Raw genomic sequence first — 57,671 nt, 5'->3', positions numbered from 1 at the left:
GTTGGTGGGGGCTGAGGGAGAACGGGGTGGCCGCCCGGACGGTCCACGGGTGGGCCAGGTGCATGGCCCGCAGGTTGAGGGCCAGGGCGCGCATGGTGTCCCGCCAGTCCTCGGCGGGGGTGCCCAGCGGGAGCCGGCCGTAGACGAAGTCGACCATCAGCTCGATGAGCTCGTCCTTGCCGGAGACGTACCGGTAGGCGGCCATCGGGGCGACGCCGAGTTCGGCGGCGAGCCGGCGCATGGTGACGGCCTCCAGGCCCTCGGCGTCGGCGACGGCGACGGCGGCCTCGGCGATCCGCTGCGGGGTCAGGGTGGTGCGCGGTGCGGGGGCCGGGCGGGCCAGGCGCTCCCAGAGCGAGGCCGGGGGCCTGTCGTCGCCGGCGGGGGTGTCCCCGGCTGGGGCCTGCTGAGCGGGCACGGGGAGGGCTCCTTCCGACTGGGGTCGGGCCCACCGTAGCACTCCGCGTGTACGGCGTATCCACAGTGGACGACGTACACGCTGATGTGTACGTTGTATCCGACAGATACGCCGTACACAGCATTCGTCCCGGAGGGGGATTCCCATGTCCACGGAGCAGAGCCTGACGGAGCAGCACCTGAAGGAGCGGCACCTGAAGGTCGCCGTCCTCGTCGGCAGCACCCGCGAGGGCCGCTTCGGCCCGGTGGTCACCGACTGGCTGCTCGGCCACCTGGAGGCCCACGGCGACCTGACCGCCGACCGGATCGACCTGGTGGAGACCCCGCTGCCCACCACCTTCCCGTCCTTCGGCGGCGAACTCCCGCCGGGCGACGCCGAGTTGCTGGCCGCCGTGTCGCCCCGACTGGAAGCGGCCGACGCCTTCGTGATCGTCACGCCCGAGTACAACCACAGCTTCCCGGCCCCGCTGAAGAACGCCATCGACTGGCACAACCGGCAGTGGCACGGCAAGCCGGTCGCCTTCGTCTCGTACGGCGGCCTGTCCGGGGGTCTGCGGGCCGTCGAACAGCTCCGGGTGGTGCTGGCCGAGCTGAACGCGGCGACGATCCGCAACACGGTGAGCTTCCACGGCGCCGGCCAGTGCTTCGACGCCGACGGCAAGGCGATCGACCCGGCCGCCGACGCCGCCGCCAAGACCATGCTCGACCAGCTCGTCTGGTGGGCCCAGGCGCTGCGGGACGCCCGCCGGGCCCGCCCGTTCGCGGCCTGAGCCGGGGCAGGGGGCGGACACCATGGCCACGGAACCGGTCGAGGAGCAGGTCGGGGGAAAGGCCGAGAGGCAGGTCGAGCGGCAGGCCGAGGGCCAGGCCGAGGAGCGGCCCAAGCCGCCGTTGCTCGGTGTCATCGGGCTGATGCTCGGCATCTTCCTCTCGGCCCTCGACGGGCAGATCATCGGCACCGCGCTGCCGACCGTCGTCGGCGACCTCGGCGGACTGGAGCACCTCTCCTGGGCGGTCACCGCCTACCTGCTGACCTCCGCCGCGGCCACCCCGCTCTGGGGCCGGCTCGGCGACCTGTACGGGCGCAAGGGTGCCTACCAGTGGGCGGTGGTGGTGTTCCTGGCGGGCTCGGTGCTGTCCGGACTCGCCCAGGACATGGGGCAGTTGATCGCTTTCCGGGGCCTCCAGGGGATCGGGGCGGGCGGGCTGATGGTCGGCGCGCTCTCGGTGATCGGGGTGCTCGTCCCCGCCTCCGACCGGGCGCGGGTGCAGTCGGTGGTCGGCGTGCTGATGCCGATCGCCTTCGTCGGCGGACCGCTGCTCGGCGGCTTCCTCACCGAACGCCTCAGCTGGCGCTGGGCCTTCTACGTCAACCTGCCGGTCGGGCTGGTCGCGCTGCTCGCGGTCGGCGTCGGGGTACGGCTGCGGACCGAGCGGGTGCGCGCCCCGTTCGACCGGGCCGGGGTCGTCCTGCTGACCACCGGCATCCTCGCGCTCACCCTGGTCAGCAGCTGGGGCGGCACCGCCTACTCCTGGACCTCCCCGGTGCTCCTCGGCACGGCGTTCGTCGCGCCGGCCGCGCTGGGCTGGTTCGTCCGGACCGAACTGCGCGCCCCCGGGCCGCTGATCCCGCCCGCGCTGTTCCGCGACCGCAACTTCACGGTGGCGCAGGTGCTCGGCTTCCTCGCCGGCGCGGTGATGATCGCCCTGGTCGGCTACCTGCCGCTCTACCTGCAACTGGCCCGGGGCGCCTCGCCCACCGCCGGCGGCCTGCTCCTGCTGCCGCTGATGCTCGGCATGATGGGCACCCAGCTGGTGACGGCGCGGCTGATGGGCCGGCCGGGCGGCGAGCGGCGCTACCCGCTGCTGGGCGGCGCGCTCACCCTGGTCGGCGGCGCACTGCTGCTGCTCCTGCGCACCGACACCCCGATCGCCCTGGCCTCGGCCCTCACGGCCGTTGCCGGGATCGGCCTCGGCCTGGTGATGCAGAGCACCCTGCTGACCTCGATGGGGGCCGTGCCGCCCCAGGACATGGGCGCGGCGATGGGCGTGGTCACGCTGCTGCGGAGCATCGGCGGCTCGCTCGGCATGGCGGCGCTCGGCGCGGTCTACACGGCGCGGCTCACGGACTCCCTCACGGAGCGCCTCGGGTCCGCCGAGGCCGGCCGGCTCACCGGCGGCGGGCTGACCCCGGCCTCCCTCGACGGCCTCCCGGCGGAGGTCCGTGACGCCGTCGGTGCGGCGGTCACCGGCGGCCTGCACGGCACGGTCGTGGGCGGGGTCCTGCTGGCGGCCGCGGCGACGGCCTTCGCCTGCCTGGTCCGCCCGAGCCGGGCCCCGGAGCCGGCCGGAGCCGGAACCCGGACCGATGCCCCGGCGGAGACGAAGGCCGATGCCCCGGCGGAGACGAAGGCCGAAGCCCGGGCGGAGACGAAGGCCTGAGGCGTACGGGGCACGCGAAGCGGCCCCCGGCGGAGCAGGACTCCGCCGGGGGCCGCCAGGCTGTCGGGATCAGCGGGTGATCAGCACTCGATGACGTTCACGGCGAGGCCGCCGCGCGAGGTCTCCTTGTACTTGATCTTCATGTCGGCCCCGGTCTCCTTCATCGTCTTGATCGCCTTGTCCAGCGAGACGTGGTGCCGTCCGTCGCCGCGCAGGGCCATCCGGGCCGCGGTGACGGCCTTGACGGACGCCATGCCGTTGCGCTCGATGCAGGGGATCTGGACGAGGCCGCCGACCGGGTCGCAGGTGAGGCCGAGGTTGTGCTCGATGCCGATCTCGGCGGCGTTCTCGACCTGCTCGGGGGTGCCGCCGAGGACCTCGGCGAGGCCGCCCGCGGCCATCGAGCAGGCGGAGCCGACCTCGCCCTGGCAGCCGACCTCGGCGCCGGAGATGGAGGCGTTCTCCTTGAAGAGCATGCCGATGGCGCCGGCCGCGAGCAGGAAGCGGACGATGCCGTCGTCGTCGGCGCCCGGGATGAAGTTCAGGTAGTAGTGCAGGACGGCCGGGATGATCCCGGCGGCGCCGTTGGTCGGCGCGGTGACCACCCGGCGCCCGGAGGCGTTCTCCTCGTTGACGGCCATCGCGTAGAGGGTCACCCACTCCATCGCGTTGGCCGGCCCGATGCCCTCGGCGCGCAGCGCACGGGCGCCGGACGCGGCCCGGCGGCGGACCTTCAGCCCGCCCGGCAGGATGCCCTCGCGGGACATGCCGGCCCGCACGCACTCCTGCATCACGGACCAGATCTCCAGCAGACCGGTCCGGATCTCCTCCTCGCTGCGCCAGGCCTTCTCGTTCTCCAGCATCAGGCCGGAGATCGACAGGCCGGTCTCCCGGCTGAGCCGCAGCAACTCGTCACCGGTGCGGAAGGGGTACTTCAGCGCGGTGTCGTCGGGCTTGACCCGGTCCGCGCCGATCGCGTCCTCGTCCACCACGAAGCCGCCGCCGACCGAGTAGTAGGTCTTCTCCAGCAGGGTCGAGCCGTCCGCCGCGTACGCCCACAGGGTCATGCCGTTGGCGTGGTACGGCAGCGAGCGGCGGCGGTGCAGGACCAGCTGGGTGTCCGGGTCGAAGTCGATGGTGTGCTCGCCGACCAGGTTGATCCGCTTCTCGGCGATGATCCGCTCGACGTCCTTGTCGGCCTGGTCGACGTCGATGGTGCGGGGCGAGGCGTTCTCCAGGCCCAGCAGGACGGCCTTCGGGGTGCCGTGGCCGTGGCCGGTGGCGCCGAGCGAGCCGTACAGCTCGGCGCGCACCCCCGTCACCCCGTCCAGGAGGCCTTCGGAGCGCAGTCGGCGGGCGAACATCCGGGCGGCGCGCATCGGGCCCACGGTGTGGGAGCTCGACGGGCCGATGCCGATGGAGAAGAGGTCGAAGACGCTGATGGCCACGGGGGACGTCCTTGTCTGGTCTCGTGGAAGGACTTGCGGGCAGGGAGGGGCCGACACGGGACGGGGCACCGCGCGCACTGTCCAGTGTGCGCGGTGCCCCGGGGTGCCAGGTACGCCGGAGGGGTGAGGCCGGTCACCCCGCCCGAACGATCACCGGAGTGATCAGAGGTTCGGGTACAGCGGGTACTTGTCGGCCAGGGCGCTGACCCGGGCCTTCAGTGCGGTGGCGACGGTCTCGTCGAAGGCGGGCTTGAGCGCCTCGGCGATGATGTCGGCGACCTCGCGGAAGTCCTCGGCCTGGAAGCCGCGGGTGGCGAGGGCCGGGGTGCCGATGCGCAGGCCCGAGGTGACCATCGGCGGGCGCGGGTCGTTCGGGATGGCGTTGCGGTTGACGGTGATGCCGACCTCGTGCAGGCGGTCCTCGGCCTGCTGGCCGTCGAGCTGGCTGTTGCGCAGGTCGACCAGGACCAGGTGGACGTCGGTGCCACCGGAGAGCACGCTGGCGCCGGCCTCGGCCACGTCGGCCTGGAGCAGGCGCTCGGCGAGGATGCGGGCGCCGTCCAGGGTGCGCTGCTGGCGCTCCTTGAACTCCTCCGAGGCCGCGACCTTGAAGGCGACCGCCTTGCCGGCGATCACGTGCTCCAGCGGGCCGCCCTGCTGGCCGGGGAAGACCGCGGAGTTGATCTTCTTGGCGAACTCGGCCTTGGACAGGATGACGCCGCCGCGCGGGCCGCCCAGGGTCTTGTGGGTGGTGGTGGTGACCACGTCCGCGTACGGCACCGGGTTCGGGTGCAGCCCGGCGGCCACCAGGCCGGCGAAGTGCGCCATGTCCACCATGAGCAGCGCGCCGACCTCGTCGGCGATCCGGCGGAACGCGGCGAAGTCGAGCTGGCGCGGGTAGGCCGACCAGCCGGCGATGATCAGCTTCGGCTGGTGCTCCTTGGCGAGGCGCTCGACCTCGGCCATGTCGACCTGGCCGGTCTTCTCGTCCACGTGGTACGCGGCCACGTTGTAGAGCTTGCCGGAGAAGTTGATCTTCATGCCGTGGGTCAGGTGACCGCCGTGGGCCAGGCTCAGGCCCAGGATGGTGTCACCCGGCTGGATCAGCGCGAACATCGCGGCGGCGTTGGCCTGCGCGCCGGAGTGCGGCTGGACGTTGGCGTGCTCGGCGCCGAACAGTGCCTTGATGCGGTCGATCGCGATCTGCTCGACCACGTCGACGTGCTCGCAGCCGCCGTAGTAGCGGCGGCCGGGGTAGCCCTCCGCGTACTTGTTGGTCAGCACCGAGCCCTGGGCCTCCATGACCGCCACCGGGGCGAAGTTCTCGGAGGCGATCATCTCCAGGGTGGTCTGCTGGCGGTGCAGCTCGGCGTCGACCGCGGCGGCGATCTCCGGGTCGAGGGCGTGCAGGGACTGGTTGAGAACCGTCATGGTGTGGTCTTCCCGGGAGGAGGAGGGAAAGGGGCCGGGGCGGGGCGGACCGCCGTGCGCGGCCCGTCCCGTCGGGTGGCTCAGCCCTGGGGGTTGATGAGCGCGTCGTACTCGTCGGCGCTGAGCAGCTCGTCGGTGGCCTCGACGCGCACCTTGAACAGCCAGGCGTTCCCGAACGGGTCCGCGTTCACGGAGGCCGGGTCGTCGATGACGTCCTGGTTGATCTCGGTGACCTCGCCGGTCACCGGGGAGTACAGGTCGCTGACCGACTTGGTGGACTCCAGCTCGCCACAGGTCTCGCCGGCGGTCACGGTGTCGCCGACCTCGGGCAGCTGCACGTAGACGATGTCACCGAGGGCGGTGGCGGCGTGCTCCGTGATGCCGACCGTGGAGACACCGTCCGCGGCCGCGGTCAGCCACTCGTGCTCCTTGGTGTACTGCAGGTGCTGGGGGTTGCTCATGGCGTCATTCTCCAGGATGGGAAGCGGGTACGACGAAGCGGGCCGCCGCGCGGACGGCCGCGACGTGCGCAAACGGAAAAACGGGGGCCGCGGCGAAGGCTCAGCGGGCGCGCTTGTAGAACGGCAGCGCCACGACCTGGACGGGCTCGTGCTTGCCGCGCACGTCCACCGCGACGGTGCTGCCGGGGGCGGCGTGGGCGGCGTCGACGTAGGCCATCGCGATCGGCTTGCCCAGGGTCGGGGACGGCGAGCCGGAGGTGATCCGGCCGATCGGCTCGCCCTCGGTGGAGACCACGGTGTACTCGGCGCGCGGAACCCGCTTGCCCTCGGAGACCAGGCCGACCAGCACCTTCGGCGGGTTGGTCTCGGCCGCGGCGGCGGCCTGCTCCAGCGCCTTGCGGCCGATGAAGGCGCCCTCGTTGGTGGTCTTGTCGAAGCGGACGACCCGGCCCAGGCCGGCGTCGAACGGGGTGAGGTCGGTGGACAGCTCGTGCCCGTACAGCGGCATGCCGGCCTCCAGGCGCAGCGTGTCGCGGCAGGACAGGCCGCATGGGATCAGGCCGTGGCCCTCGCCCGCGGCGGTCAGCGCCTGCCAGACCGCCTCGGCGTCGGCCGGACGGCAGAAGATCTCGAAGCCGTCCTCACCGGTGTAGCCGGTGCGGGCGAGCAGCACGTCGCGGTCGGCCACCCGGGCCGGGAGGATCGCGTAGTACTTCAGGCCGGGCAGGTCGGCGTCGGTGGTCTTCGCCAGGATGCCGGTGGCCTCCGGGCCCTGGACGGCGATCAGCGCGTAGGTGTCGCGGTCGTCGGTGACGACGGCGTCGAAGCCCTTGGCGCGGGCGATCAGCTCGTCGAGGACCAGCTGGGCGTTGGAGGCGTTGGCGACGACCAGGAAGGCGTCCTCGCGCAGGCGGTAGACGATCAGGTCGTCCAGGATGCCGCCGTCCTCGGCGCAGATCATGGTGTAGCGGGCGCGCAGCACGCCCAGCGCGGAGACGAAGCCGACCAGCGCGTGGTCCAGCATCTCGCCCGCCTGCGGGCCGGTGACGGTGATCTCGCCCATGTGCGAGAGGTCGAACAGACCGGCCTGGGTGCGGACCGCGAGGTGCTCCTCGCGCTCGCTGCCGTAGCGCAGCGGCATGTCCCAGCCGGCGAAGTCGGTCATGGTCGCGCCGAGGGCGCGGTGCAGCGCGTCGAGCGCGGTCAGGCGGAGGGACGACATGGCCAGGAACTCCTCGGTCGGGGCACTCAGGGGTGCACGCGCCGGACCGGACCCGCTGGGGGCCGACCCTGCGCGCGGGCATGCGGCGGCGTGGGTCTCCCCATCTGTCGTCGAACCTGAGAGCTTCACCGCCCGCCGCCCGCAGCTGTTTCCAGCTTGGGGGACAGCATGACGGCTTGCACCGTGGGTGGGCGCACGACAGGGCCGGGCGCCGCTTTCCAGATGTGCCTAACCCGTGCGGTAGGGGTGCCTGAGAGATTCCGGGGAGGACTTGCTCCTTCGGCGCCGGCTGTGCCTGAACGGCACTCCGGGCTCTCCCGCGCGGGTTCGAGCGGCCGGTATGGAGTTGTGGGGGCCCGCGGCGCATGCCGTCGGACGGGCACATCATGGCACGTCCGGGACGGAGAGGGGAGAGGGGACCCGGTCACACCGCGCGGCATCCGGACGCCGGCCCGCGCGGCACCCGGACGCGGGCCCGGGACGGCACCCGGGACCGGGGCCCGCGGGGCACCCGAACACGAGCCCTAAAGGGGAGGGCCCGGGGGCCCTAGACTGCTGCGCGTCGGCGCAGCAGAGGGCGGCCGAGCGGCAGAGGGCGGGATCGGCGGCGCATGGGGTACCCGGTGGAGCAGCAGCAGGGGTGGGGCGGACCGCAGGAGGCGCCGGCGGGCGGTTCCTGGCCGGCCAACGAGCTGGAGCAGGTGCTGACCGCGGCCCTGGGCGACCCGGGCGCGACGCCGCGGGTGATCGAGGTGCTGGCGCGCAGCCAGGTGTGGGTGCCGCTGCCGGCCGGGGCCGATCCGCAGGGGCAGGCACTGGACCTGCCGACCGTCGAGCTGGGCGGCGACCCGTACGTGCCGGTGTTCTCCTCGCAGGAGGTGTTCCTCCAGCAGGCACCGGGGATGGCCTTCGCGGTGGCGCCGGTGTGGGAGTTCGCCCGCGGGCTGCCGCTGGGCGTGGGCATCGCGGTGAACCCGGACGCGGCCGTGGGCATCCCGGTGCCGCCGCAGGGGGTCGCCGAGCTGCGGCGCGGTCCGCGCGGGGACCGCTGGGAGGCCGCCGACGACGCCGCGGCGCCGACCGGCGGCCGGGTGGCGCTGCGCGAGCCGGTGCCGGGCGAGGACCCGGAGCACTTCCTGGCCGCCTGCCGGGGCGAACTGTCGGTGCTGCCGGGAGTGTTGACCGCCCGCAGGGCGCTGGCCAGCATCGAGGGCGAGCCGACCGTGATGTTCGTGGGCGTCCAGCTGGACCCGGCGGTACCGGCCGATCCGGCCGCGGTGAACGACGCGCTCGGCCGAGCGCTGGGAACCGCGCCGCTGCCCGGCGGCGTCCACCTCGTACTGCTCGACCTCGCCGACGACCCGGTGGTCGAGTGGCTGCTCACCCGGGTACAGCCGTTCTATTCGCGGGGCTGAGCGGGGTTCGTATCAAAGGCACGTCGCCGTGGCGGTGGCCGGTGCAGCGCCATAGGGTGCGTGCAGACGGCCGACGGGCCGGCGGGTTGAGGGAAAGAGGCGCGGCGAGGTGGGCGCATGAGTGCGGGAACGGGAGCGGGCGGTGTGCCGGGGCCCTGGGGCCAGGCACCGGCCGGGCGCCCGGGAGCTGATCCCGGCGCGTTGGAGCGCGCCCTGCGCGACGTCGCGCCGGAGCGCTACGACGCGTACGAGCGGCTGCTGCACGCGCTGGCGGACGGCCAGGTCTGGATGCTGCTGTGGCACGGCACGCCGGGCAGCCCGGACGCCCAGTACGGGAACATGGAGATCAGCGGCCACGGCTACGCGCCGGCCGTCACCTCGTCCGAGCAGCTGACCGCCTCCGGCTGGGCGCGGGCCCACGAGGTCATCTCCGGCCGGGAGATCGCGGCCTCGCTCTACCGCACCCGCTGGGGCCTGTGGCTCAACCCGCACGCGCCCGGCGGCGGCGTCGGCGTGCCCTGGGCGGACCTGCGGCGGATCGCCGCCGGCCTGGACCGGCTGCCGGCCGGGCCGTTGAAGCTGAGCGAGCCGCAGCTGAACGCCCAGTCGTTCTTCGCGCTGCTGGAGCGGCAGGCCGCCGAGGTGCGCGCGGTGCGGGCCCTGCGCCGGGCCTGGGTGCAGCCCGCGGTGGGGGAGCCGTACCTGGCCATCGGCCTCGACCTGTACGAGAGTTCGCCGCCGGCGGTGGAGGCGGTGCGGGCGCTGATGCAGCGCGCGATCGCGGTGGCCCCGGAGGGGCTCGCGGTGTCGACGGTGGCGATGTCGGACGAGTACGACCCGGTGGCGCTGTGGATGCGCGCCAACGCGCGGCCGTTCTTCGACCGGGAGGCGGGCCGCCCGCCGACCGGTCCGTACCCGCCGGTGCCCCCGCCGCCGTACCCGGGGCAGTCGATGCCGGGTTACGGGTACGGCACCCAGCCGCCGGCGCAGGGCTGGCAGCAGCAGCCGCCGCAGCGGCCGTGGCCCGGCTACCCCGGGCGCTGATTCCAAAACCCATTCCCCGAAGCCGACTTGATTGTCCATCAAGTCGGCTTCGATGCTTTCCGGACGAATTTCCGGATGTGTGCTCAGGTCATCTTGACATGGCAGTTACAGCCATGTGAAGAGGTATATGCCGAAGACCGGGGAGGTGCATGCACGCAGATCACAGTTGGGCATCTGTCGGTTGGCAGGGCTGGCGCAAGCCAGTTCGGATGGCAGAGAGTTCTGCGCAACGCACCGCGCGTGCTTGAACCCCACAAGGGCGAGCGCGCACGCCGACAGTCCGCCCACGCGACGCCCATCCCGCGTGGTGGCAGTGCCTGTGCACGACGCACTGCCGTCAACACCCGCTCCTCCTAAGCACCTCCGCACGTCCGCAGCCGCACCGCCGAAGCCGGCGACCGGCACCCGTGGGCCGGCCACCGTCGGCGAGGGGACCAACTGACCATGACCGCAACCGTGACCACCGCCGGGAACGATCCGGAGGCACCCGCCACCGCAAGCCCGGCCAAGAAGATCGAGGGCCGCTCCCTCGGCCAGATCGCCTGGACCCGCTTCAAGCGGGACAAGGCCGCCGTCGCCGGCGGCGTCGTGGTGATCCTGCTGATCCTGCTCGCCGTGCTCGCCAAGCCGATCGAGTCGATGTTCGGGCTCGACCCGGACGCCCTCCACCAGGACCTGCTGGACGCCGACCTCGGCGGTCTGCCGTTCGGCGACTGGGGCGGCATGAGTTGGGACCACCCGCTCGGCGTCGACCCCCTCCAGGGCCGTGACCTGCTCACCCGCGTCATCGAGGGCTCCTGGGTCTCCCTGCTGGTCGCCTTCGGCGCGACCCTGCTGTCCAACACCATCGGCACCGTGCTCGGCATCATGGCCGGCTACTACGGCGGCTGGGTGGACACCCTGATCAGCCGGGTGATGGACGTCTTCCTGGCGTTCCCGCTGCTGCTCTTCGCCATCGCGATCTCGACCTCGCTCCAGGGCGGCGCGTTCGGCCTGCACGGCCTGCCGCTGCACATGCTGGTGCTGATCTTCGTGATCGGCTTCTTCAACTGGCCCTACATGGGCCGGATCGTGCGCGGCCAGACGCTCTCGCTGCGCGAGCGGGAGTTCGTCCACGCGGCCCGCAGCCTGGGCGCGCGCGGACCGTTCATCCTGTTCAAGGAACTGCTGCCCAACCTGGTCGGTCCGATCCTGGTCTACTCGACCCTCCTGATCCCGACCAACATCCTCTTCGAGGCCGGGCTGAGCTTCCTCGGCGTCGGCATCCAGCCCCCGCAGGCCTCCTGGGGCGGGATGCTCCAGGACGCGATCCGGTACTACCAGGTGGACCCCCAGTACATGGTGGTCCCCGGCCTGGCGATCTTCGTCACCGTGCTCGCCTTCAACCTGCTCGGCGACGGGCTGCGCGACGCCCTCGACCCCAAGAACAACTGACCTTGCGTCACTCGGACTACCCGTCACTCGACGGTGCGTCAGAATCCCTCCTCCACATCCTCAAGGGGTTGATCTCACCCATGCGTAGGTCCCGTACCGTCGCCCTGACCGCGGCGGCTGCCGCCGCGGTCCTGGTCGTGACCGGTTGCACCAGTTCGTCGAAGAACGGAGGGTCGTCCACGGCCTCCGGCTCCGCCGAGGGCGGCTCCGGTGCCAACGCGGCCACCAAGGGCATCGTCAACGCCTCGGACAAGAAGGGCGGGACGGTGACCTACGAGATGAAGGGCACCCCCGACTCGCTCGACCCGGGCAACACGTACTACGCGTACATCTACAACTTCTCGCGTCTGTACGGCCGGCCGCTGACCACCTTCAACCCGGCACCGGGCGAGGAGGGCAACAAGCTCGTCCCGGACCTCGCCGAGTCGATGGGCCAGCAGAGCGCGGACGGCCTGACCTGGACGTACAAGCTCCGCAAGGGCCTGAAGTACGACGACGGCACCCCGATCTCCTCGAAGGACGTCAAGTACGCCATCGAGCGCTCGAACTACGCGCTGGACGTGAACTCCAACGGCCCGGTGTACTTCCACGACCTGCTGGTCGACAACGCCACGCCGTACGCGGGTCCGTACAAGGACAAGGAGGGCGGCCTCAACTCGATCGAGACGCCCGACGACACCACGATCGTCTTCCACCTGCAGCACCCCTTCGCGGACTTCGACTACCTGGTCAGCGCCCCGGAGACCGTGCCCGTCCCGCAGGCCAAGGACACCGGTGCGGAGTACGTGAAGAAGATCGCGTCCTCGGGCTCCTACAAGTTCGAGTCCTACGAGGACGGCAAGCAGGCCGTCCTGGTGCCGAACACCAACTGGGACAAGAGCACCGACCCGATCCGCAAGCAGCTCGCGGACAAGATCGTGCTCAAGTTCAACATCGACCAGGCCACCATCGACAAGGACCTGCTGGCCGGCAACGCCCAGGTCGACCTGGTGGGCGGCGGCGTCGACCCGCAGACCCAGGCGCAGATCCTGCAGAACCCGAAGCTGAAGGCCAGCACCGACAACGCCTACGGCGGCCGTCTGGTGTACATGGCGATCAACTCCAAGCTCGCGCCGTTCGACAACGTCGAGTGCCGCAAGGCCGTCCAGTACGCGATCGACAAGGTCTCGGTGCAGACCGCGCTCGGCGGCCCGATCCGCGGCCAGATCGCCAACACGGTCCTCCCGCCGGACATCGCGGGCCACCAGGACTTCAACCTGTACGAGACCAAGGACAACAAGGGCGACGAGGCCAAGGCCAAGGAAGCCCTGAAGGCCTGCGGCAAGGAGGGCGGCATCAACACCGTCCTGTCGGCCCGCACCGAGCGCGCCACCGAGGTCGCCGCGGCCACCTCGATCCAGGCCGCGCTGAAGAAGGTCGGCATCAACGCCGAGATCCAGCAGTACCCGCAGGGCAAGTACCTGCAGGACGCCGCCGGGTCCCCGCAGTTCGCGGCCGAGCACAACATCGGCCTGATGATGATGCAGTGGGGCGCCGACTGGCCGACCGGCTACGGCTTCCTCCAGCAGATCGTCGACGGCCGCACCATCAAGCCGTCCGGCAACAACAACCTGGCCCAGCTGAACGACTCCGCCGTCAACAAGATGATCGACGACGCCGCGATCAACCCCGACAAGGGCGCCCGCGAGAAGATCTACGGCGACGTCGACAAGAAGGTCATGGAGCAGGCGGTCTACGTCCCGCTGACCTACTTCAAGGTCTTCCTGTACCGCCCGGACAACGCCACCAACCTGGTCTCCACCTCGGCGTTCTCGGGTGAGTACGACTACCTGAACATCGGCTCCACCAAGTAAGAGCCTGGCTCCGCATCCCTGAAGGCAGGTGAAGGCAGCGGCGCCCGCCGCCGTCCGGAAGATCCCGGACGGCGGCGGGCCGCCGGAGCCGCCCAACTGTGTTTGCCTACATCATCCGCAGGATCATCGCGGCGGCGATTTTGCTGCTGGTCGTCAGCGTGGTCACCTTCGCGATCTTCTTCCTGCTCCCGCGACTCGCCGGAGAGACGGCCGACCAACTGGCCGCCCAGTACATCGGGAAGAACCCGTCGCCCGAGGCGATCGCCGCGGTCAAGCAGAACCTCGGCTTCGACCAGCCGCTGTACACCCAGTACTGGCACTTCCTCAAGGGGCTGGTCAGCGGCGCCGAGTACACGTTCGGCCCGGAACCGGCCACCTGTCACGTGCCCTGCTTCGGCTACTCCTTCAAGAACCACCTGGAGGTCTGGCCCGAGCTGACCAAGCGGATCCCGGTCACCATGTCGCTCGCCGCCGGTGCGGCGGTGCTCTGGCTGGTCTCCGGCGTCGCCACGGGCGTCGTCTCCGCGCTCAAGCCGCGCTCGATCTTCGACCGGCTCTCCATGGGCGTCGCGCTCGCCGGCGTCTCGCTGCCGGTCTTCTTCACCGGCGCGCTGCTGCTCACGCTGTTCAGCTACGAGTGGCCGATCCTGGACAACCTGCAGTACGTGAACCTCACCGACAACCCGCTGATGTGGGCCCGCAACCTGATCCTGCCCTGGATCTCGCTGGCCTTCCTCTACTCCGCGCTCTACGCCCGGCTCACCCGCGCCGGAATGCTGGAGACCATGAGCGAGGACTACATCCGCACCGCCCGGGCCAAGGGCCTGGTCGAGCGCAAGGTCGTCACCCGGCACGGGCTGCGGGCCGCGCTCACCCCGATCGTCACGATCTTCGGCATGGACCTCGGGCTGCTGCTCGGCGGCGCGCTGATCACCGAGCAGGTCTTCTCGCTCCAGGGCGTCGGCCAGTTCGCCGTCCAGGCGATCTCCGACAACGACCTGCCCAAGATCCTCGGCGTCACCCTGCTCGCCGCCTTCTTCATCGTCGCCTGCAACCTCGTGGTCGACCTCCTGTACGCGCTCGTCGACCCCCGGGTGAGGCTCTCGTGACCGACCTCCAGAAGTCCCCGGCGGACGCCGCGCAGACCCCGCCGGGCGACCCCTTCCTCTCGGTCCGCGACCTGCGGATCCACTTCGACACCGACGACGGCCTGGTCCGCTCGGTGGACGGGGTCAGCTTCGACCTCCACAAGGGGCGCACCCTCGGCATCGTCGGCGAGTCCGGCTCCGGCAAGTCCGTCACCTCGCTGGGCATCATGGGCCTGCACCGCTCCAAGCGGGCCCGGATCAGCGGCGAGATCCGGCTGAACGGCGAGGACCTGATCGCGGCCGGCCCGGACCGGGTGCGCCAACTGCGCGGCCGGGACATGGCGATGATCTTCCAGGACCCGCTGACCGCGATGCACCCCTACTACACGGTGGGGCAGCAGATCGTCGAGGCGTACCGGGTGCACCACCCCCAGGCCTCCAAGAAGCAGGCCAGGGCCCGGGCGATCGAGATGCTCGACCGGGTCGGCATCCCGCAGCCCGACCGCCGGGTGGACGACTACCCGCACCAGTTCTCCGGCGGCATGCGCCAGCGCGCCATGATCGCCATGGCGCTGGTCAACGACCCCTCGCTGCTGATCGCCGACGAGCCCACCACCGCCCTGGACGTCACCGTCCAGGCGCAGATCCTGGACCTCATCCGCGACCTCCAGGAGGAGTTCGGCTCCGCCGTCATCATCATCACCCACGACCTCGGGGTGGTCGCCGAGCTGGCCGACGACATCCTGGTCATGTACGGCGGCAAGTGCATCGAGCGCGGCCCGGCCGAGACCCTCTTCGACGCGCCCGAACACCCCTACACCTGGGGCCTGCTGGGGTCGATGCCGCGGCTGGACCGGGAACTCCAGGACCGGCTGGTGCCGGTCAAGGGCACCCCGCCCAGCCTGATCAACGTGCCGTCCGGCTGCGCCTTCCACCCGCGCTGCCCGTACGCCGCCCTGACCGGCGGGCGCTCCACCGGCGAGCTCCCGGTGCTGGCCGAGGCCGCGCCCGGGCACTTCGCGGCCTGCCACCTGGCGGCCGACGAGCGGCACCGCATCTTCGCCGAAGAGATCGCGCCCCGGCTGTGAGCCCGGCCTCGTACCACCTTTCTGGAGAGAACCGATGACGGACACTCAGGCGGCCACGATTCCGTCGCCGGCACCCGCCCCCGGCCGCGAGCCGCTGCTGAAGGTGGCCGGCCTGACCCGGCACTTCCCGATCCGCGGCGGGCTGCTGCGGCGCCAGACCGGCGCGGTGCGGGCCGTCGACGGCATCGACTTCACGGTCAACGCCGGCGAGACCCTGGGCGTCGTGGGCGAGTCCGGCTGCGGCAAGTCGACCATGGGCCGACTGGTCACCCGGCTCGACGAACCGACCGGCGGGACCATCGAGTTCGAGGGCACCGACATCACCCACCTGGGGGTCGGGGCGATGCGGCCGCTGCGCCGCGACATCCAGATGATCTTCCAGGACCCGTACTCCTCGCTGAACCCCCGGCACACCGTCGGCACCATCGTCGGCGCGCCCTTCAAGCTCCAGAACGCGGTGCCGGAGGGCGGGCTCAAGAAGGCCGTCCAGGAGCTGCTGGAACTGTGCGGGCTCAGCCCCGAGCACTACAACCGCTACCCGCACGAGTTCTCCGGCGGCCAGCGCCAGCGCATCGGCATCGCCCGGGCGCTCGCGCTGAAGCCGAAGATGATCGTCGCGGACGAGCCGGTCTCCGCGCTGGACGTCTCGATCCAGGCGCAGGTGGTCAACCTGCTGGACGACCTCCAGCAGGAACTCGGGCTGACCTACCTGATCATCGCGCACGACCTCTCGGTGGTCCGGCACGTCTCGGACCGGGTCGCGGTGATGTACCTCGGCAAGATCGTGGAGATCGCCGACCGGGACTCGCTCTACCGCAGCCCGATGCACCCGTACACCAACGCGCTGATGTCCGCCGTGCCCGTCCCCGACCCGCGCCGCCGCCAGCGCGCGGGCCGCGAGCGCATCCTGCTCAAGGGCGACGTCCCCTCGCCGATCAACCCGCCCAGCGGCTGCCGCTTCCGCACCCGGTGCTGGAAGGCGCAGGACGTGTGCGCGAGCCAGGAGCCGCCGCTGACGGTGCTGGCGACCGGGCACCAGGTGGCCTGCCACTTCCCGGAGAACGCTCCGGAGAAGGCGACGGCCGGCGCCACGGTCTGAGGCCCTCGCACGTACGCAGGAGGCCGCCCGCCCCCGGACTTCCGGGGACGGGCGGCCTTTTGGCGGTCCGCGCCTCAGACGCCGGCGGCCGGCTCCGGCTCCGGCTCCGGCACGCGCGGACCCGGGGCGGCCGCGGCGGGCGGCGCCGGGGCGGGGGCCGGGAAGCGGCGGTCCAGCGCCCGGACCGCCCTGCGGCCCAGGTTCTGGAACGGGATCTCGACCAGCCGGTACGACAGCCAGGAGAGCACCACGACCGCCCCCAGGTAGCCGAGGGTGAGCGCGGCCTGCCCCTTCGGCCCGACGATCGGCGGGTAGTCCCGCAGCTTCCAGCCGAGGAAGTACATCAGCGGGCCGTGCAGCAGGTAGACCGAGAAGCTGATCGTGCCGAGCCCGCAGAGCCAGCGCGGGAAGCGGCGGCGGCGCAGCAGCATGGCGGCCGCGAACAGGGCCCAGGCGGCCAGGTAGGCGGACGAGAAGGACTCCCACGAGGGCGTCCAGGTGTGCCAGAGCGCCGTGTCGCGGTTGTACAGGTAGCCGACCGTGACGCCGGTGACGATCACGAAGCCGCAGCAGAGCAGGGCCGGGAGCCGGTCGAGCAGGCCGTGCTCCAGCCGGTACAGCACGGTGCCGGCGAACATGGTCGCGAAGATCAGCATGGTTTCGAAGCCGGTGGTCCGGTTGTTCACCGTGATCAGGACCAGGCCCAGGCCGCCGAGCAGCAGCGCGCCCCAACGGGTCAGGTCCGGGCGGGCGGTGGCGATGCAGGCCGCCGCCATCAGCACCACGATCCCGGCCGCGGCCACCAGGTGCCTGGTGGCCGCCAGGTCCACCGAGATCCCGCCGATCGGCAGCCAGGTGCCGAGCACCAGGGCGACGGACGCGAAGCCGACCGCGATCGGCGCGCTGTGCCGGTGCCACCCCCGCACGAACAGGGCGCAGACGAAGTAGTAGAAGACCATCTCGTAGGTGAGCGACCACATCACCCCGATGGTGCTGGGCACCCCCAGCAGGTCCTGGAGCAGCAGGCCGTTGGCGGCGAGCGACAGCACCGGGTGGTCGAAGGGGAAGCTCTGGACGATCTGGCCGCTGCGGGGCAGCACCAGCAGACTCGCCAAAACGGTGACGGCCACCGCGGGGTAGATGCGGAAGAGCCGCCCCGTCCAGAACGCCCGGACGTCGCCCCGGCGTTCCAGCGAGGCCGGGATGATGTACCCGCTGACCAGGAAGAACAGCATCACGCCGAAGAAGCCGAGGTCCAGGTGGCGCGGCACCCCGCCCGCGTGCGGGATCTTGCCGAGCAGCCCGAAGTGGTGCATGGCGACGGCGAGGGCGGCGATGCCGCGCAGCGCGTCGAGCCAGCCGAGCCGGGCGGAGGCGGGGGAGCCCGGCGAGCCGGGCGGCTTCGACGACCGGGTCGGCGTGGGCGGCTTCGGCGGCTTCGGCGACTTCGACGGCTCCGGCGGCGGCTTCGGGGCCGACCCGGGCTTCGCGAGCTTCACAGGCGGAGGCTAGCCGAACCGGTTCGGCCCCACGGCGCGCAAGGGGTTCGCCGCCGTTCCGGCGGTGCGTTCGTATCCGGAGCACGGACGTTCGCCGGAACATCCGCGCGAATCGGGTACACATGGACGGTGACATCCCAGCTCTTCCCGACCGACGTGCAGCAGTCGCTGGACCTCGTCGGCATCTTCGTCTTCGCCCTCTCCGGGGGCCTGCTCGCCGTCCGCAAGAACATGGACATCTTCGGGATCTGTGTGCTGGCCGAGGTCACCGCCCTCGGCGGTGGCGTGATGCGCGACCTGGTGATCGGCGCCACCCCGGTCGCCGCGTTCACCAACCTCGGCTACTTCGTGACCCCGCTGGGCGCCGCGCTGGTGGTGTTCTTCCTGCACCCGGAGGTCGAGCGGATCAACCGGGCCGTGCAGACCCTGGACGCGCTCGGGCTCGGGCTGTTCTGCGTGACCGGCACCGCCAAGGCCCACGACTTCGGGCTCGGCGCGGTCGCGGCGATCGCGCTCGGCATGGTGACCGCGGCCGGCGGCGGCGTGATCCGTGACGTGCTGGCCGGGGAGATCCCCTCGCTGCTGCGCTGGGACCGGGAGATCTACGCCGTCCCGGCCCTGGTCGGCGCCACCCTGGTCGCGCTGCTGATCGGCGCGGACCGCCTCACCGGCATCACCGGAACCGCGGCCGCGCTCACCGCCTTCGGGCTGCGGATGCTCGCGCTGAAGTACGGCTGGCGTGCCCCGCGGGCCTGGCACCGCAACGGTTCTCGCACCAGCGAGGAGTAGGCGAGCCGCCGTACGCGAGCGAGATCGCCTCGGCCGTGCAGAGCAGTTCCGGCACCATCCGGGCCAGTTCGCCGGGCGGCACCTCGCTCGCCGGGGCGCTCAGCGCGCAGGCCGCGACCGTCCGTCCGCCGCTGCCCGCGACCGGCGCGGCCACGCAGGTCACCGGCTCCCGGTGCTCGCAGGACTCGGCCGCCCAGCCCCGGCGGCGCACCGCCGCCAGCTCGGGCTCCTCGGGGACGCCGTCCGCCGACAGCCCGGCGAGCAGCACCCGGCCCACCGCCGTCCCGTCCACCGGGGCCCGGCGCCCGATCCGGGACGGCTCGGCGCCCGGCAACCCGGCCACCTCGTCCAGGTAGAGCACCTCGCCGTCGTGCAGCACGGCCAGCCGGACGGTGTAGCCGCAGCGGGCGTTGAGCGCGGCCAGGTACGGCGCGGCGACCTGCCGGACGTCGAAGTCCTCCAGCGCGCGGTGGGCCAGCGAGAGCACCCGGCCGCCCAGCCGGTAGCGCAGGTCCGGCTGGCGGCGGGCGAAGCCGTGCTCCTCCAGGGTGCGCAGCAGCCGCAGGGCGGTGGACTTGTGCACCCCGAGGCTGCTGGCGGCCTGCTCCAGCGAGAGCGGCGCGTCGCCGAGTGCGTCGAGCAGGGTCAGCGCGCGGTCGACCGACTGCGACATGGCGTTTCCCGTGGATCCGGCTGACTGATGGCGTCAGGCTAACCGCTGGGTGGCTCAGTGGTACAAACCACTGCCGGACGCGGCCGTCCGGCAGTGGTGCGTCCGCGGTGCGGCGCACCCGTGGTTCGTCCGCGGTGCGTCCGGGCCGGTGCGGGCCGGTGCCGGTCGGCGCGGGCCGTGCGTGGCTGAAACTGCCCCGGCCCGGAACCCGCTGTGGTGCCGCGCTCTACAATCGGATGGTTATGCCATACCTGGACCATGCGGCGACCACGCCGATGCTGCCCGAGGCGATCGCCGCGATGACGGCGCACCTGGGGGTGGTCGGCAACGCCTCGGCTCTGCACGCGGCCGGCCGCCGGGCCCGCCGGGTGGTCGAGGAGTCCCGGGAATCGCTGGCCGAGTCGCTGGGCGCCCGCCCCAGCGAGATCGTGCTCACCGGCGGCGGCACCGAATCCGACAACCTGGCGGTCAAGGGCCTGTACTGGGCCCGCCGGGACGCCGACCCGGCCCGCACCCGGGTGCTGTGCAGCCCGGTCGAGCACCACGCGGTGCTGGACGCGGTGCACTGGCTCTCCGAGCACGAGGGCGCCGAGGTCGAGTACCTGCCGGTGGACGGGTACGGCCGGGTGCACCCCGAGGCGCTGCGGTCGGCGATCGAACGCGACCCGGCGTCGGTGGCGCTGGTCACCGTGATGTGGGCGAACAACGAGGTCGGCACCGTCCAGCCGGTGCGCGAACTGACCGCCGTGGCGGCCGAGTACGGCATCCCGGTGCACGCCGACGCCGTGCAGGCGCTCGGTCAGGTCCCGGTCTCCTTCGCCGAGTCCGGCCTCACCGCGCTCACCGTCACCGGGCACAAGATCGGCGGCCCGTTCGGCATCGGCGCCCTGCTGCTCTCCCGGGGCGCCGCGCCCGTACCGCTGCTGCACGGCGGCGGGCAGGAACGCGACGTGCGCTCCGGCACCCTCGACGCCCCCGGCTCGGCCGGCTTCGCGGCCGCCGCGGCGCTCGCCGTCGAGCGGCAGGCCGAGCACGCGGTCACGCTCGGCGCGCTGCGGGACGAACTGGTGGCGTCGGTGCTGGCCGCCGTACCGGACGCGATCCTCAACGGCGACCCGTCGGCCGAGGGCCGGCTGCCCGCCAACGCGCACTTCTCCTTCCCCGGCTGCGAGGGCGACGCGCTGCTGATGCTGCTGGACGCCCAGGGCATCGAGTGCTCGACGGGCTCCGCCTGCTCGGCCGGGGTGCCGCAGCCCAGCCACGTGCTGCTCGCGATGGGCGTCGACCCGCTGCTGGCGCGCGCCTCCCTGCGGTTCTCGCTCGGGCACACCTCGGTGCCGGAGGACGTCACGGCGCTGGGGAAGGCCATCGGGCCGGTCGTCGAGCGGGCGCGCAACGCGGGGCTGGCGTCGGTGCGCCGGTAGTTGCTCCGCGCGGTGGGCATGTCCGGCGGCCCCGTAGGCTTGTACTCACCATGACTGACTTCCCGGGTGCCCCGACCGCTCCGTCCACCGGCCGTCTGCGCGTGCTCGCGGCGATGTCCGGCGGAGTCGACTCCGCCGTCGCCGCCGCCCGCGCCGTCGAAGCGGGGCACGAGGTGACCGGCGTCCACCTGGCGCTCTCCGCCAACCCGCAGTCCTTCCGGACCGGCGCGCGCGGCTGCTGCACCATCGAGGACTCCCGGGACGCCTGGCGGGCGGCCGACGTGATCGGCATCCCCTTCTACGTCTGGGACCTCGCCGAGCGCTTCCGCGAGGACGTCATCGACGACTTCGTCGCCGAGTACGCGGCCGGGCGCACGCCCAACCCGTGCCTGCGCTGCAACGAGAAGATCAAGTTCGCGGCGCTGCTGGACAAGGCGATCGCGCTCGGCTTCGACGCCGTCTGCACCGGCCACTACGCCCGGATCGTCGACCTGCCGGACGGCTCGCGCGAGCTGCACCGGGCCGTGGACGGCGCCAAGGACCAGTCCTACGTCCTCGGCGTGCTCGACGCCGACCAGCTCGCCCACTCGCTCTTCCCGCTCGGTGACACCACCAAGGAGGAGATCCGGGCCGAGGCCGAGCGCCGCGGCCTGGCCGTCGCCAAGAAGCCCGACAGCCACGACATCTGCTTCATCGCCGACGGCGACACCCAGGGCTTCCTGGCCCAGCACCTCGGCACCGCCACCGGCGACATCCTCGACGTCGACGGCACCAAGCTCGGCGAGCACGACGGCGCGTACGGCTTCACCATCGGCCAGCGCAAGGGCCTGCGGATCGGCCGCCCGGCGGCCGACGGCAAGCCGCGCTACGTGCTGGACATCTCCCCGGTGAACAACACCGTCACGGTCGGCCCGGTCGAGGGCCTCGACGTGACCGGGCTGACCGCCATCCGCCCCCGCTGGTGCGGCACCGAGCCCCTGGCGGACGGCCGCTACACCGCCCAGCTGCGCGCCCACGGCGAGGAGGTGCCGGTGAGCGCCGCGGTCGTCGACGGCGAGCTGCGGGTGGAACTGGACACCCCGGTACGGGGCATCGCCCCCGGCCAGGCCGTGGTCGTCTACGACGGCACCCGTGTCGTCGGCTCCGCCACCATCGCCACCACCGAGCGCCCGGCCGTCACCGCCTGAGCCCGCCCCGCGCCCGGCGAGGAATCCCCGGTGAAGTCCTGCCGAGGGGCGTGATAGACCGGACGGCACTATGAATATCTCTGTCTTCTGCTCCGCGTACTCGCTCGACGACCGCTACTCCGCCCCCGCCGCGGAGTTCGCCCGGCTCCTGGGGGAGGGCGGGCACACGCTGGTGTGGGGCGGCTCGAACGCCGGGCTGATGGGGCTGCTCGCCGACGAGGTGAAGGCGGCGGGCGGCACGCTCGTCGGCGTGATGGTCGAGATGCTGCGGCACAAGGCGTACGTCGGCGCCGACGAGCTGGTGTGGACGGCCGACCTGCCGGAGCGCAAGGCCGAGCTGGCCTCGCGGGCGGACGCGATCGTCGTGCTGGTGGGCGGGCTGGGCACCCTGGACGAGGTCACCGAGGTGCTGGAGCTCAAGAAGCACGGGATGTTCGACAAGCCGGTGGTGGTCCTGGACACCGAGGGCTTCTACACGGGCCTGCGCACCCAGATGGAGCGGATGGACGCCGAGGGCTTCCTGCCGCGCCCGCTCGCCGAGCTGATCACCTTCGCGGACACGCCCGCCGAGGTTTTCGCCCAGCTCAAGGCCTGATTGGATCACGACCATGGCTGCACATCTGATCACTGGCGCCGGCTCCGGCATCGGCGCCGTACTCGCCGAGCGACTCGCCGAGCGCGGGGACGAGCTCTGGCTGCTCGCCCGCGACGCCCGTCGGGCCGCCCAACTGCGCGAGCGCTTCCCCGGGGCCCGCACCCTCGTCGGGGACCTCGGCGATCCGGGCAAGCTGTCCTGGGCCTTCGGCCACCAGCAGCTGCCGGTCGAACTGGACTCCCTCCTGCACGTCGCGGGCACGGTCGAGCTCGGCCCGGTCGGCGACCTGACCCCCAAGGCCTGGCAGGAGACGCTGAACGTCAACCTCGTCGCCCCCGCCGAGCTGACCCGCCTGCTGCTGCCGTCGATCCGGCTGGTCAAGGGCCATGTGCTCTTCGTGAACTCCGGCGCGGGCCTCAACGCCCACGCCGAGTGGTCGGCGTACGCGGCCAGCAAGCACGGCCTCAAGGCGCTCGCCGACGCGCTGCGCCAGGAGGAGCACGCCAACGGCGTCCGGGTCACCTCGGTCTACCCGGGCCGCACCGCCACCGCGATGCAGGTGAAGGTGCACCAGCAGGAGGGCAAGGAGTACGACGCCGGCCGCTGGATCGAGCCCGCGTCCGTCGCCGGGGCGATCCTCGCCGCTCTCGACGCCTCCCGGGACGCGGAGATCACCGACATCACCGTCCGCCCCGGGCGGTAGCGCGCCGCACGGGAGGCCGGCCGGTCCGACTTTCCGTGCGCGGACCGGATTTCGACACGGCCTCCGCATGCCCGACGGCCCCCGCATGCCCGACGGCCCCGGTGCCGGGCCCCGCGCCCGGCACCGGGGCCGTCCGGCTGAGTAGGCTCGGGCGGGTGAGCACCCCACACACCTTCCCCGACCTGCGCGGCGCCGCCACCGGCGTCGGCTCGCTGCCCGGCACCGACGCCCGGGAGGCCGCCAAGACCTCCACCGGGGCACTGGAGCACCTGCCGTTCCTGCCCGAGCTGCCCGCCCGCGGGCCGGGCGCCGACATGATCGGGCGCGGCGCCGGCCTACTGGTCGAACTGTTCGCGCAGACCGAGCCGAGCGGCTGGCGGTTCACCGACCGTCCGGGCCGGGACACCCGGCGCGCCCACTCCTGGCTCGGCGAGGACCTGGACGCGCTGGAGGAGTTCACCCAGGGCCATCAGGGCGCGCTCAAGGTCCAGGCCGTCGGCCCCTGGACGCTGGCGGCGAGCATCGAGCTCAAGCACGGCGAGAAGGCGCTCGCCGACCCCGGCGCGTGCCGCGACATCGCCGGCTCGCTCACCGAGGGCCTGCGCCGCCACCTCGCGGACGTCCGCGGGCGGGTGCCCGGCGCCGAGGTCGTGCTGCAGCTGGACGAGCCCTCGCTGCCCGCCGTCCTGGCCGGGTCGGTGAAGACCGCCAGCGGCTTCCAGCGGCTGCGCGCCGTCGACCGGCAGGTCGCCGAGGAGGTGCTGCGCGAGGTGATCCGGAACCTCGACGCGCCCGTGGTGGTGCACAGCTGCGCGCCGGACGTCCCGGTCCCGCTGCTGCGCCGCGCCGGGGTCGCCGGGATCTCCCTCGACTTCTCGCTCCTCACCGAGCGCCAGGACGACGACCTCGGCGAGGCCGTGGAGGGCGGCACGACGATCCTCGCCGGTGTCGTCCCCGCCACTGACCAGGCGGTGTCCGACCCTGCCGGTAGTGTCCAGGGTGTCAGGACCTTGTGGCGCAGGCTCGGGTTCGCCCCGGAGCTGTTGGGTCGCCGCGTGCTGGTGACACCGACCTGCGGGCTGGCCGGGGCTTCCCCGGCGTACGCGCGCAGGGCGCTGTCGTCCGCGGCGCGGGCGGCACAGAGCCTGGTGGACAACCCGGAATGAGAGTGCAGGAGGGCTTGCGGTGACGGCTGTCGAGGGCTGGGAGGACGTCCCGGCGGAGGTGCGCGGGCGGCACGCCGAGCTGGCGCAGGAGATCACCGACCACCGGGCCCGGTACTACGAGCAGGACGCGCCGGTCGTCAGCGACGCCGAGTTCGACGCGCTGATGCGGGAGCTGGAGGGGATCGAGGCCGAGCACCCGGCCCTGGTCACCCCGGACTCGCCGAGCCAGAAGGTCGGCGGCGCGGCCACCGGGCTGTTCGCCGAGGTCGAGCACCGCGAGCGGCTGCTCAGCCTGGACAACGCGATGGACGACGAGGAGCTGGCCGCCTGGGCCGAGCGGGTCGCCACCGAGCTGCAGGGCATCGACTACCACTACCTGTGCGAGCTCAAGGTGGACGGCCTGGCCGTCAACCTCACCTACGAGAACGGCCAGTTGGTGCAGGCGGCGACGCGCGGCGACGGCCGGGTCGGCGAGGACATCACCCCCAACGTCCGCACCATCAAGGAGATCCCGCACCGGCTCAAGGGCGAGAACATCCCGGAGCTGGTGGAGATCCGCGGCGAGGTCTACTTCCCGACCGAGGAGTTCGACGCGCTCAACGCCTCCTTCGCGGAGGAGAACGAGCGCCGCCGGCAGGAGAACGAGGAGCGCGCCAAGGAGGGCAAGCGGCCCCGGGCGCTGATCCGGCTGTTCATGAACCCCCGCAACGCCGCCGCCGGTTCGCTGCGCCAGAAGGACCCGCACGTCACCGCCTCCCGCCCGCTGCACATGGTGGTGCACGGCATCGGCGCCCGGGTGGGCTTCGACATCGACAACCAGTCGCACGCCTACCGGCTGCTGCACGACTGGGGCCTGCCCACCGCCCGCCACAACCAGGTGGTGGGGACGCTCGCCGAGGTGCGGGCCTTCATCGCGCACTTCGGCGAGCAGCGGCACTCGGTCGAGCACGAGATCGACGGCGTCGTGGTGAAGGTGGACGAGATCGCCCTGCAGGGCCGGCTCGGCGCCACCTCCAAGTCCCCGCGCTGGGCGATCGCCTGGAAGTACCCGCCGGAGGAGGTCACCGGGAAGCTGGCCGAGATCAAGGTCGGCATCGGCCGCACCGGCCGGGCCACCCCGTACGCGGTGCTGGCCGAGCCGGTGAAGGTGGCCGGCTCGATGGTGCAGTACGCGACGCTGCACAACCAGGAGGTCGTCAAGGCCAAGGACGTGCTGCTCGGCGACACGATCGTGCTGCGCAAGGCCGGCGACGTCATCCCGGAGATCCTCGGCCCGGTCTACGACCTGCGGGACGGCACCGAGCAGGCCTTCGTGATGCCCTCGCACTGTCCGGAGTGCGACAGCGAGCTGCGGCCGATGGCCGAGGGCGACATCGACCTGCGCTGCCCGAACGCGGAGCGCTGCCCGGCCCAGATCCGGGAGCGGATCGCCTTCCTCGGCGGGCGGCAGTGCCTGGACGTGGAGGGGCTGGGCTACGTCGCGGCCACCGCGCTGACCCAGCCGCTGGAGCCGGCCGAGGCGCCGGTGCGGAACGAGGCCGACATCTTCCGGCTGACGCGGGAGAAGCTGCTGCCGATCAAGGTGCTGGTCCGGGACCCGAAGACCGGCATGCCGAAGCTGGACGACAGGACGGGCAAGGAGAAGGAGGTCTTCTTCTTCGCCACCACCAAGGGCGAGCCGAAGAAGTCGCTCCAGGCCCTGATCGACAACCTGGGCGCGGCGAAGGGGCGGCCGCTGTGGCGGTTCGTCAACGGGCTGTCGATCCGGCACGTCGGTCCGGTCGCCGCGCAGGCACTGGCCCGGGAGTTCCGCGATCTGACGAAGATCTTCGAGGCGAGCGAGGAGCAGCTGGCGGCCGTCGAGGGGGTCGGCCCGACCATCGCCCGCTCGATCCGGGAGTGGTACGCGGAGGAGTGGCACCGGGAGATCCTCCGGAACTGGGAGGCGGACGGCGTCCGCTTCACCGAGGAGTTCGCGGACGAGGAGGAGGCGGAGCGCCCGCTGGAGGGCCTGACCGTGGTGGTGACCGGCACCCTGGCCGGCCACACCCGGGACGGCGCCAAGGAGGCGCTGACCTCGCGCGGAGCGAAAGTGACCGGTTCGGTTTCGAAAAAGACCGATTTTGTGGTCGCTGGTGACAACCCTGGGTCCAAGTACGACAAGGCTGTTCAGCTCGGCCTGCCGGTCCTGGACGACGCCGGGTTCGCCGTCCTGCTCGCCGACGGGCCGTCCGCCGCCCGTGCCCACCTGGGGCTTCCGGAGCCGGAGGAGGCCGGGGAGGCGAAGAAGGAGCCCGTCGAGGACTGACCCGGAGCGGACCCGAGCGGTCGGTGACCGGATCGGTGTTGTTATCGTCCTGATGCAACGTCACCGGGTGCCGCACAGTGAAAGCGGGCATTGTGTCACTGTGCGGCACCCGAGAGCGGTGGCGCGTTTCCGGTTGTCCGAAAGTCTGCCCACCGGGTGGACCCCGGCATACCCTGGAGCGCAACAGAGTGTCAGCAGGGGTGGGGGCACCGGCTGGGCCGGTGTTCCGCGGGGTCGCTCCATGCCCGGCAGCTGTCGGTACCGGCACGGTGCCTCACCGTAAGGCGGCCCGACGGGGCGGGCCCGACGGAGGACAGGGCTTATGGATCGTACGACCGGCGGTGCGCCCACACGCCCGCCGCAGGGGGTGGCGGGTGCGGTCCTGCTGCTCGGCGTGCTGCTGGCCGGAGCCGCGCCGCTCATCCCGCTGGCCGTCCTGGTCTACCGGTACGAACCCGAGTTGCTGCCGCTGTTCGCCGTGCCCCTGGCGGTGCTGGTGGCGGCCTGGCGGATCGCCCGGGACCGCGCCCGCGATCAGCTGACCGACCCGCTGACGGATCTGCCCAACCGTCAGGCCCTGCTGTTGGCCGCCCAGGAGGCGATCGCGGAGTGTGGTCAGGGCTACAGCGTCGGTCTCATCCTGCTCGATCTCGATCGCTTCCGATCACTCAACGACACACTAGGTCATACGGCCGGTGACCGGCTGCTGGTTCACATCGCCCGCCGGCTGCACCGGGCCCTGCGCTCCGGCGGACCGGCCGGCAGCGCCACCCGGGAGTCCATCGACGACGTCTTCGCCGGCCTGCCCCGGCACTACCGCCGCGGCCGCCCCATGGTGGCCCGGATGGGCGGCGACGAGTTCGCCGTCCTGCTGCCCGGCATCAACTGCCCGGACAGCCTGGAGCGGGTCGCCAAGGCGCTGATCGCCGAACTGGCCGCCCCGATCCGGCTGGACGGGCTGCTGCTCGTCCTGGAGGCCAGCGGCGGCGTCTGCGTCTACCCGCAGCACGCCCAGGACGCGGAGGCCCTGCTGCGCCGGGCCGACGTCGCGATGGGCCACGCCCAGCGCGGACACTGCGGCGTCGCCCAGTACGACGAGACCCAGGATGCCGACACGCCGTACCGGATCGGGCTGCTGGGGGACCTGCGCAGGGCACTGGAGACCGGCGAGGTGCAGCTGCACTACCAGCCGAAGGTGGCCTTCGACGGCCGGGTGGTCGGCCTGGAGGCGCTGCTGCGCTGGGAGCGCCCCGGCCAGGGGAAGGTCCCGCCGGACGAGTTCGTCGGGCTCGCCGAGTCCAGCGGCTTGATGCCCCGGCTCACCGACTACGTGCTGGAGGCGGCCGTCGGCCAGCTCGCGTACTGGCGCGACCAGGGCCTCCAGGTGCAGGTCGCGGTCAACGTCTCGCCGCGCGACGTTCTCAACCCCGGCTTCGCCCAGCGGGTCGCCGGCCACCTCGTGCGCCACCAGGTGCCGGCCCACGCGCTCCAGCTGGAGATCACCGAGCGACTGCTGCTGGACGACTCCCGGCGGGCCGCCGACACCCTGGCCGAGCTGCGCGGCTACGGCGTCGGGATGTCCCTGGACGACTTCGGCACCGGGCACTCCTCGCTGGTGCGGCTGCGCAGCCTGCCGGTCGGCGAGCTGAAGATCGACCGCTCCTTCGTCTCCCGGATGGTCGCCGACGACCACGACGCGGCGGTGGTCCGCTGCTCGGTGGAGCTCGCCCACTCGCTGGGCCTGACCGTGGTCGCCGAGGGCGTCGAGGACGACGAGACCTGGGAGCGGCTGCACTGCATGGGCGTGGACGCCGTCCAGGGCTGGCTGGTGTCGGCCGCGCTGCCGGCCGAGCAGGCCACCGCCTGGCTGCGGGTGCACCGCACCGGCGCCCCGCCGGTGGAGCGGCTCGGCCTGCCGCCCCAGCTGCCCGCGGGCTTCCCGTCGGTCCCGAACGCCAAGCCGATCGTCCCGCCGGCCAGGCCGCCGGTGCTGCCGCCGACACTCCCGCCGGTCCGGCCGCCGGTCATCCCGCCCACGCTGCCGCCGGTGGCCCAGGTGGTGCAGGCCGCGCACCGGGAGATCAAACCGCAGGGCTGGGCCCGCACCCGGCCGCAGTAGCCCGCCGGAGGTCGCGGTCCGGCCCCGGGGAGGGCCGGTGACGGGCGCCGCGGCTCACTCGTTGGCCGGGGCGGGGGACGGGCCCCATAGGATGGGGTCCAAAGACCACGAGGACGGAGCGCCGGAACCGGCTGCTCCTGCCCGGGCCCGGCACCGCCCGCAAGGCACAGCCGGGTCTCACCAGAACTCACCCTGAGGATCGCTGCATGCCTGGCATCACGCGCGAGGAGGTCGCCCACCTCGCCCGGCTGTCGCGTCTTGAGCTGAAGCCCGAAGAGCTGGACCACTTCGCCGAGCAGCTCGACGTGATCATCGGCGCGGTCGCCCGCGTTTCCGAGGTCGCCGGACAGGACGTCCCGCCGACCTCCCACCCGCTGCCGCTGACCAACGTCATGCGTGCGGACGAGGTCCGGCCGTCGCTCACCCCGGAGCAGGCGCTGTCCGGCGCCCCCGCCGCCGAGGAGCAGCGTTTCCGTGTGCCGCAGATCCTCGGGGAGGACTGACCGAGATGACCGAGCTGATTCGCTTCACCGCCGCCGAGACCGCGGGCGCCATCGCCAAGGGCGAGGTGTCCGCCGTCGAGGTCGCGCAGGCCCACCTCGACCGCATCGACGCCGTCGACAAGAAGGTCAACGCCTTCCTGCACGTCGACACCGAGGGCGCGCTGGCCGCGGCCAGGGCCGTCGACGACAAGCGCGCCAAGGGCGAGGAGCTGGGCCCGCTGGCCGGCGTCCCGCTCGCGCTCAAGGACGTCTTCACCACCAAGGGCATCCCGACCACCTGTGGCTCGAAGATGCTCGAGGGCTGGATCCCGCCGTACGACGCCACGCTGACCAGCCGTCTCAAGGACGCCGGCGTGGTCATTCTCGGCAAGACCAACATGGACGAGTTCGCGATGGGCTCCTCCACCGAGAACTCCGCGTACGGCGTGACCGGCAACCCGTGGGACCTCTCCCGCATCCCCGGCGGCTCCGGCGGCGGTTCGGCCGCCGCGCTGGCCGCCTTCGAGGCCCCGCTGGCGATCGGCACCGACACCGGCGGCTCGATCCGCCAGCCCGGCGCCGTCACCGGCACCGTCGGCGTCAAGCCGACCTACGGCTCGGTGTCCCGCTACGGCCTGGTCGCGTTCTCCAGCAGCCTGGACCAGGGCGGCCCGTGCGCCCGCACGGTGCTGGACGCGGCCCTGCTGCACGAGGCCATCGCCGGGCACGACCCGCTGGACTCCACCTCGATCGACGCGCCGGTGCCGGCCGTCGTCGAGGCCGCGCGGATGCGCGACATCCGCGGCATGCGGATCGGCGTCGTCAAGGAGTTCGCCGGCGAGGGCTACCAGGCCGGCGTGATGCAGCGCTTCAACGAGTCGGTGGAGCTGCTGCGCGAGCTGGGCGCCGAGGTCGTCGAGGTCTCCTGCCCGTCCTTCACCCTGGCGCTGCCGGCGTACTACCTGATCGCGCCGTCGGAGTGCTCCTCCAACCTGGCCCGCTTCGACGCGATGCGCTACGGCCTGCGGGTCGGCGACGACGGCTCGCGCTCGGCCGAGGAGGTCACCGCGCTGACCCGCGAGGCCGGCTTCGGCGACGAGGTCAAGCGCCGCATCATCCTGGGCACCTACGCGCTGTCCTCGGGCTACTACGACGCCTACTACGGCTCGGCCCAGAAGGTCCGCACGCTCATCTCGCGCGACTTCGACGCGGCCTTCGCGGGCGTGGACGTCCTGGTCTCGCCGACCACGCCGACCACCGCCTTCCCGATCGGCGAGCGCGCCGACGACCCGATGGCGATGTACCTGGCCGACCTGTGCACGATTCCGTCGAACCTGGCGGGCAACGCGGCCATGTCGCTGCCGGTCGGCCTGGCCCCGGAGGACAATCTCCCGGTCGGCCTCCAGATCATCGCACCCGCGATGGCGGACGACCGCCTGTACCGCGTGGGCGGCGCCGTCGAGGCCGCACTCAACGACAAGTGGGGGCACACCCTGCTGGAGGAGGCACCGGCACTGTGAGCAAGATCGAGAAGACCAAGGGCTCCGGCTCGCTGAAGGGCTTCAAGCGCTCCAAGCCCGGTCTGTGGCTGTCCATCGGCACCAGCGCGTTCGGCGCGATCTCCGTGGCCAAGGACGTCCGCAAGGCCCGCGAGGAGAGCGACACCCTCAAGCTGGTCAACGCCCTGGTCGGCGCCGCCGCGCTGGTCACCGGCACCGCCCTGCTGGTGCGCGAGCTGCGCCGGCTGGGCTCCGACGACGTGCTGCTGGGCTAAGTCAAGTGCCCTGGCCCGGCCCCGCGCGACGCGGTGGCCGGGCCCGTACCTCCCAAGCTTCAAGTGAGAAGGGACGCTGTGAGCGTCATGAACCTGGTCTCCTACGAGGACGCTCTCGCGTCGTACGACCCGGTGATGGGCCTTGAGGTCCACGTCGAGCTGGGCACCAAGACCAAGATGTTCTGCGGTTGCTCGACCGAGCTGGGTGCCGAGCCGAACAGCCAGACCTGCCCGACCTGCCTGGGCCTGCCGGGTTCGCTGCCGGTGGTCAACGCGGTCGGCGTGGAGTCGGCCGTCAAGATCGGCCTGGCGCTGAACTGCGAGATCGCCGAGTGGTGCCGGTTCGCGCGGAAGAACTACTTCTACCCGGACATGCCCAAGAACTTCCAGACCTCGCAGTACGACGAGCCGATCGCCTTCAACGGCTACCTCGACGTGCAGCTGGAGGACGGCTCGACCTTCCGGGTGGAGATCGAGCGCGCCCACATGGAGGAGGACACCGGCAAGTCCAGCCACGTCGGCGGGGCCACCGGTCGCATCCACGGCGCCACCCACTCGCTGCTCGACTACAACCGGGCCGGCATCCCGCTGATCGAGATCGTCACCAAGCCGATCGAGGGCGCCGGCGAGCGCGCCCCCGAGGTCGCCAAGGCGTACGTCGCCGAGCTGCGCGAGGTGATCCGTTCGCTCGGCGTCTCCGAGGCCCGGATGGACAAGGGCCAGATGCGCTGCGACGTCAACCTGTCGCTGCGCCCGAACGGCACCGAGACCTTCGGCACCCGCTCGGAGACCAAGAACGTCAACTCGCTGCGCAGCGTGGAGCGGGCGGCCCGGTTCGAGGTCCGGCGGCACGCCACGGTGCTGACCGACGGCGGCACCATCGTCCAGGAGACCCGCCACTTCCACGAGGAGGACGGCTCCACCACCTCGGGCCGGATCAAGGACAACGCCGAGGACTACCGCTACTTCCCCGAGCCGGACCTGGTGCCGGTGGCCCCCACCCGCGAGTGGGTCGAGGAGCTGCGCGCCGCTCTGCCCGAGCTGCCGCGGGTGCGCCGTGCCCGGCTGCAGGCGGAGTGGGGCCTGTCCGACAAGGACATGCAGTCGGTGCTCAACGCCGGTGCGGTGGGGCCGATCCAGGAGACCATCGCGGCCGGTGCCCCGGCCGACCAGGCCCGCAAGTGGTGGATGGGCGAGCTGGCCCGTCGCGCCAACGAGACCGGCACCGAGCTGAGCGAGCAGCCGATCACCCCGGCGCAGGTCGCCCGGGTCGCCGCGCTGGTCGCCGAGGGCAAGCTCAACGACAAGCTGGCCCGCCAGGTCATCGAGGGCGTGCTGGCCGGCGAGGGCGAGCCGGACGAGATCGTCGAGAAGCGCGGCCTGGCCGTGGTCTCGGACGACTCCGCGCTGGGTGCCGCGGTCGACCAGGCCATCGCCGAGAACGAGGCGATCGCCGCCAAGATCCGCGACGGCAAGGTCCAGGCCGTGGGCGCGCTGGTCGGCGCGGTCATGAAGGCCACCCGCGGCCAGGCCGACGCCGCCCGCGTGAAGGATCTGATCCTGGAGCGGCTCGCCGTGGAGGGACAGTAGGCGCAGCCTGGAGAAGCTGGGTGCGGCCTAGACTGTCGACCCTTCCTTCCTAAGGCATCTAAGGCATCTAAGGCCCTCTAAGTAAGGCCTAAGGCCCCGTCTCACCTATGTATCTGGGTGAGGCGGGGCCTTAAACCATTTTTGGCGACCGATCTAAGGCATCCGGGGCCCGGAAGATGCGGCACGCTCCCGATGCGGCACCCCCCACTGGCGGAGGAAGCTCTTACCTGTCAGCAAGACGGAGTGGAAAACCCGAGGGGGAACCGGAAATGATCGAGTACCAGACCTTCCAGCAACAGGCCCACGAGCTCGTGGCCCGCGCCGAGCACGAGCGCCTGGTGCGCGAGGCCAAGGAGGCCCGCCGAGTGCGGCAGCGTCCGGTGGCCGCCCGCTTCCAGCGGCGCCCCGTGCGTCGGCCCGAATGCTGACGGTGCGGCACCACGGCGGTGCCGAAGGAGCTCCGGAGGGGGAGACGCTCACCAGCGTCTCCCCCTCCGGGCATTCGGGCCCTTCGACCCGTTCGCCAGGGGAGATAACCCCTCGGCCGGGCCCCACCGGCTATGGCATGCTCGCCTCCATGCAGCAGACATCGGTCAGCCCCGTCTTCGTCGGCCGCGGCAGCGAGATCACCGAGCTGACCGACGCGCTGCGCCGCGCCGGCACCGGCAGCCCGCAGGCCATCCTGATCGGCGGGGAGGCGGGGGTCGGCAAGACCCGGCTGCTGGAGGAGTTCCTGGAGCGGGCGGCCGCCCGCGGGGCGGTCACCTCGCTCGGCAGTTGTCTGGAGGTCGGCGCCGAGGGCCTGCCGTACGCGCCGCTGGCCGCCGCGCTGCGCCGGCTGCACCGCTCGCTGGGCCCCGAACTGGAGGCCGCCGCGGCCGGCAGTGAGAGCCACCTCGCCCTGCTGCTCTCCGAGTTCGGCGAGGTGGACGGCGAACCCAACGACGAGTACAGCCGGGCCCGGCTGTTCGAGCACACCGCGAGGCTGTTCGAGCGGCTCGGCGCGGAGCGTACCCTCGTCCTCGCCGTCGAGGACCTGCACTGGTCCGACCGCTCCACCCGCGAGCTGCTCGCCTTCCTGGTGCGCACCCTGCACCGGTCCCGGGTGCTGCTGGTCGCCACCTACCGCACCGACGACCTGCACCGCCGGCACCCGCTGCGCCCCTTCCTCGCCGAGCTCGAACGGCTGCGCACCGTCCAGCGGCTGGAGCTGGCGCGGTTCGACCGCCGCGAGGTGGCCGCCCAGCTGGCCGGCATCCTCGGCACCACCGTCCCCGACCGCCAGCTGGTGGACCGCATCCACCGCCGCTCGGAGGGGAACCCGTTCTTCGTCGAGGAGCTGGCCACCGCCTTCGAGGACGGCTGCGGAGCCGGGCTGACCGACTCGCTGCGGGACATCCTGCTGGTGCGGGTCGAGGGCCTGGACGAGGAGGCCCAGCGGGTGGTGCGGATCGCCGCCGAGGGCGGCTCGCACGTCGAACACGCCCTGCTCGCCGCCGTCCTGGACGACGACGAGGAGGCGCTGATCGAGGCGCTGCGGGCGGCCGTCGGCGCCAACATCCTGCGCCCGGACAGCGAGGGCGAGGGCTACCGGTTCCGCCACGCGCTGGTCCGCGAGGCGGTCTCGGACGACCTGCTGCCCGGCGAACGGCACCGGATCAACCGCAAGTTCGCGCTCGTCGTGGAGGCCCAGCCGCAGCTCGTCCCGGGCGACGCGCTGGCCGCCCGGCTGGCCAACTACTGGTACCACGCGCACGATCCGGCCCGCGCCCTGCCGACGGCCCTGGATGCCGCCCGCGCGGCCCGCCGCCGCAACGCCTTCGCCGAGCAGCTCGGGATGCTGGAACGGGCCCTGGAGCTGTGGGACCTGGTCTCCGAGGAGGTGCTGGCGCACACCCTGCGCCCGTACGACTGGGCCGAGACCTACCCGCCGGGCTCCTGCGACCACAGCGCCGCGGACGAGGACTGCGACCGGATCCAGCTGGTCGACGTGCTGGCCGAGGCGGTGGTCGCGGCCCGGCGCTGCGGCGACCGGGAGCGCGGCCTGAGCCTGGCCAAGCGCGGGCTGCGGCTGGTCGACGAGGCGGAGCACCCGGTGCGCGCGGCCTGGTTCCGGATCAACCGGGCCCGGATGCTGGGCAGCCTGCGCCGCTCCGGCGACGAGGAGGAGATCGCGAACGCGCTGCGGCTGGTGGAGCACCTGCCGCCGACCGCGGTCCAGGCCGAGGTGCTCGCGCTCGGCGCCGGGACGGCGATGCTCAAGAAGCCGACCGCGGAGGCGATCGAGCTGGCCGAGCGGGCGATCCGGATCGCCGAGGAGGTGGGCGCCCACTCGGTCGAGGTGCACGCCCGGATGACCCTCGGCGGCCTGCGCTACGACGTGCAGGGCGACGCCGAGGGCGGGCTCGCCGAGCTCGCCGGGGCGGTCGAACGGGCCCGCCGGCTGGGCGTGCCCGACCTGCTGCTGCGCGGCATCAACAACCTGGCCAGCATGCAGCGCGGACTGGGACACCCCGAGGACGCGGTCCGACTGGCCCGGGAGGGCCTGGAGTTCGCGGACGGCAACGGCCTGCTGCGCAACATCGGCGCCATCCTGACCGGCAACCTGGTCGAGGCGCTGACCGACCTCGGGCGGGTCCGGGAGGCCGCCGAGGTGCTGGCCGGCTACGAGGCGGCCAGCCCGACCGGCACCCACGCCGAGTTCCTGGACCGGATGCGCGGCGAACTCGCTCTGCTCAAGGGGGACCTGGCCACCGCGGGGACCATGCTGGCGCAGGCCCGGGCGGCCAACCGGGTCGGCCAGGTCCAGCACAGCGTGCCGATCAGCCGGCTGGCGGTGCGGCTCGCGGCGCTCGGCGGCCGGCCGCTGGAGGCCCGGGCCGAAGCGCTCGCCGTGCTGGAGGAGGACGGCCGGCTCGGTCACGAGTCCGACGTCTACCCGCTGCTGGCCGAGGCCGCGACGGTGGAGGCGGACAGCCGGGGCCTGCCGCAGGCCGGGGCGGGCCGGCCGGGGGCGCTGGCCGCGATCGCGGCGGCCGCCGCCGAGCTGCGTCCCAGGGCCCCGCTGCACCACGGCTGGGCCCGGCTGCTGGAGGCCGAACTGGCCCGCGCCGAGGGGGCGGACACTCCGGAGGTCTGGGCCGCCGCGGTCGAGGCGCTGCGGCCGACCGGCCTGCCGTACCCGCTGGCTCAGGCCCTGCTGCGGGCCGGCGAGGCCGAGGTGCAGGCCGGCCGGCGCGAGGCCGGCGCCGAACTGCTGCGCGAGGCGGCCGAACTGGCGGCCGTCCGGGACGACCGGCTGCTCGGCGGGCAGATCGCCGCGCTGGCCGAGCGGGCCGGGCTGAGCCTCGCCCCGGCCGAGCGGTCGGCCGCGGTGCCGGCCCAGGCCGCCGGGGACTCCTTCAACCTCACCCCCCGTGAGCGGGACGTGCTGCGCCTGCTCGCGCGCGGCTGGACCAACCGGCAGATCGCCGAGGAGCTGTACATCTCTCCGAAGACCGCGAGCGTGCACGTCTCCAACATCCTCGGCAAGCTCGCGGTCGGCGGCCGGGGCGAGGCGGCCGCACTGGCGCACCGGCTGCGGCTGTTCCCGGACGATCTGGCCCCCTCGGGCCGCTGAGCAGGGCCCCGCGGCGGCCCCGGACCGGCTTCGACCGGTCCGGGGCCGTTCGTTCGTCCGTCCTGGAACCGGTGTTCGGGCGCCGCCGCGTGCTCCCGTGCGCGCCGCGTGAGCCCCCGCCCGCGCGCCGCCGCCAACCGGGCCGATCCGTAGGAATCGGGGGCATTTCCCCACCCTTTCGCCATTACTCTAAGTTGAGTGTGCGTGTCATTGAGTGACGGGATTGGTGTAGGGTCCATTTTGGGAGCATCGGTACGGTGCGGCGACCGGCAGGCCGCCCACCCCCTGGGCCACCGTCCTGACGGGGCGCCAGGCCACCGCGTACGTCCGAGAGGCGCGCGGCCGGTGGTCCGTGGCCGGGGCGCGAGGCCCCGGGCCGGAGGGGGAGAGGCCGAGTGAGCTCCACCGAAACGGTGCTGCCCGGAACCGGACGGCCGGAGGCACCGCACACCGACACGTCCGCCGCCGACGTGCCCGCGCCCGCCCGCCGCGGCCCGCTGTGCCGGCTCCGGGCCAGCCGCACCCTGCCCGGGTTCGTCCTGGGCGCACTCTGCCTGGCCTACGCCGCGGGCGCCGCCGCCGGCTGGGGATCACACCAACTGTCCGTCTTCATGGGCGACTTCGGACTGGCCGCGGCGGCCCTGGCGGCCGCGCTGTCCTGTCTGGTGTACGGCTGCACGGTCGGCGGGCACGCCCGCCCGGCCTGGCTGCTGTTCGGCCTCTCCTCGCTCATGGTCGCCTTCGGCAACGGCACCTGGGGCTGGTACGAGCTGGTCGTGCGCACCGCGCTGCCCCGGGACTCGCTCGCCGAGTACGCCTTCCTGCTCTTCGCCCCGCTCGCCATCACCGGCGTCCTGGTGCTCGCCCAGCACCCGCGCACGGCGGCCGGCTGGCTCTGCCTGCTGCTCGACGGCTGGCTGATCGCCGGCTCGCTGTTCACCCTCAGCTGGAGCCTGGCACTCGGCCGGATCGCGGCCGGCGAGGACGGCTCACCACTGCGCCTGGCCCTCAACCTGGCCTACCCGGTGCTGGACATCCTGCTGGTCAGCCTGGTGGTCGGGCTGCGCTTCGGCGGCCGGGACGGCAACCGGGCGGCGGTGCACACGGCGATGGTGGCGCTCGCCGTCACCGTCACCTGCGACGCCCTGTTCACCTCCCCGGAACTGCGCAGCAACTACCACTCGGGCGAACTGCTGGACGCCGGCTGGTTCGCCGGCAGCCTGCTGCTGGCCTGGGCGCCGTGGTCGCCGCGCTGGCGCCGCCCGCTGCGCGAGCACCCCTCGGCCGGCGGTCTGCCGCACCGCCGGGTGGCCACCACCTTCAGCGCGCTGACCCCGTACGCGGCCGCCGCGGTCTGCACCGCCGGAATCCTCTACAACGCCCTCGGCGGACGGGAGTTGGACCGCGTGGTGGCCGCGGCGGCCTGCACCGTCGGGCTGGCGCTGATCCTCCGGCAGGGCGTGATGCTCCTGGACAACCTGTCGCTGGCCCAGGAACTCGCCCACAAGGAGGCGCACTTCCGCTCCCTGGTGCAGGGCTCCAGCGACGTCATCATGATCGCCGGCGCCAACGGCGTGCTCTCCTACGTCTCCCCGGCCGCGCTCGGCGTCTACGGCCGGGACCCGGAGCAGCTGGTCGGCGGCAACCTGCTGGACCTGGTCCACCCCGAGGACGTCGGCCGGGTGCTCGCCGAGGTCCGCCGCTACCTCGCCAGGGTCCGGCTCACCACCCACCGCAGCCCCGGCGGCGCCGAGCTCTCCGCCCGGGTCGAGTGCCGGATCAGCTCCGGCGCCGGCGAGTGGCTGCACGTCGAGTCCACCGTCAGCAGACATCGCGACGGCCTGCTGCTCAACAGCCGGGACGTCACCGAACGCGTCATGCTCCAGGCCCAGTTGCAGCACAACGCCTTCCACGACCCGCTCACCGACCTGCCCAACCGGGCGCTGTTCACCCAGCGGCTGCGGGCCGCCCTCGGCGCCCGCGGCCAGCAGGGCGGGACGGGCGCCGGGATCGCGGTGCTCTTCCTCGACCTGGACGGCTTCAAGGCGGTCAACGACACCGCCGGGCACCAGGTCGGCGACGAACTGCTGGTGCAGGCCGCCCGCCGGCTCCAGAGCGCCGTCCGCTGCGGGGACACCGTCGCCCGGTTCGGCGGCGACGAGTTCGCCGCGCTGGTCTGCGGCCCGCTCGGCCGCCTCCAGGTCCAGGAGCTGGCCGAGCGGCTGCGCCTCGCGCTCTCCGACCCGTACTGGATCGGCGGTGCCGAACTCGGCGTCGCCGCCAGCATCGGCATCGCCTTCGGCACCCCCGAGCGCGGCCCGGCGGCCGACCCCAGGGTCGCCGCCGACGAGCTGATGCGCAACGCCGACCTCGCGATGTACCGGGCCAAGTCCGAGGGCAAGGGCCGGGTGGTGCTCTACACCCCCGCGATGCGGGCCGACCTGGAGCGCCGCACCGAACTGGAGGAACGGCTGCGGATGGCGGTGAGGGAGGGCGGCTTCACGCTGCTCCACCAGCCCGTGGTGGACCTGCGCAGCGGCGCGGTGACCGGCGTCGAGGCGCAGGCCCGCTGGCGCTCGGTGGGCGGCCTGCTGCTCACCCCGGCCGAGTTCCTGCGTTCGAGCGAGCACGGCGACGCGGCCACCCGGTTCTCCCGCTGGCTGGTCCTGGAGGCGGTCAGCGCGGCCGTCGAGCGGCGCACCCTGCCGGGCCGGGGCCGCGGCGCGCCGGAGCCCGTCCCGGTGGCCGTCCGGCTCTCCGTGGAACGGCTCTGCTCGCCCGGCCTGTACGAGACGGTGGCCGCGGCGCTGCGCGACAGCGGGCTGCCGGCCGACGAGCTGGTGATCGAGGTGGCCCGGATGGGCCCGGACTCGCTCGCCGACGAGCTCGGCCGCCGGCTCTCCGCCCTGCGCGGGCTGGGCGTCTCCACCTGGCTGGCCGGGTACGGCGCCGGCGGCGGCTCGCTCGGCGCCCTCGCCCGGCTGCCGCTGGACGGGCTCAAGCTGGACCGCACGCTCGTCCAGGACCTCGGCGAGTCCGCGCTCAGCCGCACCCTGGCCGGGCACGTGCTGCGGCTCGGCCGCGACCTCGGGATGGCCACCGCCGCCGAGGGGGTGGACCTGCCCCGCCAGGTCTCCGCGCTGCAGGAGCTGGGCTGCGGGCAGGCCCAGGGCTCGGCCTTCGCCCCGCCGCTGGACGAGCCCCGGCTGCGCCGGGCGCTGGCCCGCCGTGGCTACCCGCTGCCCGCGCCGGCGGGCCCGGTCCCGGCCCGCCGCGCGTACTCTCCCGCCGCCGACGACACCCGGACGAGTGGCCGGACGAGCGGCCGCACGGACGCCGCGCCGGGACGTGGCGCACATCACCATGGCGGCTCTGACCTGCCCGAACACCGTGCCGTCACTGGTCCGCCGGGAGGTCCGCATGGCGAGACGGTCATCCCACCTGCTTGACATGCCGCCCCGGACGGGAGGAAGGTCGTTGCCATGCGCACCCGAATTCTCGTACTTGGCGGGCGCGTCGGCTGAGTGGGCTCGTACGCCCTGCTCGTGACAGACCGACGCGCCACCCCTCGCATGCCCTTGGGCACGAGGGGTTTTTTGTTGCACTGACGCTGTTCCACCTCCGCAAGACCCCTGGCCTCGGCCGCCCGAGCATGTCCGACTTGTCGGATCGAGCGGGACGATTGAGGCAGAGCCGGCGCTCGGCCCGGACCGGGACCCCACCCTCGCAGCACCGGGGCCCGCAGCACCTGGTCGGCAAATCCCGAGAAGAGACAGGCAGATGACTGAGCACGCCGCATCCCCCCGCCGCGGGGACAACCCGGCCGCCAACGCTCCCGCTCCCCAGCACGTCGTCGAGACCATGACCGGCGCCCAGTCGCTCATCCGCTCCCTGGAGGCCGTGGGCGCGGACACCGTCTTCGGCATTCCGGGCGGGGCCATCCTTCCCGCGTACGACCCCCTGATGGACTCCGTCAAGGTGCGCCACATCCTGGTCCGCCACGAGCAGGGCGCCGGTCACGCCGCCACCGGCTACGCCCAGGCCACCGGCCGGGTCGGGGTCTGCATGGCGACCTCCGGCCCGGGCGCGACCAACCTGGTCACCCCGATCGCCGACGCCTACATGGACTCGGTGCCGGTCGTCGCGATCACCGGCCAGGTCTCCTCCAAGGCCATCGGCACCGACGCCTTCCAGGAGGCGGACATCTGCGGCATCACGATGCCGATCACCAAGCACAACTACCTGGTCACCGACCCGGCCGAGATCCCCCGGGTGATCGCGGAGGCCTTCCACATCGCCGCCACCGGCCGCCCCGGCCCGGTCCTGGTCGACATCGCCAAGGACGCGCTCCAGGCGACCACCACCTTCCGCTGGCCGGTCGAGACCGCGCTGCCCGGCTACCGCCCGGTGACCAAGCCGCACGCCAAGCAGATCCGCGAGGCCGCGAAGATGCTGGTCGGCGCCAAGCGTCCGGTGCTGTACGTCGGCGGCGGCGTGCTCAAGGCGCGGGCCACCGCCGAGCTGCGGATCCTCGCCGAGCTGACCGGCGCCCCGGTGGTCACCACCCTGATGGCGCTCGGCGCCTTCCCGGACAGCCACCCCCAGCACCTGGGCATGCCCGGCATGCACGGCTCCGTCCCGGCCGTCACCGCGCTCCAGAAGGCGGACCTGCTGTTCACCCTCGGCGCCCGCTTCGACGACCGCGTCACCGGCAAGCTGGACGGCTTCGCCCCCGGCGCCAAGGTCGTCCACGCGGACATCGACCCGGCCGAGATCGGCAAGAACCGCCCGGCGGACGTGCCGATCGTCGGCGACGCCCGCGAGGTGCTCGCCGACCTGATCGTCGCCGTCCAGGCCGAGTTCGACGCCGGCCACCGGGGCGACTACACCGAGTGGTGGGAGCGGCTCGACGAGTGGAAGAAGACCTACCCGCTCGGCTACGAGCCGGCCCCGAACGGGCAGCTCTCGCCGCAGCAGGTCATCGAGCGGATCGGCCGGCTGGTCGGCCCCGAGGCCATCTACGCCGCGGGCGTGGGCCAGCACCAGATGTGGAGCTCGCAGTTCATCCAGTTCGAGAAGCCGGGCACCTGGCTCAACTCGGGCGGCGCCGGGACGATGGGCTACGCCGTCCCCGCGGCGATGGGCGCCAAGGCCGGCCGCCCGGAGACCGCGGTCTGGGCCATCGACGGCGACGGCTGCTTCCAGATGACCAACCAGGAGCTGGTCACCTGCGCCCTGAACGACATTCCGATCAAGGTCGCGGTCATCAACAACGGCTCGCTGGGCATGGTCCGGCAGTGGCAGACGCTGTTCTACAACCAGCGCTACTCCAACACCGTGCTGCACTCCGGCCCCGGCCACGACGGCATCGAGCCGCCGGCCCAGGGCACCCGGATCCCCGACTTCGTCCTGCTGTCCGAGGCGATGGGCTGCGTCGGCCTGCGCTGCGAGCGCCCCGAGGACCTCGACGCGGTCATCAAGCAGGCGATGGAGATCAACGACCGCCCGGTGGTCATCGACTTCATCGTCCACCAGGACGCCATGGTCTGGCCGATGGTCGCGGCCGGCACCAGCAACGACGAGATCCAGTTCGCCAAGGGCGTGCGCCCCGATTTCGGCGACGACCTCGACTGACCAGCCCCTGCAGTTTCCAGAACGACTGAGGAATCCCATGTCCAAGCACACCCTCTCCGTCCTGGTCGAGAACAAGCCCGGCGTGCTCGCCCGCATCGCCGCCCTGTTCTCCCGTCGGGGCTTCAACATCGACTCCCTCGCCGTCGGCTCGACCGAGCATCCGGACGTGTCCCGGATGACGATCGTGGTCAACGTCGAGGACCTCCCGCTGGAACAGGTCACCAAGCAGCTCAACAAGCTCGTGAACGTGATAAAGATCGTCGAACTCGACCAGTCCGCTGCGATCCAGCGGGAACTGGTCCTGGTGAAGGTCCGCGCCGACAACGAGACCCGGTCGCAGATCGTCGAGATCGTCCAGCTGTTCCGTGCCAAGACCGTCGACGTGTCGCCCGAAGCGGTGACCATCGAGGCCACCGGCAGTTCGGACAAGCTGGAGGCCATGCTCCGGATGCTGGAGCCTTACGGCATCAAGGAGTTGGTCCAGTCCGGCCTGGTCGCCATCGGCCGCGGCGCGCGTTCCATCACGGACCGCTCGCTGCGCGCCCTGGACCGCAGCGCGTAAACAGCGCCGTCTCAAACCCTGACGCAAAGACCCAAACCCCCGCCGCGTGCGCATACGGTGAGCACCGCGTACCCGGCAACCATCACGCAAGGAGATGTGCCCCCGTGGCCGAGCTGTTCTACGAAGACGACGCCGACCTGTCCATCATCCAGGGCCGCAAGGTCGCGGTCATCGGCTACGGAAGCCAGGGCCACGCCCACGCGCTGTCGCTGCGCGACTCCGGCGCCGACGTCCGGGTCGGCCTGAAGCCGGAGTCCACGTCCCGCGCCAAGGCGGAGGAGGCCGGCCTGCGCGTCGTCACCCCGGCCGAGGCGGCGGCCGAGGCCGACGTCATCATGATCCTGGTGCCGGACCCGATCCAGGCCGACGTCTACGAGGCCGACATCGCCCCGCACCTGAAGGCCGGCGACGCCCTGTTCTTCGGCCACGGCCTGAACATCCGCTTCGGCTTCATCAAGCCCCCGGCGGACGTCGACGTCTGCATGGTCGCCCCGAAGGGCCCGGGCCACCTGGTCCGCCGCCAGTACGAGGAGGGCCGCGGCGTCCCCGCGATCGTCGCGGTCGAGCAGGACGCCTCGGGCAACGCCTTCGCCCTGGCGCTGTCGTACGCCAAGGGCCTGGGCGCCACCAAGGCCGGCGTCATCAAGACCACCTTCACCGAGGAGACCGAGACCGACCTGTTCGGTGAGCAGGCCGTCCTCTGCGGTGGCACCGCCGCCCTGGTGAAGGCCGGTTTCGAGACCCTGGTCGAGGCCGGCTACCAGCCGGAGATCGCCTACTTCGAGTGCCTGCACGAGCTGAAGCTCATCGTCGACCTGATGTACGAGGGCGGCCTGGAGAAGATGCGCTGGTCGGTCTCCGAGACCGCCGAGTGGGGCGACTACGTCACCGGCCCGCGGATCATCACCGACGCCACCAAGGCCGAGATGAAGAAGGTCCTCGCCGAGATCCAGGACGGCACCTTCGCCAACACCTGGATCGCCGAGTACAAGGCGGGTCTGCCCAAGTACAACGAGTACAAGAAGGCCGACGAGGACCACCTGCTGGAGACCACCGGCAAGAAGCTGCGCTCGCTGATGAGCTGGGTCAACGAGAAGGCCTGACCCCCTTCCGGGCCGGTACCGGCTGCGCCGCCGGCCCCGATTTTGTAACTCCCTTGTACAAGTAGGCTGCTCTCGTCCGGGTGATTTCGCCGGACGGGAGCAGCCCGCTACCCAGCCCGTCGATACACTCCGAGTGCGCGTCAGGCCCACAGCGTCGTGCGTCTACCTACGCGGCATGCCACCTTCCCCCGCCCTCCACGCCACCTACGTGCCCGGGGGAACCGGACAGTTAAGGACCCCACTGTCGTGAGCAAATCCGTTGTACTGATCGCCGAAGAGCTCTCGCCCGCCACCGTCGACGCCCTCGGCCCCGACTTCGAGATCCGCCACTGCAACGGCGCCGACCGCACCGAGCTGCTCACCGCGATCGCCGACGTCGACGCGATCCTGATCCGCTCCGCCACCAAGGTCGACGCCGAGGCGCTGGCCGTCGCCCGCAAGCTCAAGGTGGTCGCCCGGGCCGGTGTCGGCCTGGACAACGTGGACGTCTCCGCCGCCACCAAGGCCGGCGTGATGGTCGTCAACGCGCCGACCTCCAACATCGTCACCGCCGCCGAGCTCGCCTGCGGCCTGCTGATCTCCGTCGCCCGCAACATCGCGCCGGCCAACGCCGCGCTCAAGCAGGGCGAGTGGAAGCGCAACAAGTACACCGGCGTCGAGCTGAGCGAGAAGACCCTCGGTGTCGTCGGCCTCGGCCGGATCGGCGTGCTGGTCGCCCAGCGGATGTCCGCGTTCGGGATGAAGATCGTCGCGTACGACCCCTACATCCAGGCTGCCCGCGCCGCGCAGATGGGCGTCAAGCTGGTCACCCTGGAGGAGCTGCTGGAGGTCTCGGACTTCATCACCGTCCACCTCCCCAAGACCCCGGAGACCATCGGCCTGATCGGCGACGAGGCGCTGCACAAGGTCAAGCCGACCGTCCGCATCGTGAACGCCGCCCGCGGCGGCATCGTGGACGAGGAGGCGCTGGCGAGCGCGCTGCGCGACGGCCGGGTGGCCGGCGCCGGCCTGGACGTGTACGCCAAGGAGCCGTGCACCGACTCCCCGCTGTTCGCCTTCGACAACGTGGTCGCCACCCCGCACCTGGGAGCCTCCACCGACGAGGCGCAGGAGAAGGCCGGCATCGCGGTCGCCAGGTCGGTGCGCCTCGCGCTGGCCGGCGAGCTGGTGCCGGACGCGGTGAACGTCCAGGGCGGCGTGATCGCCGAGGACGTCCGCCCGGGCCTGCCGCTGGCCGAGAAGCTCGGCCGGATCTTCACCGCGCTGGCCGGCGAGGTGGCCGTCCGCCTCGACGTCGAGGTCCGCGGCGAGATCACCCAGCACGACGTGAAGGTGCTCGAACTGTCCGCGCTGAAGGGCGTGTTCGAGGACGTGGTGGCGGAGACGGTGTCCTACGTCAACGCCCCGCTGTTCGCTCAGGAGCGCGGTGTCGAGGTCCGGCTGACCACCTCCAGCGAGAGCCCCGAGCACCGCAACGTGATCACCGTCCGCGGCACGCTCGGGGGCGGCGAGGAGATCGCCATCTCCGGCACGCTGGCCGGCCCCAAGCAGACCCAGAAGATCGTCGGCGTGGACGCCTTCGACGTGGACGTGGCGCTCACCGACCACATGGCCTTCTTCAAGTACGAGGACCGCCCCGGCGTGGTCGGCGTGCTCGGCCGCCACCTCGGCGACGCGGGCATCAACATCGCCGGCATGCAGGTCGCCCGCGACGGCGGCAACGCGCTGGCCTCCATCACCGTGGACACCGAGATCCCGCAGGAGGTGCTGTCGGCCATCGCCGCCGAGATCGGCGCCCACTTCGCGCGCTCGGTCGACCTGGGCTGACCCTCCCGGCTCCAGCAGGGCCCGGACCGCCGTTCGAACGGCGGTCCGGGCCCTGCTGCGTTCTCCCGGGTGACACCCGTCTCAGATACTAGGAAATCCAAGTATTCGTGCAGACACGGCCGGGGCGCGGCCGTACCGTGGAAGGGCCATACGGTGTGCCGCCCCTGTAGCCAGGGTGTGCGGCCCGTGTGCGCGTGCGCCTTCACGAGCAGGCGATCCCTGCTCCCGCGCTCCCTCCCCCCTCTTCGCGCCCGCCCTCCGCGGCGCCGCTTCCAAGGAGCCCGGTATGTCGCCGACCGCCGACCGTCACGCCACGTCCGCCCCCGCCACCGCCCCCGTCCGTGCCCCGCGCCGCCGCCGGGCCGCCGAGCGGACCCCCTTCGCGGCCGCCGCCCTGCAGCGCTCGCTGGACCGCCGGGACAACGGCGGCGTGACCGGCCACCACTGACCGGCCCCGTCCTCGGGTGACCGCCGCCGCCGTCCGGCGGCCGTCCCCGCCGTCGGGCCGGGGGTCGGCCGGCGTTCATCGGCCGAATGGGCCGTACGGGCGCGCCGGATGTCACCCAGTAGAGTGCAACCCCGCTCCGTCCGAGGGAAGTTGCTCGTCCCCGTCGGCGCGATCATCCTAATTTGGGGCTCTCGGAGGGGTGATCGACGTTCGCGTGGGCGGGCGTCAGCGACACGGAGTGCGGATCAGTCCCCCTGCCGGGGGAGAGGGCCCAGTGCGTCTGCCACCCGTCCGCCGACCCGCCGCCCGGATCGGCCTCACCCTGGCCCTGCTGGCCGGAAGCGCCGTCCTCGCCGCCACCCCGGCGGCCGGCGGCCCACCGACCGCGGGACCACCAACGGCCGGACCGCCAGGGGCGGGCCGAACGGCCTCCGTCCTGCTCGAACTCACCACCGAGACGACCGGCTCCGCCTGGCGGCGCGCCGCCGACGGGGCCCGGCGGGCCCGGCGCTCCCCGGAGGACGTCCGCCGGGAGGCCGCGCGGGCCGGCGCCGCCCAGCGGTCCCGGACCGGGGACGCGCTCGACCGGCTCGCCGGGGCCGTCCACCGGGCGGCACCCGCCGCGCGCGAGCTCTACCGCACCCGCACCGTGCTCACCGGCCTCGCGGTCAGCGCGCCCGCCGACCGGCTGCCCGCGCTGCGGGCACTGCCGGGCGTCCGGGCCGTCCACCCGATCGTCGCCAAGCGGCGCGACAACGCCCACTCCGTCCCGCTGACCGGCGCCCCGCAGGTCTGGGCCGGCGACCGGACGACCGGCACCGGGCAGGGCATGCGGATCGGGATCATCGACAGTGGCATCGACTACACCCACGCCGACTTCGGCGGACCCGGCACCGAGGAGGCCTTCCGCTCGGTCGAGCGCGGCAAGCCCGCGCCGCCCGCGCTCTTCCCCAACGCCAAGGTGATCGGCGGCAAGGACCTGGTCGGCGACGACTACGACCCCGACCCGGCCTCCCCGCACCACCAGCCGGTGCCGCACCCCGGCGACAACCCGATCGACTGCGTGCGCAATGGGCACGGCACCCACGTGGCCGGCACCGCCGCCGGGTACGGCGTCACCGCCGACGGCCGCCCGTACACCGGTCCGTACGGGCCCGGGCTGGACCCGGCCGGCTTCCGGATCGGCCCCGGCACCGCCCCCGGCGCCCAGCTGTACGCGATCCGGGTGTTCGGCTGCGACGGCTCCACCGACCGGGTCGCCGAGGCGCTCGACCTGGCCGCCGACCCCAACGGGGACGGCGACCTGAGCGACCGGCTGGACGTCGTCAACCTCTCGCTCGGCAGCCACTTCGGCAGCACCGACGACACCGACGCCCTGGCCGTCGACCGGCTCGCCGAACTGGGCACCGTCGTGGTCGCGGCGGCGGGCAACGACGGCGACGTGTACGGCATCGGCGGCAGCCCCGGCACCGCCGCCCGGGCGATCACCGTCGCCGCCTCGGTGCACGGGCACGCCGACGTGGACGGCATCACCGTGCTCGCCCCGGCCGAGCGGGCCGGGATCGTCCCGGCACACTGGAGCGAGCGCTACCAGGGCTGGACCACCGGCGACGTCAGCGGCGAACTCGCCCTGCCCGCCGACCAGTCGGACGGCTGCACCGACTTCAGCGAGGCCGACCGGCAGCGGCTGAAGGGCCGGATCGCGCTGCTCGCCTGGCGCACCCGGGAAGCCGACCGGGCCTGCAACTCCGGCCCGCGCGCCGACCACGCCGCCGACGCGGGCGCGATCGGCGCGCTGTACGCCGCCGACTCCGACCACCTGGCCGAGATCTCCGGCAACGACCGGATCCCGGCCGCGCTGCTGGCGCGTGCCGACGGCGACCGGCTGCGGCAGGCCGCGGCCGCCGGGCCGGTGCGGATCCGGCTCGCGGCGCCCGGCAACACGCTGCACGGCTCGGTCGCGCAGGACCAGCCGGCCCGGGTCGACACCCTGACCGACTTCACCTCGCGCGGCATCGGCGTGCCGGGCGTGGTCAAGCCCGACCTGGCGGCCCCCGGCGAGAGCATCTGGTCCAGCCTGGTCGGCAGCGGCGCCGGCGGCCAGCGCGAGAGCGGCACCTCGATGGCCACCCCGCACGTGGCCGGACTCGCCGCGCTGGTCCGCGCCGCGCACCCGGACTGGCCGGTCGAGCAGGTCAAGGCCGCGCTGATGAACACCACCGTCGACACCTACCTCGGCGACGACCGCGGCGGGCCGGTCTACGGGCCCGAGCGCACCGGCGCCGGGCGGGTCCGGGTGGACCGGGCGGTCCGCACGCCCGCCGTCGCCTACGCGGTGGGCGAGGGCGCCGCGGAGGGCGTCGTCGGGGTCTCCTTCGGGCCGGTCGAGGTCGGCGGGCCGACGGCGGTGACCCGGGAGATCGAGGTGCGCAACACCTCGGCCGCGCCGCTGACCTACCGCACCTCCTACGCGGCCGCCACCCGGCTGCCCGGCGCCTCCTACCGGGTGACGCCGCCCCGGGTGGACGTCCCGGCGGGCGGCACCGCCCGGGTACGGGTGACGCTCGCCGTGCCGGGGGAGCTCGGGCGGGCGCCCGACCCGACCGTCGACACCGTGCAGGGCGGCCGGGCCCGCAGCTACCGGGGCGAGCTCTCCGGCCGGGTGCTGCTCACGCCCGTCGGCGACGACACGCCGCCGCAGCTGCGGATCCCGGTGCTGGCCGCCCCCCGCCCGACCGGCGACCTCACGGCGACGGCCACCGTCCGCACCGCCCGGGACGGCACCCTGGTCACCCTCGGCGGCCGCGCCGCGCCCGGCGAACAGCCCGGGCTGGTCAGCGCCCTCGCGCTCGGCGGCGAGGGGATCCGCTGGCCGGACTGCCCGCCCGGCGGCGGTGACGCGGCGGTCGCGCCGGGCGCGGGCGTCCGGCCGAAGGGCACCGGGGAGGAGCCGGACCCGGCGCAGGAGGTCTGCGTCGAGCACCCCGGCGAGCGGTCCGCCGACCTGCGTGCGGCGGGCGCCGCCGTCGACTCCGAACTGCTGTACGTGGGAGCGCAGTTGTGGGCGCCCGCGGCCACCCCGGTGGGGCTGTACGGGGTGCGGGTGGCGCTGGACACCGACGGGGACGGCAGCACCGACGTCGTCCTCAAGGCCGACCGGCTGCGCGGCAGCGACGTCCTGGTCTCCCGGGCCCTGGACGCCCGCACCGGGGCCGAACTGGACGTCCAGCCGCTCAACGCCCACTGGGGCGACACCGACACCGCCCTGCTCGACAGCGACGTCCTGGTGCTGCCCGTCCGGCTGAGCGCCCTGCCCGGCGTCGCGCCCGGGCACAGCACCGTCCGCTACGGCGTGTGGACCGGCTACGCCGGGGCCGGTACGCCGGACGTGGCCGACGCGCTCTGCGCCATCGGACTGAACGGCACCGCCCCGACCGTCCCGCTGGACGTGCTGCGGCCGGCACTCACCGTACGGGCCGGCCTCACCGGCCCGGCCGCGGTGGTGGTCCCGGCCGGCCCGGGCGCCGTCCTCGACGTGCACCGGTCGCAGGGCGGCACCTCGCGGCTCCTGCTGCTGCACCACCTCAACCCGGCCGAGCGACGGGCCCAGGTGGTCGACCTGCCCTGATCACGGGGTCGGGAGACCCGATCACGGGACCGGGGCCGGGGCGGCCCGCCGGCACTCCGGCGGGCCGCCCCGGCGCGTTCCGGCCGCGCCGCCCGCCCCCGTCACGCCCCGGCCGGCCGCGCCGCCCGGCGGCGGTCGCGGCGCGGGGGACGGGTGGGGCGGCGCGAGAGCCGGGCGAAGAGGGCGACCAGCGCGAGGACGGCGGCGGTGGCGGAGGCGACGACGAGGCCCTCGGTGAGCCCGGGCGGCCGGAAGGCGCAGGCGATCCGGGAGGCGCCGCCGCCCAGCGGGACGCCGATCATGCCGAGCACGGACGCGGGAGCGGCGCGGCGGCCGCCGTCCACCGCACAGGTCCAGCCCTCGGTGGCCGGGACGGAGAGCAGCGCGGTGCCGGTGGAACCCGCCGGGAGGGTCGCAGTGAGGGTGTGCCCGCCGGCCTCCACCCGGGTGGCGCCGGTCGCGGTCAGCCGGGCGACCGCGGCCTCCAGGGCACCGGCCCGCAGGCAGCCGATCGGGCGGGCGGGCAGCTGGCTCACCACGTCCGACCGCAGCGTCACCCGGACCACCCCGTCCGCCGGGACGGTCCCCAGCCGGTGGATCGGCACGGCGGTGGTGGGCTGCTCGCCGTCGCTGCGGAAGGCGCTGCCGAGGCCGCTGACCGTGCCCCGGTACCAAAGGCCGTGGAAGTAGGCCGTCCCGCCCGGCGTGCAGGCGGCGGTGAACACCGTGCCCTCCCCGCCGCTCGGCACCGACCAGCCGCTGGTGCCGTGCAGGGTGGGCGCCGGCCCGCCCGCCGGGACGGGCAGCGGGGCGTCGTACACCTGGCTGCCGAGCAGCGACTCCTGCCGGGCCCAGACCGAGGACCTCTCCGGCCGGGCGCCCGGGGGCAGCACGGTGACCAGCGGCGGCGTGGCGGCCGCCCGGACAGGCGTGAAGGAACGCGGCGCCGGCCCCTCGTCGAGGTGGACGCGGACCCCGAACAGCGCCTGCCCGACCGGGTCGGTGACGCTCGCGGTCTGCCGCCCACCGGCCGTCCAGCCCGCGCCGAGGTCGTGCAGCAGCAGGGCGGTGACGGTCGGCAGGTAGCTGCTGAACCAGCCGCCGCCCTGGCCGTTCAGCAGCAGCGGGTCGTTCGGGGTGAAGGCGTGCGGCCCGGGGTCGCTGCGGCCGCGCGGCCAGTCGGCGGCCGCGCGCAGCGTCGCGTGCCCGGCCCGGACCGCCGCCGGGGAGACGTCGCCGGAGGGGGCCGAGCCGAGCGCCGCGTACCCCGACCAGACGGCGTTGCCCAGCACCGCGCCGCCGATCACCCAGGTGGCCAGCGCGGTCGCCCGCCGGTCGGAGTGCCGGCGGTCCAGCAGCCACAGCGCGGCCGACAGCACGGCGCCGCCGACGGCCAGCAGCACCCAGGTGGCCGGGCGCACCGTGTGCCGGCCCGCCGCCAGGCCGGCGATCAGCGCCACCACGGCGGCGCCGCCCAGCACGGTGAGCCGGTCCGGACGGTGCGCCAGCGAGACCCAGCCCGCCAGCACCAGCAGCCCGCTGAGCACGAAGGCCACCCGGTACGGCCCGCCGGCCGGGATCGCCAGACCGTGCCAGACCAGCACGGTCGGGGTCCAGAGGAAGCCGGCCGCCACCAGCGCCAGCGCCGTGCACCACAGGGCGCGCTCCCGCGGCCGCACCCGCCGGTTGAACGGCAGCCCGCACACCACCAGCAGGCCGAAGACGCCGATCGCCACGTCCGGCAGCCGCTGCCCGCCGTGGGTGGCGGGCAGCAGCCGGGCGAGGTGGGCGCCGACGCCGGACGGGCCGAGCGGTTCGACCGGGGACTCCGGCTGGGCCCGGCGGGCGGCCAGCACCGCGACGAACAGCACCGGGGAGGCGAGCAGCACCCCGGCGGTGGCCATGGTGACGGCCCGGCCGGTGGCCCGGACCCGGTGGCGCAGCGGGCGCGGGGCGGCGAACAGCCGGACGGCGAACAGGAGCGCGGCCGCCAGGGTCGCCAGCGCGGCCGTGTACAGGTTGCCCGCCCAGGCGAGCGCGACGCACAGCGCGCCGGCCACCCAGTGCCGCTCGCGCAGGCACCAGTCGGCGGCCAGGCCGAGCAGGGGCAGCGAGACCAGGCCCCAGAGCCACATCGGGGCCGCCCCGCCGACGTCCAGCACCCAGGCGCAGAGCCCGTACCCGACGGCGGCGAGCATCCGCAGCCACCGGGGGCCCGGGTGGAGGCGGCCGAGCAGCCGGGTCATCAGGGCGGTGCCGAGGCCGATGGTGGCCAGGGTGACCAGGAGGACGGCGAGCCGGCCCTGGTCGCGGGGGAGCAGCGCGGTGGGCCAGGAGAAGGGGTTCATCAGGTAGGCGAAGAAGTCCGCCAGGAACGGGGCGCCGTAGCCGCTGTTCCAGTTGACCAGCAGGTCCCCGGCGGCCTGCCCGTGCAGCAGGTCCCACAGGTGGGCGTGGTACGGCACGGCGACCGCCTCCGCCCCGGCCGGCCACTGCCCGCTCAGCGCCGCCGCCAGCCCGTACCCGCCCGCGGCCAGCCCCGCGGCACCCCCGCAGACCAGCACCTCCCGCCGCCGCTCGCCCATCCGCACCCCGTTCCACGCGCTTCGCCGAACCCGCCCACCCTAAGCACGCCCCAGGCGCCCCCGACGTCACGCGCGCTCCCTCGAAGGGGTGATGAGACGGCACCGGCGGGATTCGGCCTGCGACCGTGTTCCCGTGGCAGCAGACGCCGACGTGGAGATGCCGGAGTGGCTGAGGCCGCCGGCTACCGGTTACACCGCAGACGACTTGGACCGGCTGCAAGACCTCCCGCCCCATACGGAGCTACTGTGCGGAAGCCTGGTGTTCTCCGTCCGTCAGACGATCTTCCACGCCGGGACGGTCAGCCGGCTCGACCGCCAACTGGTCGACCAGGTGCCGAAGGGCTGGGAGGTCTGGCGGCAGATGGGGCTGAGACTGGACTCTCGCAATCGGCCGGAGCCCGACCTCATGGTGGTCGATTCCCGGGCGGGTGGTGGTCCGGAGCAGACGTTCTGGCTCCCTCAGGACGTTGTGCTGGTCGTCGAGGTGGCCGAGGAAGGGGAGGTGGAGTGGGATCGTGAGGTCAAGCCGCGAAAGTACGCCGCTGCCGGGATTCCCTACTTCTGGCGCATCGAATGCGAGCAGGGTCGGCCCGTTGCCCACACCTATGAGTTGGACGCGGCCTCGGGCCGGTACGTGTCGAGCGGAACCTTCCAGGAGCGTCTGACGGTTCGATGCCCGTTTCCGTTCGCGACCTCCCTTGACCGTCCGCATCGTGGACGGCAGGTGTCAGTACCTGGGACGGCGGAGTAGGGTCCGAGCATGTCTCGCACCATTCGTCTCGCAGTTGTTCCCGGTGACGGCATCGGCCAGGAAGTGGTGGCCGAAGGCCTCAAGGTCCTGGGTGCCGCGCTCCCCGCCGACGTGAAGCTGGAGACCACCGAGTACGACCTCGGCGCCCGGCGCTACCACCGGACCGGGGAGACGCTGCCGGACGACGTGCTGGCGGAGCTGAAGTCGCACGACGCGATCCTGCTGGGCGCCATCGGCGACCCGAGCGTGCCGTCGGGCGTGCTGGAGCGGGGGCTGCTGCTCAAGCTGCGGTTCGCCTTCGACCACCACATCAACCTGCGTCCGGGCCGGCTCTTCCCCGGGGTGCGGTCCCCGCTGGGCGGCGAGCCGGAGATCGACTTCGTGGTCGTCCGCGAGGGCACCGAGGGCCCGTACGTCGGCAACGGCGGCACGCTGCGCGCCGGGACGCCGCAGGAGGTGGCCACCGAGGTCAGCCTGAACACGGCGTACGGCATCGAGCGCGTGGTGCGCGACGCCTACCGCCGGGCGCAGGCGCGGCCGCGCAAGAAGCTCACCCTGGTGCACAAGAACAACGTGCTGGTGCACGCCGGGCACCTGTGGACGCGGATCTTCGCCGAGGTCGGCGAGGAGTTCCCCGAGGTCACCACCGACTACCTGCACGTCGACGCGGCGACCATCTTCTTCGTCACCCAGCCGGAGCGCTTCGACGTCATCGTCACCGACAACCTGTTCGGCGACATCCTGACCGACCTGGCCGCCGCCGTCACCGGCGGGATCGGCCTGGCCGCGAGCGGCAACATCAACCCGAGCGGCGAGTTCCCGTCCATGTTCGAGCCGGTGCACGGCTCGGCGCCGGACATCGCGGGCCAGGGCAAGGCCGACCCGACCGCCACCGTGCTGTCGGTCGCGATGCTGCTGGAGCACCTCGGCTTCGCCGCCGAGGCCGCCGGGGTCGAGGCCGCGGTGGCGGCGGACCTGGCGGAGCGCTCCGGCACCCGCAGCACCTCCCAGGTCGGCGACGCGCTCGCCGCCCGAGTATCCGGCTGACGGGCCGGACCCAGGAGCGGAGTTCCGGCCGACGGGCCGGATCCGACAAGGTTTCCGGCCCGGCGGGCCGGACCGCATAACCGCAGCTCGTCGCCCTCGAAAAAAGGGCGGACAGCTGTTCGGCACGGCCCTCTGGATGCGAGTATCGACAGTGGGTCGTGCCGTTGTGCGTCCATTCCGGCGAATTTTGCCGAAACGTATCTGCGGCGGTGGCGGCCCGGACCAACCCCACGGTGAAGGAAACAGCCATGAGCACGGCCACCCAGGCGCCCATCACGTTCGACCTCAAGCCCTCCGCCCACCCGCTGTCCGCAGCGGAGCGCGAGGCCCGGCTGGTCAACCCCGGCTTCGGCCGGGTCTTCACCGACCACATGGTCACCGTCCGCTGGACCGAGGGCGTGGGCTGGCACGACGCCCAGCTGGCGCCGTACGCCCCGCTGGAGATCGACCCGGCGAACATGACCCTGCACTACGGCCAGGCGATCTTCGAGGGCCTGAAGGCCTACCGCCAGGCCGACGGCTCCATCGCCACCTTCCGCCCGGAGGCCAACGCCGCCCGCTTCCAGGCCTCGGCCCGCCGCCTGGCGATGCCGGAGCTGCCGGTGGAGACCTTCGTCGAGGCCGTCGAGCTGCTGGTCCGCCAGGAGCAGGACTGGGTGCCGAACGAGCCGGAGCAGAGCCTCTACCTGCGCCCGTTCATGTTCGCCACCGAGGTCGGCCTGGGCGTCCGCCCGGCCAACTCCTACCTCTTCATGATCATCGCCTCGCCGGCCGGCGCCTACTTCCAGGGCGGCATCAAGCCGGTCTCGGTCTGGCTGTCCAAGGAGTACGTCCGGGCCGCGCCCGGCGGCACCGGCGCCGCCAAGTGCGCGGGCAACTACGCCGCCTCGCTGGTCGCCCAGGCCCAGGCCGCCGAGAAGGGCTGCGACCAGGTGGTCTGGCTCGACGCCGCCGAGCACCGGTGGGTCGAGGAGATGGGCGGCATGAACCTGTACTTCGTCTTCGGCGAGGGCAAGGACGCCAGGATCGTCACCCCGGAGCTGTCCGGCGCCCTGCTGCCCGGCATCACCCGCGATTCGCTGCTCCAGCTGGCCGCCGACCTCGGCTACGCGGTCGAGGAGCGCCGGATCTCCACCGACGAGTGGCAGCAGGCCAACGCCGACGGCACCCTCACCGAGGTCTTCGCCTGCGGCACCGCCGCCGTCATCACCCCGGTCGGCTCGGTGAAGTCCGCCGCCGCCGACTGGACCGTCGGCGCCGGCGAGCCCGGCCCGGTCACCATGGAGCTGCGCAAGGCCCTGCTGTCGATCCAGGGCGGCCAGACCCCGGACACCCACCACTGGCTGCACAAGATCGTCTGATCGCCGCACCCCGTCCGGCACCGCCGCACCCCGTCCGGCACCGCCGCACCCCGTCCGGCACCGCCCGGCCCGGCTCGCCTTCCGGCCTGCCCCGCGCCCGGCCGGCCCGGCCCGCCCGTTTCGCATCGCGAGACGAGCGGGCCGGATCCCGGGCAGCTGTGCCAGACTGCGAGCGTGTCCTCGCTTTCGCTGATGATTATTAGCAGCAGGCGCGCCGGTCCGCAGTGACCGCTTCCCGCACGACCCGATGCGGAGCGACCACTAGCGTCCAGACCCGCGCGCAGACCTCTCGCACCCGCGAGGGGTCTTTTTGTTTCTCCCGGACCGGCCGACGGCCCTCACAAGGGGCCCGGGGACACCGGGACCGCGCGCGGGATCATGGACAGTGGAGCCGGGACGAGAAAGTCCGGCAGAGCAGTACCTTCCTCCCCGAAACGGAGTACCAGGGGTCATGACCGAGGTCACCCGTACCGACGACAGTTTCCACGTGTTCGACACCACGCTGCGCGACGGAGCACAGCGCGAGGGCATCAACCTGACGGTGGCGGACAAGCTGGCCATCGCCCGGCACCTGGACGAGTTCGGGGTCGGCTTCATCGAGGGCGGCTGGCCCGGCGCCAACCCGCGTGACACCGAGTTCTTCGCCCGCGCCGCCACCGAGCTGGAGCTGGAGCACGCCCGGCTGGTCGCCTTCGGCGCCACCCGCAGGGCCGGCGGCAGGGCGGCGGAGGACCCGCAGCTGGCCGCGCTGGTCACCTCCGGCGCCCCGGTGATCACCCTGGTGGCCAAGGCGCACGACCGGCACGTGGAGCTCGCGCTGCGCACCACCCTGGACGAGAACCTGGAGATGGTCCGGGACAGCGTTGAGTTCCTCCGCTCCCAGGGGCGGCGGGTGTTCATCGACTGCGAGCACTTCTTCGACGGCTACCGGGCGAACCCCGAGTACGCGGTGTCGGTGGTCCGCACCGCGCACGAGGCCGGCGCGGACGTCGTGGTGCTCTGCGACACCAACGGCGGGATGCTGCCGGCCGGCGTGCGGGAGATCGTCGCCGAGGTGCTCGCCAGGACCGGTGCCCGGCTCGGCATCCACGCCCAGGACGACACCGGCTGCGCGGTGGCCAACACCCTGGCCGCGGTGGACGCCGGCGCGACCCACGTGCAGTGCACCGCCAACGGCTACGGCGAGCGGGTCGGCAACGCCAACCTGTTCCCGGTGGTCGGCGCGCTGGAGATCAAGTACGACCGCCGGGTGCTGCCCGCGGGCCGGCTGGCCGAGATGACCCGGATCTCGCACGCGATCGCCGAGCTGGTCAACCTGACCCCCTCCACCCACCAGCCGTACGTCGGCTTCTCGGCCTTCGCCCACAAGGCGGGCCTGCACGCCTCCGCGATCAAGGTCGACCCGGACCTCTACCAGCACATCGACCCCGAGCGGGTCGGCAACACCATGCGGATGCTGGTCTCCGACATGGCCGGCCGGGCCTCCGTCGAGCTCAAGGGCAAGGAGCTCGGCTACGACCTCTCCAGCGACCGGGACCTGGCCGGCCGGGTGGTGGCCAAGGTGAAGGAGCAGGAGAACCTCGGCTACACCTACGAGTCCGCCGACGCCTCCTTCGAGCTGCTGCTGCGCGACGAGGTGCGCGGCCGCCGGGACCGCTTCTACACGCTGGAGTCCTGGCGGACCATCAGCGAGCAGGGCCCGAACGGCTTCACCGGCAACGAGGCCACCGTCAAGCTGTGGGCCAAGGGCGAGCGCCGGATCGCCACCGGCGAGGGCAACGGCCCGGTCAACGCGCTGGACCAGGCGCTGCGCGCGGCCCTGGAGGGCATCTACCCGCCGCTGGCCACCTTCGAGCTGGTGGACTACAAGGTCCGCATCCTGGAGGGCCAGCACGGCACCGGCTCCAAGACCCGGGTGCTGATCGAGTCCACCGACGGCGCCGCCACCTGGTCGACGGTGGGCGTGGCCGACAACGTGGTCGCCGCCTCCTGGCTGGCGCTGGAGGACGCGTACACCTACGGCCTGATCAGGGCCGGCCTGGAGCCCACCGAGTAGTCGCCCCGAACGCGCCTGTGGCCCGCGGGACCTCGCCGGAGGTCCCGCGGGCCACGTCGTGCGCGATCACCGCAGTCGGGCCAGCAGGGCGTGTTCGACGAGGGTGATGAGGGCGCTCTTGGCGCTGTCGCGGCGGCGGGCGTCGAGGGTGATGACGGGGGTGTCGGCGCCGAGTTGGAGTGCTTCGCGGACTTCGTCGGGGGTGTGGGGCTGGTGTCCGTCGAAGCCGTTGAGGGCGACGACGAAGGGCAGTCCGCTGTTCTCGAAGTAGTCGAGGGCGGGGAAGCAGTCGGCGAGGC

42 protein-coding genes, 1 pseudogene and 1 riboswitch (1 of these 44 running past the window's edge) are annotated in these 57,671 nt (G+C 73.0%); of the genes and pseudogenes, 34 read left to right on the top strand and 9 right to left on the bottom strand.

Annotated features, from left to right (window positions below; translation table 11 throughout):
- Nucleotides 1-418 carry the 5' portion of a TetR/AcrR family transcriptional regulator gene (locus ACFVVA_RS18670; RefSeq protein ID WP_387690808.1) on the bottom strand. Its footprint begins 335 nt before the window's first position, so 418 of the gene's 753 nt are visible here — the first part of the coding sequence; it begins with the start codon at nucleotides 416-418; the stop codon falls past the left edge of the window.
- A 145-nt stretch (nucleotides 419-563) separates the two neighbouring features.
- On the opposite strand from ACFVVA_RS18670, the gene ACFVVA_RS18665 reads away from it, so the two are divergent.
- Together ACFVVA_RS18665 and ACFVVA_RS18660 are read left to right on the top strand one after the other, a co-directional pair.
- Entirely contained in the window at nucleotides 564-1,187 is a 624-nt protein-coding gene (locus ACFVVA_RS18665) for an NAD(P)H-dependent oxidoreductase (RefSeq protein ID WP_359901474.1), read from the top strand.
- A 22-nt stretch (nucleotides 1,188-1,209) separates the two neighbouring features.
- Nucleotides 1,210-2,859, top strand: coding sequence for an MDR family MFS transporter (locus tag ACFVVA_RS18660; RefSeq protein ID WP_387690805.1), 1,650 nt, complete (start codon nucleotides 1,210-1,212; stop codon nucleotides 2,857-2,859).
- Between the two features lie 80 nt (nucleotides 2,860-2,939).
- On the opposite strand, the gene ACFVVA_RS18655 is transcribed toward ACFVVA_RS18660, so the two are convergent.
- The 4 genes from ACFVVA_RS18655 to gcvT all read right to left on the bottom strand — a co-directional run bounded on the left by ACFVVA_RS18655 (nucleotide 2,940) and on the right by gcvT (nucleotide 7,421).
- Entirely contained in the window at nucleotides 2,940-4,307 is a 1,368-nt protein-coding gene (locus ACFVVA_RS18655; protein ID WP_387690803.1) for an L-serine ammonia-lyase, read from the bottom strand.
- Nucleotides 4,308-4,469: 162 nt separating this feature from the next.
- On the bottom strand, nucleotides 4,470-5,738 hold the full coding sequence (glyA, locus tag ACFVVA_RS18650; protein ID WP_387690801.1) for a serine hydroxymethyltransferase: 1,269 nt from the start codon (nucleotides 5,736-5,738) through the stop codon (nucleotides 4,470-4,472).
- Nucleotides 5,739-5,818: 80 nt separating this feature from the next.
- On the bottom strand, nucleotides 5,819-6,199 hold the full coding sequence (gcvH, locus tag ACFVVA_RS18645) for a glycine cleavage system protein GcvH (RefSeq protein ID WP_387690799.1): 381 nt from the start codon (nucleotides 6,197-6,199) through the stop codon (nucleotides 5,819-5,821).
- Between the two features lie 100 nt (nucleotides 6,200-6,299).
- Entirely contained in the window at nucleotides 6,300-7,421 is a 1,122-nt protein-coding gene (gene gcvT, locus ACFVVA_RS18640; protein WP_387690797.1) for a glycine cleavage system aminomethyltransferase GcvT, read from the bottom strand.
- Nucleotides 7,422-7,649: 228 nt separating this feature from the next.
- Nucleotides 7,650-7,751, bottom strand: a riboswitch (glycine riboswitch).
- A gap of 281 nt (nucleotides 7,752-8,032) precedes the next feature.
- Between gcvT and ACFVVA_RS18635 the strand changes: the two genes are divergently transcribed.
- The 7 genes from ACFVVA_RS18635 (at nucleotide 8,033) to ACFVVA_RS18605 (ending at nucleotide 16,442) form a co-directional block, all read left to right on the top strand.
- Complete coding sequence (locus ACFVVA_RS18635) at nucleotides 8,033-8,836, top strand: enhanced serine sensitivity protein SseB (protein ID WP_387690795.1); 804 nt, start codon at nucleotides 8,033-8,035, stop codon at nucleotides 8,834-8,836.
- A 117-nt stretch (nucleotides 8,837-8,953) separates the two neighbouring features.
- Nucleotides 8,954-9,880 (top strand): enhanced serine sensitivity protein SseB C-terminal domain-containing protein, encoded by a 927-nt coding sequence (locus ACFVVA_RS18630; RefSeq protein ID WP_387690793.1) that lies wholly within the window; start codon nucleotides 8,954-8,956, stop codon nucleotides 9,878-9,880.
- A gap of 444 nt (nucleotides 9,881-10,324) precedes the next feature.
- The gene (locus tag ACFVVA_RS18625) at nucleotides 10,325-11,314 is read left to right on the top strand and encodes an ABC transporter permease (protein ID WP_359901496.1); all 990 of its coding nucleotides are present in this window, start codon (nucleotides 10,325-10,327) and stop codon (nucleotides 11,312-11,314) included.
- An 80-nt stretch (nucleotides 11,315-11,394) separates the two neighbouring features.
- Entirely contained in the window at nucleotides 11,395-13,167 is a 1,773-nt protein-coding gene (locus tag ACFVVA_RS18620) for an ABC transporter substrate-binding protein (RefSeq protein ID WP_387690791.1), read from the top strand.
- Between the two features lie 98 nt (nucleotides 13,168-13,265).
- Nucleotides 13,266-14,276 carry an ABC transporter permease gene (locus ACFVVA_RS18615; RefSeq protein WP_380359380.1) on the top strand — a complete coding sequence of 337 codons (1,011 nt, stop codon included), beginning with the start codon at nucleotides 13,266-13,268 and terminating at the stop codon, nucleotides 14,274-14,276.
- Nucleotides 14,273-15,343: an ABC transporter ATP-binding protein gene (locus tag ACFVVA_RS18610; RefSeq protein ID WP_387690788.1), complete on the top strand. Its 1,071-nt coding sequence runs from the start codon at nucleotides 14,273-14,275 to the stop codon at nucleotides 15,341-15,343. Before ACFVVA_RS18615 ends, ACFVVA_RS18610 begins: the two co-directional genes overlap by 4 nt.
- A 34-nt stretch (nucleotides 15,344-15,377) precedes the next feature.
- Entirely contained in the window at nucleotides 15,378-16,442 is a 1,065-nt protein-coding gene (locus tag ACFVVA_RS18605) for an ABC transporter ATP-binding protein (RefSeq protein ID WP_387690786.1), read from the top strand.
- 74 nt (nucleotides 16,443-16,516) lie between these two features.
- Here the strand turns inward: ACFVVA_RS18605 and ACFVVA_RS18600 are convergent, their stop codons facing one another.
- Nucleotides 16,517-17,941 carry an acyltransferase family protein gene (locus ACFVVA_RS18600; RefSeq protein WP_387690784.1) on the bottom strand — a complete coding sequence of 475 codons (1,425 nt, stop codon included), beginning with the start codon at nucleotides 17,939-17,941 and terminating at the stop codon, nucleotides 16,517-16,519.
- A 129-nt stretch (nucleotides 17,942-18,070) separates the two neighbouring features.
- Here ACFVVA_RS18600 and ACFVVA_RS18595 point away from each other — a divergent pair, with 129 nt between their 5' ends.
- The gene (locus tag ACFVVA_RS18595; RefSeq protein WP_359901512.1) at nucleotides 18,071-18,730 is read left to right on the top strand and encodes a trimeric intracellular cation channel family protein; all 660 of its coding nucleotides are present in this window, start codon (nucleotides 18,071-18,073) and stop codon (nucleotides 18,728-18,730) included.
- On the opposite strand, the gene ACFVVA_RS18590 is transcribed toward ACFVVA_RS18595, so the two are convergent.
- Complete coding sequence (locus ACFVVA_RS18590; RefSeq protein WP_359901515.1) at nucleotides 18,636-19,403, bottom strand: IclR family transcriptional regulator; 768 nt, start codon at nucleotides 19,401-19,403, stop codon at nucleotides 18,636-18,638. The genes ACFVVA_RS18595 and ACFVVA_RS18590 overlap by 95 nt on opposite strands.
- Nucleotides 19,404-19,645: 242 nt before the next feature.
- On the opposite strand from ACFVVA_RS18590, the gene ACFVVA_RS18585 reads away from it, so the two are divergent.
- The 20 genes from ACFVVA_RS18585 (at nucleotide 19,646) to ACFVVA_RS18490 (ending at nucleotide 49,572) form a co-directional block, all read left to right on the top strand.
- Nucleotides 19,646-20,827, top strand: a complete 1,182-nt coding sequence (locus tag ACFVVA_RS18585) for a cysteine desulfurase family protein (RefSeq protein ID WP_387690782.1) — start codon at nucleotides 19,646-19,648, stop codon at nucleotides 20,825-20,827.
- 50 nt (nucleotides 20,828-20,877) lie between these two features.
- Nucleotides 20,878-22,014: a tRNA 2-thiouridine(34) synthase MnmA gene (gene mnmA, locus ACFVVA_RS18580; protein ID WP_387690780.1), complete on the top strand. Its 1,137-nt coding sequence runs from the start codon at nucleotides 20,878-20,880 to the stop codon at nucleotides 22,012-22,014.
- A 70-nt stretch (nucleotides 22,015-22,084) separates the two neighbouring features.
- On the top strand, nucleotides 22,085-22,609 hold the full coding sequence (locus ACFVVA_RS18575) for a TIGR00730 family Rossman fold protein (protein ID WP_387690778.1): 525 nt from the start codon (nucleotides 22,085-22,087) through the stop codon (nucleotides 22,607-22,609).
- Nucleotides 22,610-22,622: 13 nt separating this feature from the next.
- Nucleotides 22,623-23,312 (top strand): SDR family oxidoreductase, encoded by a 690-nt coding sequence (locus ACFVVA_RS18570; protein WP_387690776.1) that lies wholly within the window; start codon nucleotides 22,623-22,625, stop codon nucleotides 23,310-23,312.
- A 155-nt stretch (nucleotides 23,313-23,467) separates the two neighbouring features.
- On the top strand, nucleotides 23,468-24,478 hold the full coding sequence (locus ACFVVA_RS18565) for a methionine synthase (protein ID WP_387690774.1): 1,011 nt from the start codon (nucleotides 23,468-23,470) through the stop codon (nucleotides 24,476-24,478).
- A gap of 19 nt (nucleotides 24,479-24,497) precedes the next feature.
- On the top strand, nucleotides 24,498-26,786 hold the full coding sequence (gene ligA, locus ACFVVA_RS18560; RefSeq protein WP_387690772.1) for an NAD-dependent DNA ligase LigA: 2,289 nt from the start codon (nucleotides 24,498-24,500) through the stop codon (nucleotides 26,784-26,786).
- A 322-nt stretch (nucleotides 26,787-27,108) separates the two neighbouring features.
- Nucleotides 27,109-28,905 carry a putative bifunctional diguanylate cyclase/phosphodiesterase gene (locus tag ACFVVA_RS18555; RefSeq protein WP_387690770.1) on the top strand — a complete coding sequence of 599 codons (1,797 nt, stop codon included), beginning with the start codon at nucleotides 27,109-27,111 and terminating at the stop codon, nucleotides 28,903-28,905.
- A gap of 206 nt (nucleotides 28,906-29,111) precedes the next feature.
- Nucleotides 29,112-29,408, top strand: a complete 297-nt coding sequence (gene gatC, locus ACFVVA_RS18550) for an Asp-tRNA(Asn)/Glu-tRNA(Gln) amidotransferase subunit GatC (protein ID WP_030057414.1) — start codon at nucleotides 29,112-29,114, stop codon at nucleotides 29,406-29,408.
- Nucleotides 29,409-29,413: 5 nt separating this feature from the next.
- Nucleotides 29,414-30,907 carry an Asp-tRNA(Asn)/Glu-tRNA(Gln) amidotransferase subunit GatA gene (gatA, locus tag ACFVVA_RS18545; RefSeq protein ID WP_387690768.1) on the top strand — a complete coding sequence of 498 codons (1,494 nt, stop codon included), beginning with the start codon at nucleotides 29,414-29,416 and terminating at the stop codon, nucleotides 30,905-30,907.
- Complete coding sequence (locus ACFVVA_RS18540) at nucleotides 30,904-31,161, top strand: hypothetical protein (protein WP_387690766.1); 258 nt, start codon at nucleotides 30,904-30,906, stop codon at nucleotides 31,159-31,161. The genes gatA and ACFVVA_RS18540 overlap by 4 nt, the downstream gene beginning before the upstream one ends.
- 78 nt (nucleotides 31,162-31,239) lie before the next feature.
- A complete protein-coding gene (gene gatB, locus ACFVVA_RS18535) occupies nucleotides 31,240-32,751 on the top strand; it encodes an Asp-tRNA(Asn)/Glu-tRNA(Gln) amidotransferase subunit GatB (RefSeq protein WP_387690764.1) in 1,512 nt (503 codons plus the stop codon).
- A gap of 269 nt (nucleotides 32,752-33,020) precedes the next feature.
- Nucleotides 33,021-33,179 (top strand): hypothetical protein, encoded by a 159-nt coding sequence (locus ACFVVA_RS18530; protein WP_387690762.1) that lies wholly within the window; start codon nucleotides 33,021-33,023, stop codon nucleotides 33,177-33,179.
- Between the two features lie 149 nt (nucleotides 33,180-33,328).
- Nucleotides 33,329-36,370 (top strand): AAA family ATPase, encoded by a 3,042-nt coding sequence (locus tag ACFVVA_RS18525; RefSeq protein ID WP_387690760.1) that lies wholly within the window; start codon nucleotides 33,329-33,331, stop codon nucleotides 36,368-36,370.
- A gap of 497 nt (nucleotides 36,371-36,867) precedes the next feature.
- Nucleotides 36,868-39,819, top strand: a complete 2,952-nt coding sequence (locus ACFVVA_RS18520) for a putative bifunctional diguanylate cyclase/phosphodiesterase (protein ID WP_387690934.1) — start codon at nucleotides 36,868-36,870, stop codon at nucleotides 39,817-39,819.
- A 331-nt stretch (nucleotides 39,820-40,150) separates the two neighbouring features.
- On the top strand, nucleotides 40,151-42,004 hold the full coding sequence (locus ACFVVA_RS18515; protein WP_387690758.1) for an acetolactate synthase large subunit: 1,854 nt from the start codon (nucleotides 40,151-40,153) through the stop codon (nucleotides 42,002-42,004).
- A gap of 37 nt (nucleotides 42,005-42,041) precedes the next feature.
- The gene (gene ilvN / locus ACFVVA_RS18510; RefSeq protein ID WP_049657946.1) at nucleotides 42,042-42,566 is read left to right on the top strand and encodes an acetolactate synthase small subunit; all 525 of its coding nucleotides are present in this window, start codon (nucleotides 42,042-42,044) and stop codon (nucleotides 42,564-42,566) included.
- 104 nt (nucleotides 42,567-42,670) lie between these two features.
- Nucleotides 42,671-43,669, top strand: a complete 999-nt coding sequence (gene ilvC / locus ACFVVA_RS18505) for a ketol-acid reductoisomerase (RefSeq protein ID WP_359901553.1) — start codon at nucleotides 42,671-42,673, stop codon at nucleotides 43,667-43,669.
- Between the two features lie 246 nt (nucleotides 43,670-43,915).
- Nucleotides 43,916-45,496: a phosphoglycerate dehydrogenase gene (gene serA / locus ACFVVA_RS18500; RefSeq protein WP_359901556.1), complete on the top strand. Its 1,581-nt coding sequence runs from the start codon at nucleotides 43,916-43,918 to the stop codon at nucleotides 45,494-45,496.
- A gap of 286 nt (nucleotides 45,497-45,782) precedes the next feature.
- Nucleotides 45,783-45,944 (top strand): hypothetical protein, encoded by a 162-nt coding sequence (locus tag ACFVVA_RS18495; RefSeq protein WP_387690755.1) that lies wholly within the window; start codon nucleotides 45,783-45,785, stop codon nucleotides 45,942-45,944.
- Between the two features lie 274 nt (nucleotides 45,945-46,218).
- Complete coding sequence (locus ACFVVA_RS18490; RefSeq protein ID WP_387690753.1) at nucleotides 46,219-49,572, top strand: S8 family serine peptidase; 3,354 nt, start codon at nucleotides 46,219-46,221, stop codon at nucleotides 49,570-49,572.
- A 101-nt stretch (nucleotides 49,573-49,673) separates the two neighbouring features.
- Here the strand turns inward: ACFVVA_RS18490 and ACFVVA_RS18485 are convergent, their stop codons facing one another.
- Entirely contained in the window at nucleotides 49,674-52,157 is a 2,484-nt protein-coding gene (locus tag ACFVVA_RS18485) for a YfhO family protein (RefSeq protein ID WP_387690751.1), read from the bottom strand.
- 133 nt (nucleotides 52,158-52,290) lie between these two features.
- Here ACFVVA_RS18485 and ACFVVA_RS18480 point away from each other — a divergent pair, with 133 nt between their 5' ends.
- The 4 genes from ACFVVA_RS18480 to cimA all read left to right on the top strand — a co-directional run bounded on the left by ACFVVA_RS18480 (nucleotide 52,291) and on the right by cimA (nucleotide 57,372).
- Nucleotides 52,291-52,908 (top strand): Uma2 family endonuclease, encoded by a 618-nt coding sequence (locus ACFVVA_RS18480; protein WP_387690749.1) that lies wholly within the window; start codon nucleotides 52,291-52,293, stop codon nucleotides 52,906-52,908.
- Between the two features lie 9 nt (nucleotides 52,909-52,917).
- Nucleotides 52,918-53,955: a 3-isopropylmalate dehydrogenase gene (locus ACFVVA_RS18475; RefSeq protein WP_359915405.1), complete on the top strand. Its 1,038-nt coding sequence runs from the start codon at nucleotides 52,918-52,920 to the stop codon at nucleotides 53,953-53,955.
- A gap of 248 nt (nucleotides 53,956-54,203) precedes the next feature.
- Nucleotides 54,204-55,316 (top strand): branched-chain amino acid aminotransferase, encoded by a 1,113-nt coding sequence (locus ACFVVA_RS18470; protein ID WP_359915403.1) that lies wholly within the window; start codon nucleotides 54,204-54,206, stop codon nucleotides 55,314-55,316.
- A gap of 451 nt (nucleotides 55,317-55,767) precedes the next feature.
- On the top strand, nucleotides 55,768-57,372 hold the full coding sequence (gene cimA, locus ACFVVA_RS18465) for a citramalate synthase (protein WP_387690747.1): 1,605 nt from the start codon (nucleotides 55,768-55,770) through the stop codon (nucleotides 57,370-57,372).
- 66 nt (nucleotides 57,373-57,438) lie between these two features.
- Here cimA and ACFVVA_RS18460 read toward each other — a convergent pair.
- Nucleotides 57,439-57,671: pseudogene (locus tag ACFVVA_RS18460) on the bottom strand (ATP-binding protein); the annotation flags it as partial.

It is taken from the genome of Kitasatospora sp. NPDC058048 (assembly GCF_042885555.1).
Classification (GTDB): Bacteria; Actinomycetota; Actinomycetes; order Streptomycetales; family Streptomycetaceae; genus Kitasatospora; species Kitasatospora lactacystinica.
The sequence above is the reverse complement of the archived record's forward strand: the minus strand, read 5'-3'. Positions and strand labels throughout refer to the sequence as shown.

Coding starts and splice junctions, on each gene's coding strand:
- ACFVVA_RS18525 (WP_387690760.1), top strand. CDS start 33,329: ATGCAGCAGACATCGGTCAGCCCCGTCTTCGTCGGCCGCGGCAGCGAG.
- ACFVVA_RS18620 (WP_387690791.1), top strand. CDS start 11,395: ATGCGTAGGTCCCGTACCGTCGCCCTGACCGCGGCGGCTGCCGCCGCG.
- ACFVVA_RS18555 (WP_387690770.1), top strand. CDS start 27,109: ATGGATCGTACGACCGGCGGTGCGCCCACACGCCCGCCGCAGGGGGTG.
- ACFVVA_RS18475 (WP_359915405.1), top strand. CDS start 52,918: ATGTCTCGCACCATTCGTCTCGCAGTTGTTCCCGGTGACGGCATCGGC.
- glyA (WP_387690801.1), bottom strand. CDS start 5,738: ATGACGGTTCTCAACCAGTCCCTGCACGCCCTCGACCCGGAGATCGCC.
- ACFVVA_RS18605 (WP_387690786.1), top strand. CDS start 15,378: ATGACGGACACTCAGGCGGCCACGATTCCGTCGCCGGCACCCGCCCCC.
- gcvH (WP_387690799.1), bottom strand. CDS start 6,199: ATGAGCAACCCCCAGCACCTGCAGTACACCAAGGAGCACGAGTGGCTG.
- ACFVVA_RS18660 (WP_387690805.1), top strand. CDS start 1,210: ATGGCCACGGAACCGGTCGAGGAGCAGGTCGGGGGAAAGGCCGAGAGG.
- ACFVVA_RS18665 (WP_359901474.1), top strand. CDS start 564: ATGTCCACGGAGCAGAGCCTGACGGAGCAGCACCTGAAGGAGCGGCAC.
- ilvN (WP_049657946.1), top strand. CDS start 42,042: ATGTCCAAGCACACCCTCTCCGTCCTGGTCGAGAACAAGCCCGGCGTG.
- ACFVVA_RS18630 (WP_387690793.1), top strand. CDS start 8,954: ATGAGTGCGGGAACGGGAGCGGGCGGTGTGCCGGGGCCCTGGGGCCAG.
- ACFVVA_RS18625 (WP_359901496.1), top strand. CDS start 10,325: ATGACCGCAACCGTGACCACCGCCGGGAACGATCCGGAGGCACCCGCC.
- mnmA (WP_387690780.1), top strand. CDS start 20,878: ATGACTGACTTCCCGGGTGCCCCGACCGCTCCGTCCACCGGCCGTCTG.
- ACFVVA_RS18495 (WP_387690755.1), top strand. CDS start 45,783: ATGTCGCCGACCGCCGACCGTCACGCCACGTCCGCCCCCGCCACCGCC.
- ACFVVA_RS18575 (WP_387690778.1), top strand. CDS start 22,085: ATGAATATCTCTGTCTTCTGCTCCGCGTACTCGCTCGACGACCGCTAC.
- ACFVVA_RS18635 (WP_387690795.1), top strand. CDS start 8,033: ATGGGGTACCCGGTGGAGCAGCAGCAGGGGTGGGGCGGACCGCAGGAG.
- gatA (WP_387690768.1), top strand. CDS start 29,414: ATGACCGAGCTGATTCGCTTCACCGCCGCCGAGACCGCGGGCGCCATC.
- gatC (WP_030057414.1), top strand. CDS start 29,112: ATGCCTGGCATCACGCGCGAGGAGGTCGCCCACCTCGCCCGGCTGTCG.
- cimA (WP_387690747.1), top strand. CDS start 55,768: ATGACCGAGGTCACCCGTACCGACGACAGTTTCCACGTGTTCGACACC.
- ACFVVA_RS18515 (WP_387690758.1), top strand. CDS start 40,151: ATGACTGAGCACGCCGCATCCCCCCGCCGCGGGGACAACCCGGCCGCC.
- ACFVVA_RS18530 (WP_387690762.1), top strand. CDS start 33,021: ATGATCGAGTACCAGACCTTCCAGCAACAGGCCCACGAGCTCGTGGCC.
- ACFVVA_RS18470 (WP_359915403.1), top strand. CDS start 54,204: ATGAGCACGGCCACCCAGGCGCCCATCACGTTCGACCTCAAGCCCTCC.
- ACFVVA_RS18485 (WP_387690751.1), bottom strand. CDS start 52,157: ATGGGCGAGCGGCGGCGGGAGGTGCTGGTCTGCGGGGGTGCCGCGGGG.
- ACFVVA_RS18590 (WP_359901515.1), bottom strand. CDS start 19,403: ATGTCGCAGTCGGTCGACCGCGCGCTGACCCTGCTCGACGCACTCGGC.
- ACFVVA_RS18585 (WP_387690782.1), top strand. CDS start 19,646: ATGCCATACCTGGACCATGCGGCGACCACGCCGATGCTGCCCGAGGCG.
- ACFVVA_RS18570 (WP_387690776.1), top strand. CDS start 22,623: ATGGCTGCACATCTGATCACTGGCGCCGGCTCCGGCATCGGCGCCGTA.
- gcvT (WP_387690797.1), bottom strand. CDS start 7,421: ATGTCGTCCCTCCGCCTGACCGCGCTCGACGCGCTGCACCGCGCCCTC.